Origin of the sequence: Oceanimonas sp. GK1 (assembly GCF_000243075.1) — a bacterium.
In the GTDB taxonomy this organism is placed as follows: Bacteria; Pseudomonadota; Gammaproteobacteria; order Enterobacterales; family Aeromonadaceae; genus Oceanimonas.
On sequence record NC_016745.1, the window covers coordinates 1,250,490 to 1,306,589 of the forward strand.

A 56,100-nucleotide genomic window follows, 5' to 3' on the forward strand; every position below is an offset into this window, starting at 1 on the left:
GATACCGCCCCCCATCCCAATGCCTGTGTGATCTGGCTGCACGGCCTGGGGGCCGACGGCCATGATTTTGCCCCCATCGTGCCCGAGCTGCACCTGCCCGCCGGTGCCGCGGTGCGCTTTGTGTTTCCCCACGCGCCGGCCATACCGGTGACCATCAACGGCGGCATGGCCATGCCCGCCTGGTATGACATTCTGGCGATGGACATTGACCGCAAGGTGGACGAAACCCAGTTGCGCCGTTCGGCGGCGGCGGTCATTGAGCTGGTGGAGCAGCAGATCGCCGCCGGCATCGACAGCCGGCGCATTGTGCTGGCGGGGTTCTCGCAAGGGGGCGCCGTGGCCTATGAGGCGGCGTTGAGCGTTGATAAGCCCTTGGGCGGGCTGATTGCCATGTCTACCTATTTCGCCACCGCCGACAGTATTACGGCGAGCGAGGCCAACCGCGACCTGCCCATTCTGGTGCTGCACGGCACTCAGGATCCGGTAGTCAGCGAGCAACTGGGCCTGCGCGCCTGCCGTGCCCTGGAGCAGCTCGGCCATGTGCCCGAATACCACCGCTATCCCATGGCCCATGCCGTGTGTGCCGAGGAGATAGCCGACATTTCCCGTTTTTTGTGCCGTTGTCTGGCACTGAACTGACGTAAAGGAAGAAGATGAACATCAACGAATTGCAGCACAAGCTGGCCGAAGCACCGGCGTCCATTGAATTTACCGAGGTGATGGCGCTGATCGACAGCCTGTACGATTTTACCCCGGTGGCCTTTGCCAATGGCGATCAGCATAACGACGCCGGCCAGAACAACGGCTCCTGCAAGCTGTTTGCCTTTGCCCGGCTGCAGGGATTTGACGAGCAGGAAACCCTGGCCTGTTTCGGTGCCTTCTATCGTGATGACGTGCTCGGCAACCCCGACGGCGATGACCACCAAAATATTCGCAACTTTATGAACACCGGCTGGATGGGCATTGAGTTTCAGGGCGATGCGCTGACCCCCAAGGCCTAACCCCCTTATTTAACTCGTTCCCATACTCTGCGTGGGAGCGAGGTTGGGCCCTCACTCCGGCGCAAGCCGGAGTCCAGGGCGGTTTGCACCGCTGTCTGCAGCGTGGATTCCGGCTCGAAGGCCGGAATGACTCTACTTTTTTACCGTTTATACGCCTTTCTGTTCCGATACCACTCATACAGCGGCCGGCTGCGAAAGCTCAGCAGCGCCAGCAAAATCAGCAAGCAGCCGATTATCTTCTGGAGCGGCATGGGCTCGTGATACCAGAACACGCTGATCAGCACCGTCCATACCGGCTCCAGCATCATGATCAGCGCCGCGTTGGCCACGTTGCTGTATTTCTGCCCGGCACTCTGACAGAAAAAGCGCAATGACGTGGCCAGCAGCACGCTGGCGGCAAACCAGCCCCAGATATGGCCGGGCACCTGTGCGGGCCATTGTTCGAACAGGGCGGAATAGATAAGGTGCATGACGCCGGTGACCGCCAGTTGCACGCAGGTCAGCGCCATCGGGTCCACCCGCCGGGCAAAGCGGCTGTTCAGGCTGAAATAGAGCGCCAGTGACAATGACGCCAGCAAAAACAGCAACTGCCCGAGGGAGAGCGAAACGCCGTTACCCGAGGTCAGCAAAAACAGCCCGGCCACGGCAATGGGCAGCGCCAGCCAGAACTGACGACTCGGTCGCTCCCTAAAAATCAGCCAGGCCAGGGGCGGCACCATCAGCATGGCCAGGCTCATGATAAAGGCCCCTTCGCCAATGCCCTCGCTGTGGGCCACCGCCTGAATCCAGAAAATCAGGTTCAGGGTCATCACCAGGCCGATGGCGGCGGTTTTCAGCAGGTTGGCGGGGGAGGTGGCACGCAGCTGGCGCTGGCAGAAGGGCAGCAGAATGAGCGCCGCCAGCACAAAACGCCAGCCCACAAAGCCCGCCGGGGGCAGGGCGGTAATGGCTTCCTTGGAAAACAGCCAGCCCGCCGAGGCCAGCAGGGTGGCGGTAAGAATCAGCAGATCGCCGCGCCGTTCCGGCAGCATAAAGACCCCTTGAATGCAGTGAAATAAAGACGAACAGCACGGTGGAAGCGCCGCGATGCCGGACAACCGGACGGTTGCCGAATGCCGCTACTGTAAGGGATTTGAATGGCATTGCACACCATGGTGTCCGGTCCTGCGACGGGAGCGGCATTAACGGAGCCGGCGCTCGCTGCCGAGGGCGCCCGGCGAAGGCTTTTGTCAATCGCCGATTGTGCTAGAATGTGCGCACTTTTCTGCAAACAAGGATTCCCATGAAGGTAATCGAAGGGCTGATGGCCGCACCCGAGGCCAAAGTGGCCATCGTGGTCGCCCGCTTCAACAGCTTTATCAACGACAGCCTGGTGGCCGGTGCCCTCGACGTGCTCAAGCGTCAGGGTCAGGTCAAGGACGACAACATCACCCTGGTACGGGTACCGGGCGCGGTGGAAATTGCACTGGCCTGTAAAAAGCTGGCCAAAACCGGCAAGTACGACGCCATTGTGGCCTTGGGCTGCGTGATCCGCGGCGGCACCTACCATTTCGATCTGGTGGCCAACGAAAACAGCAAAACCATGAGCAGCGTGATGATGGACTATGAAATCCCCGTCGCGTTTGGCGTGCTGACCACCGAAAACATTGAACAAGCCATCGAGCGCGCCGGCACCAAGGCGGGTAACAAGGGCGCGGAAGCGGCCCTGAGCGCGCTGGAAATGATTAACGTCCTGCAGCAGCTGGACTGAGAGGAGTACTGCATTGAAACCGTCTGAACGCCGCAAGGCCCGCCGATTCGCCACCCAGGCCATTTACCAGTGGCAAATGACCAAGGACAACGTGGCCGACATTGCCCAGCAGTTTGCCCTGGAGCAAGAGACCAAGGGCGTGGACATGGACTATTTCCGTGATCTGCTGTTTGGTGTGTCGGTACACGCCACCGATCTGGATGGCGTTTTTTCCCCTTACCTGTCCCGCCCGCTGGCCGAGCTCGACATGGTAGACAAGGCGGTGCTGAGGTTGGCCTGCTACGAGCTGACCCGGCGTGAAGACGTGCCTTATCGGGTCGTGATCAACGAAGCCATTGAGCTGGCTAAGGCGTTCGCCGCCGAAGACAGTCACAAGTTCGTGAATGGCGTGCTCGACAAGGTCGTCAAGCAGTTGAAAAAATAACGGGATGCACGGGAAAAAAGCCAGCTGACGCTGGCTTTTCATTTTCTATGAATGAATTTGAAATAATAAAACAATATTTTACCGGTCACAGTGGTCGCAAGGACGTGATCATGGGCCCGGGCGACGACTGCGCCCTGCTGCAGATGCCGCCCAATACCTGGCTGGCGGTCAGCACCGACACCCTGGTGGCAGACGTTCATTTTTTTGCCGGTATGGATCCGGTGGCGCTGGGTCACCGAGCCCTGGCGGTTAACCTGTCGGATCTGGCGGCCATGGGCGCCGATCCCTGCTGGGTGTCGCTGGCGCTGACGTTGCCGCAGGTTGATGAAGCCTGGCTTAAGGGCTTTTGCGAAGGTTTCTTTGAACTGGCGGAATATTACAACGTGGCCCTGGTGGGGGGCGACATGACCAAAGGACCGCTGTCGATCACCGTGACCGTGCACGGCACCCTGCCGGAAGGCAAGGGCCTGCGCCGCAACGGCGCCAGGGCCGGCGACGGTATTTACGTCACCGGCACCCTGGGGGATGCGGCCCTGGGCCTGCAGCAGCAACTGGGTCATATTCAGGTCGGTGAATCCCATCAGGACTTTGTGCGCACCAAGTTTGAGCACCCCCACCCGCGCATTCTGGCGGGGCAGGCCCTGCGCGACATTGCCTCCAGTGCCCTGGACTTGTCCGATGGCCTGCTCGGGGATCTGGGCCACATTACCACCGCCTCCAACGTGCGTGCCGTGCTGGAACTGGAGCAGCTGCCCCTGAGCCAGGCCATGACCGACACTGTTGAGCTGGAGCGGGCCTGGCAACTGGCGCTGACCGGCGGTGACGACTACGAGCTGTGCTTTACTGTGCCCGAGGTACACCGGGGCCAGCTGGAAACCGCGCTGGCCCATTGCGGCGTTAAATTCACCCGCATCGGCCGCATGGTGGCCGGCGAGCCCGGCGTTGAGCTGCATGCGGACGGCAAGCCCTATCAGCTGGCCGCCAGAAGCTGGGATCATTTCCGGAGCGGCGAATGAGAAAGCCGGAGCTTGCCGCACTGAAGCTGTCCAACCCGTTGCACCTGTTGGCCCTGGGCTTTGGCTCTGGCTTAAGCCCCATCATGCCCGGCACCATGGGTACTCTGGCGGCCATTCCGTTCTATCTGCTGATAGCCGACTTGCCGCTGTGGCTGTATGGGGTGCTGCTGCTGGTGGGCTTTGTGGCCGGCATTAAAATCTGCAACGCCGCCACCGCCGCCATTGGCCGGCACGATCACGGCGCCATCGTATGGGACGAGTTTATCGGCTTTGGGGTCACCATGGTGGCGGCGCCGGCGGGCTGGCAGTGGCTTGCCACGGGTTTTGTGTTGTTCCGTTTTTTTGACATGGTCAAGCCCTGGCCCATCGGCTGGTTCGACCGCCGGGTGCACGGCGGTTTTGGCATTATGCTCGACGATGTTATTGCCGGCCTCTTTGCCCTAGCCTGCCTGCAGGGCCTGGCGCTGTACTTCTAATTTATCTGCCACCCCGTGAAGGCCTTCAAGGGGTCACCCAGGTGAAGGCCTTCCAACTACGTCACTTCCGCGAAGGCCTTCAAACTACCTCCCCCCCGCGAAGGCGGGGGGTACGTGTGGCCCACACGGGTTAACAGCCGGCGCCGGGTTTCTGGATTCTCACTTTCGTGGGAATAACGGTCTTGGCGTGTATTCCCCTGGCTTCTTTGCTCATGTTTATTGCCTGCCTATGCATGACGACTTAGTCACAAGCTCTGCATTGTTTTTCAAAACCAAATAAATCCTCTGTAAATTTGATGTTGATCCGTCATATCAATCTTTATCTTTCCCCCGTAACCAGATTAGAATGCACCGAAATGTTATTTTTTTGTTGCATTTGGGCCGGGTGGCTTGTTGCCGATTGAAGCTATAGTAAAGGGCACTTCTGAATCTCGGCCGCCGGCAGGCAACAAGGGATGAACCCGCGTTTAAGGATGAGCATGTCGTTACTGGAAGTTAAAAATCTGCGGATTGAATATCCGTCCCGCCATGGCGTGATGGCCGCGGTGGAAGATCTCTCCTTCAGCATCGAAAAGGGCGAAATACTGGGCGTGGTCGGGGAGTCCGGCGCCGGCAAGTCTACCATCGGCAACGCCGTTATCGATCTGCTCAGCCCGCCCGGGCGCATTGCCCGCGGCGATGTCTGGCTGGATGGGGAGAAAATCTCCGGGCAGCCCTCCGCCGCCATGAGCGCGGTGCGGGGCAAGCGCATCGGCTTTATTTTTCAGGATCCCATGACCTCGCTGAACCCGCTGTTTACCGTGGAATTTCAGATGGTGGAAACCCTGCTGGCCAACACCGGGCTCGGCCGGGAGGCGGCCCGTAACAAGGCCATTGCCCTGCTCGACGCCGTGGGCATTGCCCAGCCGGAGCTGCGCATCAAACAATATCCACACCAGTTTTCCGGCGGCATGCGCCAGCGGGTGGTGATCGCCATTGCGCTGTCTTGCGATCCTGAGCTGATCATTGCCGACGAGCCCACCACGGCGCTGGATGTGTCGATTCAGGATCAGATCCTCACCCTCATTCGCAGCCTGTGCAAGGAGCGCAACGTCGGCTGCATGCTGGTGACCCACGACATGGGAGTGGTGTCGAACGTCACCGATCGGGTGGCGGTTATGTATCGGGGCCGGCTGATGGAAATCGGCCCCACCGAGCAAGTGCTGGGCCGCCCGGAGCATGCCTATACCAAAAGCCTGATCTCCGCCGTGCCCCGCTCCGACATCAAGCTGCGCCGCTTTCCGCTGGTGTCCTATATCGAGGATGCCAAAGAGAAGGTTAGCCTGGATCTGAAACATCACTGGCTGGGCCAGAGCCAGGATCAGCGGGCCTACGACGGCGCCCTGCTCAGGGTGGAGCACTGCAACCTGCGCTTTGTCACCAAGGACTCGATTTTTCCGTCCCGCCGGGAGTACCTGCAGGCCACCAATGATGTGAGCTTTGAGATTTTTGAAGGCGAAACCTTTGGCCTGGTGGGGGAGTCGGGCTCCGGCAAGTCCACCATTGCCCGGGCCATTACTGGCCTCTATCCGCCCGATACCGGCAAAATCTGGTTTGAGGGCATTGAGCTCACCGCCATCAGAACCGAGCAGGAGCGCCGCCCCCTGCGCCGGCAGATGCAGATGGTGTTTCAGAACCCCTATTCCTCCCTCAATCCGCGCATGCGGGTGGCAGACATTATCGCCGAGCCCATCCGTTTTCATGGCCTGGCCGCAAGCGAGGGGCAAATTCGCGGCATCGTGGCCGACTTGCTCGACTACGTGGGCCTGGGCCGGGCCGCCGGGGTGAAGTTTCCCCACGAGTTTTCCGGCGGTCAGCGCCAGCGCATTTCCATTGCCCGGGCCCTGGCCACCCGGCCGAGGCTGCTGATCTGCGATGAGCCCACCTCGGCGCTGGACGTGTCGGTGCAGGCACAGATCCTCAACCTGCTCAAGGATCTGCAGGACGAGCTGAAACTCACCATGCTGTTTATCAGCCACGATCTGCCGGTGATCCGGCAGATGTGCGATCGCATCGGGGTAATGAAAAAAGGCACCCTGGTGGAGGTGGCGCCCACCGAGCAACTCTTTACCAACGCCGCGGATCCCTACAGCCGTTCGCTGATTTCCCTGATGCCCGAGTTCAGGGGCATGTCCCGGGAAGGGCTGGATATTTCGGAACAGGCCTGACGGCCTACTTTAACCCTGTAAATGGAGTGCGACATGAAAAAAGGACTCAACAGAATAGCCGCTGCGCTGGTGGCCGCCGGTTTTGCCTTCAGTGTGCAGGCCGCCGACATCACCATTGCCTATGATGCCGATCCGGTGTCGATGGATCCTCACGAGCAGTTGTCGGGCGCCACCCTGGAAATGTCCCACCTGGTATTCGATCCCCTGGTGCGCTGGACCAGGGACTTTAAATTTGAGCCTCGGCTGGCCGAAAAATGGGAGCGGGTGGATGACAACACCATGCGCTTTCATCTGCGCCAGGGGGTGAAGTTTCACAGCGGCAACGACTTTACCGCCGACGACGTGGTGTGGACCTTTAACCGGCTGAAAACCTCCCCCGACTTCAAGGCCATTTTCGAGCCCTTTGCCGAGGCCAGAAAGGTGGACGATCACACCGTGGATCTGGTGACCAAGGGGCCCTTTCCGCTGGTGCTGAATACCGTCACCTACCTGTTTCCGATGGACAGCCAGTTCTACAGCGGCACCACCGCCGACGGCAAGGACAAGGGCGAAGTGGTCAAGCACGGCAGCTCTTTTGCCTCCACCAACCCTTCGGGCACCGGGCCATTCAAGCTCAAGTTCCGCCAGCAGGGCGTGAAGGTGGAATATGAGCGCAACGCCGATTACTGGGACAAAACGTCACCCGGCAACGTGGACAACATGACCCTGGTGCCGATTAAGGAAGACGCGACGCGGGTAGCGGCGCTGCTGGCCGGTGACGTGGACTTTATCAAGCCGGTGTCGCCCAACGATCACAAGCGGGTGGAGTCGGCCAGCGGCGTGAAACTGATCACCGAGCCGGGCACTCGCATTATTACCTTCCAGCTCAATCAGGACCGTTTTGAGCCATTCCGTGATGTGCGCGTCCGCCAGGCGGTGAACTATGCCATCAACCAGGAAGGCATCGTCCAGCGCATCATGCGCGGCTTCGCCACCACCGCCGGCCAGCAGGCGCCCGCCGGCTATGTGGGGCACAACCCGGAGCTGGTGCCGTTGTTTGATCTGGACAAGGCCAAGGCGCTGATGGCCGAGGCCGGCTATCAGGACGGCTTCAAGGTCAGCATGATCGCCCCCAACAACCGCTATGTGAACGACTACCGTATTGCCGAGGCGGTCAAGGCCATGCTGGCGCGCATCAATATCGACGTGGATCTCAAGACCATGCCGGTGGCCCAGTACTGGCCGGAGTTCGACAAGTGCGCCGCCGACATGCTGATGATCGGCTGGCACTCCGACACCGAAGACACCGCCAATTTCTCGGAATTCCTGACCATGACCCGCAACGAGGAAACCGGCCGGGGCCAGTATAACTGCGGCCATTATTCCAACCCCGAGCTGGACAAGCTGATCGAAGACGCCAACGTGGAAACCGATGGCGCCAAGCGTGAAGCCATGCTGCAGCAGGCGGAAAAAATCCTCTACGACGACGCCGCCTTTGTGCCCCTGCACTGGCAGAACCTGGCCTGGGGCGCCCGCGACAACGTGCAGGCCGAAGCCATCGTCAACGCCATGGACTTCCCCTATCTGGGTGACCTGGTCGTCGAAGAATAAGACCGGGAGCAGGGAATAAAACCGGGATCAGAGACTTGGGACTTGGGACTGGGGACTAGCCCTCGTTCCAGTCCCTGATCCCCAGTCCCCAATCCCGCAATTGGAATTCAAAGATGTTTACTTTTCTGCTTAAACGGGTGTTTCAGGCCCTGGTGGTAATGTTTGTTATCAGCCTGGTGGCCTTCTCCATTCAGGACAACCTGGGTGACCCGCTGCGCGAGCTGGTGGGGCAGTCGGTGTCGGAAGAAGTGCGCCAGCAGATGCGCGACCAGCTGGGCCTGAACGATCCCTTTCTGGTGAAATACGGCCGTTTTGTGGGCAATGCGCTGCAGGGCGACTTTGGCACCTCCTATTTCTTCAAGCAGCCCACCCTGGAGGTGATTTTTGAAAAGCTGCCGGCCACCCTGGAGCTGGTATTTTGCGCCAGCCTGATCATTGTGGGCCTGAGCATTCCCCTGGGGGTGTATTCGGCCATCAAGCCCCGGGCCGTGCTGTCCAAGGTGATCATGGGCGTCAGCATAGTGGGCATTTCGGTGCCGGTGTTCCTCACCGCCATTTTGCTGATGTACGTGTTTTCCATCGAGCTCGGCTGGCTGCCCGCCTATGGCCGGGGCGAGCTCACCAGCCCGCTCGGCTGGGAGTCGGGGCTGTTCAACTGGCAGGGCTTTCGCAACCTGATTTTGCCGAGTATTGCGCTGTCGTCCATCATGCTGCCGCTGTTCATTCGCCTGGTGCGCTCGGAAATGCTGGAGCAGCTCAGTGCCGAATACGTCAAGTTTGCCTGGGCCAAGGGCCTGGGCAAATACCGCATCTGGTTTGTGCATGCGCTGAAAAACACCCTGCTGCCGTTGATCACCGTGGGCGGCGTGCAGATAGGCACCATGGTGGCCTACACCATTCTCACCGAAACCGTGTTTCAGTGGCCGGGCATCGGCCTGCTGTTCCTGGAGGCGATCACCCGGGTGGACACGCCGCTCATTACCACTTACGTGATTTTCGTGGGCTTTATCTTCGTGGTGACCAACACCATTGTCGACCTGATCTACGGCCTGGTGAATCCCACCGTCAACCTGGCTGCAAAGGGATAAACACATGAGTAGCGAACTTTCTCAGGGGCGTTGGGCCCGTTTTCGCCAGTCGGACTTTCTCTACCACTTTCTGCGCGACAAGGTCGCCATGGTCAGCTTTGCGGTGTTTGTGGCGCTGGCGGCGGCGGCCTTTCTGTCGCCGCTGATTGCGCCCCACAACCCTTACGATTTGGCAACCATCGACATTCTCGACTCCGAGCTGCCGCCGAGCTGGCTGGAGATGGGGGACGAGCGCTTCTGGCTTGGCACCGACGTGCAGGGCCGGGACATTTTCAGCACCATTCTGTATGGCTCCCGCGTGTCGCTGATCATCGGCCTGGGAGCGGTGGCGCTGCAGCTGGTTATCGGCATAGTGGTGGGGCTGAGTGCCGGCTATTTCGGCGGGCGCATCGACAACCTGCTGATGCGCATTGCCGACGTGCAGTTGTCATTCTCCACCATGATGGTGGCGATCATTGTGTCGGCGGTGTTTCAGGCCACCCTGGGCGCCGATTTTTACGCCCAGTATGCAGTGCTGATGCTGGTGGTGATCATCGGCCTGGCCGAATGGCCGCAATACGCCCGCACCATTCGCGCCACCGTGCTGGCGGAAAAGAAAAAGGAATACGTGGAAGCGGCGCGGGTGATGGGCTTCAGATCCCTGCGCATCATGTTCCGCCATATTCTCCCCAATTGCCTGTCGCCGATACTGGTGATCTCCACGGTGCAGGTGGCCAACGCCATCATGAGCGAGGCGGCGCTGTCCTTTCTCGGGCTCGGCATGCCGGTGGACAAGCCTTCGCTGGGGTCGCTGATCAGTATGGGCTTCAGCTACATCTTCTCCGGCTCCTGGTGGATCACCGCCTTTCCCGGCATTTACCTGGTGGTGCTGGTGCTGGTGATCAATCTGCTCGGCGACTGGCTGCGGGATGTGTTCAACCCCAAGATCTACAAGGGCTAAAAACCTTAATATTCGTTATCCCGAAAGGCCCACAAAAACCGTCTCCCCGCAAACTTTCAGCATATGTCACCCCCGCGAAGGCGGGGGGCCATGTGCAGCCCGGCGCTGAACTACACTTGCCGTAGTTCAGCGCAATTCGGAGCCGTGCATGAAACACGACGAAATTCCCGCCGATCATTCCGACCCTCTGCTTCGGTTTCTGCACAAGGCCATTCGTGTTGCCATCAAGTTTCTGGCCGTGCTGATGGTGCTGGTCATCTTCTGGAGCATTCTCGATGTGGTGTACGTGCTTTATGAGCGGTTGCAGACTCCGCCTTTTCTGCTGCTGAACCTGGAAGATATTTTGCAGACCTTTGGTGCCTTTATGGCGGTGCTGATTGCGGTGGAAATCTTTATCAATATTCGGCTGTATCTGGGCACCAGCGTGATCCCGGTGCAACTGGTGCTGGCCACGGCGCTGATGGCGGTGGCCCGAAAGGTGATAGTGCTGGATCTCAAGCTGGTCAGTGCGGAGCAAATCATCGGTCTGGCGCTGGTCACCATCGCCCTTGGGGTGTCGTACTGGCTGGTGAAAACCCGAGGGTAGGGGGCTCATCTGTCACCCCCGCGCAGGCGGGGGGCCATGGGCCTTTGCAGACACCGTGCTGTCGTCAGTATTCTGCATCATGTTCTGGATTCCCGCCTTCGTGGAAGTGATGGCCTTGTTTACGCGGCGCCACCGGTTATGATCTTCGCCTCTATTCAACATGACTGCGGAGCCCGCCTTGCTCGCCACCCTGTGTTCGCTGTTTCCCCTTGTTTTGCGCCGGCAACTGGCCGGCGGCCTGATCCTCGCGGCCATGGGGATGATGGCCGCTGGCCTGCTGGGAGCGCCGCTGGCAACCCACTGGGTGGGGCTGGCGTACTGGTGCGCGGCGGCCTTGCTGTGGCCGGGGCTGGCCAAACGCAACCGCACTCAGGCGCTGGTGTTGCTGCTGGTGGGCGCTGGCTGCCTGGCCTGGAGCGCAGGGCAGGGCACCGAGATTGACCCGCAGCGGCTGGTGGCCGGCAATAGTGGGCTATTGTCCATGCTGGTGGCGGTGAGCTTTTTAAGCCTGGTCAGCCGGCCGCACACCGAGGACGACGAGCGCGCCCCCAGGGGCCGGCGGGCGCTGGCCTCCACCCTGGCGGCGGTGCATCTGTTTGGCTCGGTGATCAATCTGTCGTCGGTGTTTATTATCGGCGACCGCCTGGCCCGGCGCGGCAAGGTCACCCGGGAGCAGGCCCTGGTGCTGATCCGGGGCTTTACCGCCGCCGCCTTCTGGTCGCCGTTTTTTGCCGCCATGGCGGTATCCCTGAGCGTGGCGCCCGAGGCCCGGCTGGTCACCCTCTGGCTGGTGAGCATGCCGCTGGCGCTCTGTGGCCTGCTGCTGACCTGGTGGCAGCTGAGCCGCCAGCAACCCGGTGAGGGCAAGGCCCCGGTAAACGACTTTACCGGTTATCCGCTGCATGCCGGCGGCCTGTTGTTGCCGGGCCTGCTGGCGGCGGCGGTGCTGGCGCTGCACCAGTGGCAGCCCGGGCTGTCCATTCTGGCGGTGATCACCCTGCTGGCGCCGGCGCTGACCCTGCTGATGCTGGTGTTGAAGCGCCAACCGTTGCTGGGGTCGGTGGGCGGGCTGAGCCGTGACCGGCTGCCGCAAATGGGCAACGAGCTGGCGCTGTTCCTGGCCGCCGGGGTGCTGGGCTACGGGCTTGAAACCCTGTTTGCCAGCCTGGGTGGCAGCCTGCCGCTGGCACAGTTTGGCGCCCTGGAAGCCAGCGTCACCTACCTGGCCACGGTGGCACTGTCGCTGCTCGGCATTCACCCCATTATCTGCATCTCGCTGGCGGGGGCGCTGTTAATGCCGCTGGCGCCCAATCACACCCTGCTGGCGCTGGTGTTTCTGTCGTCCTGGGCGGTGGGCACGCCCACCGGGCCGCTCTCCGGCATTAACCTGGCGTTTCAGGGCCGTTACGGGCTGGACTCGTTTCGCATCATGCGCTGGAACCTGGGCTACGCGGCGGCGATGTCGGCGCTGGTGGTGGTGGCCATTTTTGTGCTGGCGGCCCTGCTGGGGCTGGAATAACGCCGTTACCGGTGCCACAATCTGGCGTCGAAAGACAGGGTTTCATTGAGCCCACAGGAGACAAGCGTGAAATATATCTGGCTCAAGGTGTTGCTGACCGTGTTAATCTTTGCCGGCCTGTTCGGCTGGGTATACTACAAGGTGGCCAACGGCGGCATTTGAGTATAACGGCCTGGCCGCAAGCCGTAGTCAAAGGCGCGAGTCCGGCAAGGCCGGGCGTTGCAAATAGGGGGCTGTGGCGTGGAACTGGGATTGCACAAAAATTACACGCAAACCCGGCCGGGCCATTTGCGCGCGGCAGGGTTCTACTGCATAATGTGCGCCTCAAAATCTGAGGTGCGGTGTGCTGGTACTCTTCGCATGCTCCGTCTACTTCTTTAATCAACCATATAAAGTTGCATCATGTCTGATTTATCACATTACAGAAACATCGGTATTTTTGCTCACGTTGACGCGGGCAAGACCACCACTACCGAACGTATCCTCAAGCTGACCGGTAAAATCCACAAGGCGGGCGAGACCCACGACGGTGAGTCCACCACCGACTTCATGGAGCAGGAAGCCGAGCGTGGTATTACCATCCAGTCCGCGGCCGTAAGCTGCTTCTGGAAAGGTCACCGTTTCAACGTTATCGACACTCCCGGACACGTTGACTTCACCGTTGAAGTGTACCGCTCCCTGAAAGTACTGGACGGCGGTATCGGCGTATTCTGTGGTTCCGGCGGCGTTGAGCCCCAGTCCGAAACCAACTGGCGCTATGCCAACGAATCCGGTGTTGCCCGTATCATCTTCGTGAACAAGCTGGACCGTCTGGGCGCCGACTTCCTGCGCGTGGTTCAGCAAACCCGCGACGTGCTGGCCGCCAACCCGGTAGTGATGGTACTGCCCATCGGCCGTGAAGACGAGTTCAAGGGTGTGGTTGACCTGCTGACCCGCAAGGCCTACATCTGGGACGAGTCCGGTGACCCCGAGAACTACACCATCGAAGACGTACCGGCCGACATGGTTGATCAGGTTGAAGAATACCGCGAAATGCTGGTAGAAAGCGCCGTTGAACAAGACGACGACCTGATGGAAGCCTACATGGAAGGTGAAGAGCCCTCCATTGAAGACATCAAGCGCTGCATCCGCAAGGGTACCCGCACCATGGCTCTGTTCCCGGCCTACTGTGGTTCCGCGTTCAAGAACAAGGGCATGCAGCTGGTGCTGGACGCCGTGAACGAATACCTGCCGAGCCCGACCGAAGTTGATCCGCAGCCGCTGACCGACGAAGAAGGCAACGAGACCGGCGAGTTCGCCATCGTTGACGCCGATGCCCCGCTGAAGGCGCTGGCGTTCAAGATCATGGACGACCGTTTCGGCGCCCTGACCTTCGTACGTATCTACTCCGGCCGCATCAAGAAGGGTGACACCATCCTGAACAGCGCCACCGGCAAGACCGAGCGCGTGGGCCGCATGGTAGAAATGCACGCCGACCAGCGCAGCGAACTGGAATCTGCCCAGGCAGGTGACATCATCGCCATCATCGGCATGAAGAACGTGCAGACCGGTCACACCCTGTGTGACGTGAAGCACCCCTGCACCCTGGAAGCCATGGTGTTCCCCGAGCCGGTAATCTCCATCGCCGTTGCTCCGAAGGACAAGAACGGTTCCGAGAAGATGGGCGTGGCCATCGGTAAAATGGTTGCCGAAGATCCGTCTTTCCGCGTTGAAACCGACGAAGACTCCGGTGAAACCATTCTGAAAGGCATGGGCGAACTGCACCTGGACATCAAGGTAGACATCCTGAAGCGTACCTACGGCGTTGAGCTGATCGTTGGTGAGCCGCAGGTAGCCTACCGCGAAACCATCACCGCTCAGGTGGAAGACAGCTACACCCACAAGAAGCAGTCTGGTGGTTCCGGTCAGTACGGTAAGATCGACTACATCATCCGTCCGGGCGAAGCCAACACCGGTCTGGTGTTCAAGTCTTCCGTAGTGGGTGGTAACGTACCGAAGGAATTCTGGCCTGCCATCGAAAAGGGTGTTGCCAGCATGATGGGCACTGGTCCTATCGCCGGCTTCCCGGTGCTGGACATCGAGTTCGAACTGACCGACGGTGCCTACCACGCTGTTGACTCCTCGGCCATCGCGTTCGAAATCGCTGCCAAGGGCGCCTTCCGTCAGTCTCTGCCGAAGGCCCAGCCCCAACTGCTCGAGCCGATCATGAAGGTGGACGTGTTCACTCCGGAAGATCACGTGGGTGACGTAATCGGTGACCTGAACCGTCGTCGCGGCATGATCAAGGATCAAGTTGCTGGCATGACCGGTGTGCGTGTTAAGGCTGATGTACCCCTGTCCGAAATGTTCGGTTACATCGGTTCTCTGCGTACCATGACTTCTGGCCGTGGTCAGTTCTCCATGGAATTCTCTCACTACGCTGCTTGCCCGGCCAACGTGTCCGAGAAAGTGGTAGCCCAGGTGAAAGAGCGCAAGGCTGCCGAAGCCAAGAAGTAATTCCGGTTAACCCCGCTTACTTTGATAAAAACCGCTGCTTCGGCAGCGGTTTTTTTATGGGCGGAACAATCCGCGAACGCAACGCGAAGCAACAGCGCGGTTGCGCTCCGCTGACACGCTTCAAGCCCATCCTTGGGACGCTCGTCACATGCCCTCCCTGGCATGTGACGGTCAGCTGCGGCAATCCCCGCTGCTGCTTCGTGGGGCTACGAGCCGCCTGTTTACCGCTACTCCCGCACTTTCATGCGTCGCTCCTGCGAAGGAACGTTATTCCCAGCGAAGGCGGGCAGCCCAGGCCCCGCCATTATTCAATACTCGCCACCAGAACGACAAAAACCACAGATACAATTGAAACTTACTGCTACTGCAGCCAGAATGGATGCTTTAAATTGGCCGGCAGCAGGAAAGGCGACCTGTAACGCTCGGGCGGTAGCGTGCTCAACGACAAACACTGCTGTGTTATACAGTGTATTGCCGGATTTTCCGGCCTGATGCGCATTATCTCCAGGCTGTGCGCGTATACAGCAAACTGGGCTAAAAAAACGCTGTGATCTGAACCAGTTACGGCTAGCAGTTGTGGATAACGCGCAAGCGGCCGTTGATAGTGCGCATGCGTGTTTTTGCTCACCAGTATATATCGCAGGTGAGTGATACTTTTATTATTATCAATGGTTTATAAGTGAAAAGTGAGCGAGTGTGCTGGGAGAAATATAAGCATGCTTACTATTATAATGTTATAACTACAAGGACGGAATATGCAACAAAAGTACGACAAGAGACTAATCGCTGCAGACATGTTAGAAGAAGCAATCAATAAATTTAAGACGGCAAAAAGTGACTTGGATTACATCCAGTCAATACTGTTAGCTGGGGCATCTATAGGTATTACCAACCCATTACTTTCTGAAAGCCAGAAGCAAACTGCCCATGAAAAATCAGCTATAAATGTTATACGAATACGCGAATATGGCTTGGGTCGTGAACTCAGTCCGCAAGAGCGAAAAGATGTATTTAGCGGAGCAATGAGGTTCAATAAGCAAGCTTACAATTCGTTGAAACATGCAGGTAAAGGGAAACAACTTGCTGCATCAGATGACTTGGAGATTGAAACTGATTTTGCGGTAGAAGCTGAGGAGTTACTTTGGGCTGCTATTGAGGATTTTAAAGGTCTACCTATTTCACCTGAATTTCTAATTGATAATGGTAAAAATGACCTTAGATTGCTTATTGGGCGAAGTGACCCACTTGGCACAATACCAAAGATGTACTGTAAACCAAGAAGTAACACGCAATAGCAGTTATAACAAAGCGCTGCACTCGGACAATTTTACGCTGCGCTTCAAATTGCCGGTGAGCGCGGCGTTATGAGTCAATGAGAGAGGGATGCATGATTGAAGTTTTAACAACAGCAATAGTTTCAAATGTTCTTGTTCTAGGTATTCTTGGTTATTTATCTAGAAGCTTAGTTACTCACCTTCTCACAAAAGATATTAAGAACCATCAAAATCAGCTTGAAATTGAAAAGGTAAGATTTCAGGCATCATTTGGCTGGGTGTATGAAAAGTAAGCTACTGCAATCACAGAATTATATGAATTACTTTTGGAATTGGAGGGGTTTGTAAATAGTGGTATTAACCGAAGCAATTGGAATGATTATCAGGATCTCTTAGGGGCACTTCGTTCTAAGTATCATAAAACTCGAATATTTATTCCAGAAGAACTTGATGAGAATATTTTATCCGCAATTAAAATCGGCCGTAAAATCATGAGTCAGTCGTTATCTGATCCACTTTGCGAGGATTTAGCTAGTGAGCTTCGTACTTCTAAAAAGCTGGCTCTGTTTGAAATGAGAAAGTTATTGGCTGTTGTTGGGAAAAACTCATAACAAACGCTTTAACCAAGGACGTAAAACAGCAGGCTTGCGCTCCTTCGTCGCTAATTTTAGCCTGCAGTTTTGCGCCGGTTAAGCGAGCGTTAACCCACTGGGTAGCACGCAGTTCGATTTATCGAAAATCAGATATAGGGAATGTCATGGAAGTAAGAAAGATTGACCAAGACGAGATTCAAGCAATTCTTGATCTTAACGAGGACCACTTCAATGATGTGAAAAGCAAAAGAATTGCGCCTGCAAAGTTACAAGAAACATTCGTTGCTTTCGCTAATGCGGATGGTGGCGATATTTTCATAGGGGTTGAGGATAAAGCTGAGGCTGGAGAGAGAGTTGTTGGTTTTTCAGAGCAAGAAGAGGCAAATGGTGTTATATCTACTCTTCTTGAAGAAACTAACCCCGCAGTTGAGAATTTGGTCGTCGAATTCCTTGAAGTTGAAGAAAAAGGGCTGATTCTCCATATAGGGATACCCAAAAGTCCTAAAGTTCATTACACAGCTTCGGGGGATTGTTATATCAGGGTTAATGCTTCTAAAAGAAAAATCAAGGGTGAAAGGGTAACTCAGCTTGCCTATTCCAAAGGAGCTGAGCCTTATGAGCGGAAGCCGCTGGCCGACGTCGAAATTGAGGATATAACAGAAAGCGATCACCTTCTAAATTATATGCGCCGTGTTAAGTCCCATTTGCAGCCAGAAGCCTTTCTACGAAAGCAGCGGCTTCTTACAAAGAAGGACGCAGATAGAGTTCCCAATGTGGGATGTGTTCTTCTTTTTGATGAAGAACCCCAAGCAACTTTAGAAACACGTTGCGCAGTCAAGGTGTATAGACTGCGAACAACTGAAAAAGAATATAAGCGAGAGCAGCTCGCCGAGATGCCGATTACGATTAATGGTCCTGTTGAGGCGGTAATAGATCAGGTTATTTCCCAAGTTTCTAATTATATTGACGGTGCATCGTTCGAGGGCAATGGAAAGCTAGTACGGCTCTCTTACCCTTCAGAAGCTCTCAAAGAGATTTTAGTAAATGCCGTAATTCATAGAGACTACAGTCTGAACGATGATATTCATGTCAGGATATTCGACAATCGGGTCGAAATTCAAAGTCCTGGAAAGCTCCCGGGTTATATGAACTTGGATAACCTTTATGATGAGCGCTTTTCCAGAAATCCAAACTTAGTAAGAATGCTTCACAACTTACCCAATCCGGTAAATCATGACATCGGGGAAGGGTTGGATACTGCAAAGAATGAGCTAAAGAGAGCTGGGCTTGTTGACCCAGAGTTTGATGAAAAAGATAACGCTTTTATAGTTACGATACGTCATCAAAAACTTGCTTCAATTGAAGATGTGGTAATGCAGTACTTTGAAGATAACCCCGGCACATCAATAGGGAACAAATTGGTTCGCCAGCTTAGCGGCGAAGATGACATGCAAAAAGTTAAATTGGCCCTTCAAAAGCTAAGAGCGAATGGAGTGATTAAGCTTGAAGATGAGAGTGCTTCACCATTCAATTATAGGTACATCAAGGCATAGGGTTAACAAGTCAAAGCACTCGGACGCAGCAAAGCTGCGCCGGTGTTTGAGGCGTTATGGCTACACAGAGTGAAGGAAGCAATAGTGGACGAACTGGAATTACTTGTGGATCTGCATAAGGGCGCCAACCGCCAAGGGCCCGGTGGCGATGCGGAAACGGAAAAGGCGATTGAACTTGCCGGCATCGACCGAGATTCGCCATTAAAAGTTGCCGATATTGGCTGTGGCACCGGGGCATCTACGCTGACGTTGGCGCGCTTGTTGAATGCACAGATTACGGCTGTCGACTTCCTTCAGAATTTTATAGATATCCTGCTCGTCAGAGCGAAAAATGACGGGGTTGAGGACAAAATCACTCTTCTTTGTGCCTCCATGGAACAGCTCCCGTTTAACAACGAGGAGTTTGATGTTATCTGGTCTGAAGGTGCCATTTACAACATGGGCTTTAAAAAGGGTATTACAGACTGGAATCGCTACTTGAAGCCTGGCGGGTTGCTGGTTGTCTCGGAGATTACTTGGCTGACAAGTTCTCGCCCTACGGAGCTGCAAGATCATTGGAATCATGAATATCCCGAAATAGATACGGCATCCGCAAAAATCAAGGTGCTGGAGGATGGTGGTTATTCCCCCATCGGATACTTTGTGCTGCCAGAGTATTGCTGGCTCGATAATTATTATGAGCCCATGCGCAAGCGCTTTGATGCCTTTCTGCGCCGGAATGGAAATAGTGAAGAGGCTCGGGCCATCGTTGAGGCAGAGCGTCATGAAATCGAGCTTTATAAAAAATACAAAGCGTATTTCAGTTACGGTGTTTATATCGCAAGGAAATCCGAACTCTACAAGCCATAGCGAGGGGCTGCGCTCGAATCATGTGGTTCTCCATGTGAGTGAGCACCTCGGTCTGGCCGAGCACAGGGCATAGCATTCCGGCAGCGGATCCTTGTATGATCGCGGGCGACCTTGCTGCTTCAATCAAATAACCAGGAGATAATCCTCACTCCCATGTCTACTTTTCTTTCCGGCTTTGCCCTCAGCTTTTCCCTGATCCTGGCCATTGGCTCGCAGAATGCCTTTGTGCTCAAGCAGGGCATTAAACGTCACCATGTGTTTGTGGTGTGCGCGGTGTGTGCCCTGTCCGATGCGCTGCTGATTTCCCTGGGTGTGGCGGGCTTTGGCGCCATCGTAAAGCAGTTTCCGGCCATTGAAACGGTGGCCCGTTATGGCGGTGCGGCCTTTCTGGCGGTGTATGCCTTGTTGAGTTTCAAATCGGCTTTCAGTACCACCCATGCCATGACGGCGGCGGGGGATGCGCAGCAGTCGGTGCTGAAAACCGTGGCCATTTGTCTGGCCTTTACCTGGCTTAACCCCCATGTGTATCTGGATACGGTGGTGCTGCTGGGCTCCATTTCCACTCAATATCCGGCCCAGGGGCTGTTTGCCCTGGGGGCCATGTCGGCCTCACTGGTGTTTTTCTTCAGCCTGGGTTACGGCGCCCGTATGCTGGCCCCGGTGTTTAGCCGGCCTCAGGCCTGGAAGGTACTGGAGTTTGTGGTGGGGGTGATGATGACGACCATCGCCATCACGCTGGTGACGGGGGCCTAGGATTTAGCGGGACGAAGAGATCGCGGGCAGGCCATTGGCCGGCCCGCGATCAACCTCAATGAAGGGCTTATTTCATCTCCACTTCAATCAGCACAATGTCTTCATCGCTGTTGTTCAGCACATTGTGCTCCACCCCCACCGGGCGGTAATAGCACTCGCCGGCCCGCATCTCAACGGGCCTGGGGCCGTCACCGGTGTCGATGTGCAGTACACAGTTCTGCATCGGCACAATCACGTAATCACGCTCATGGCGGTGCCACTGACTTTCACCACCGGCCGGGAACAGCAGGTGATTCACACAGGTGCGCTCGTTATCGATCTGCTGGGTAATCTGTAACACCGGACGTTCAGACATCGGATTTTCCTTGTGATTTGCTCGGGGCCTGCGTTCCAAAGCGACTCAGCGGGCCTGGTAGTCCTGCACCGCCTGGGTGATGCCGGCGGCATCCAGGCCCAGTTTGGCCCAAATCTGTTGCTGGCTGCCCTGCTCAATAAAGTAATCGGGCAAGCCCAGGTTCAGCACCGGCACCGGCTTTTTATGGCGCATCAGGCACTCGTTTACCGCCGAGCCGGCGCCGCCCATAATGGCGTTTTCTTCCACCGTCACCAGCAGCTCGTGCTCGGCCGCCAGCGCCAGCACCAGGGCTTCGTCCAGGGGTTTGACAAAGCGCATGTCCACCAGGGTGGCATTCAAGGTCTCGGCGGCGGCTTCGGCCTCGGGCAGCAGGGTGCCGAAGTTCAGCAGGGCCATCTTGCTGCCCTGGCGCAGGCGCCGGCCCTTGCCGATGTCCAGTGCGGTCATGGTGGCGTCGATCTCCGCCCCCCGACCGCTGCCGCGAGGGTAGCGCACGGCGGCGGGGCCCTGGTGCAGGTAGCCGGTGTAGAGCATCTGCCGGCATTCGTTTTCGTCCGCCGGGGTCATGATCACCATGTTGGGCACGGTGCGCATAAAGCTCAAGTCAAAGGCGCCCTGGTGAGTGGGGCCGTCGGCGCCCACAATGCCGGCGCGGTCGATGGCAAACAGCACGTCCAGGTTTTGCAGCGCCACGTCGTGGATCAGCTGATCGTAGGCCCGCTGCAAAAAGGTGGAGTAAATGGCAACGATCGGCTTTTTGCCTTCAATGGCCAGGCCCGCCGCCAGGGTCACGGCGTGCTGCTCGGCAATGGCCACGTCGAAGTAGCGCTTGGGAAACTCCCGGGAGAAACGCACCAGGCCCGAGCCTTCGCGCATGGCCGGGGTAATGGCCATGAGTTTGTCGCAGTCTTTGGCCATGTCGCACAGCCAGTTGCCGAAAATGGCGGAAAAGCTGGGGCTGGCGGGGGCGCTTTTGGGCAGGCTGTTGGTGGCCGGATCGAATTTGGGCACGCCGTGGTAGCCAATAGGGTCTTGCTCGGCGGGCAGGTAGCCCTTGCCCTTGCGGGTCATCACGTGCAGGAACTGGGGCCCCTTGAGCTTGCGCATGTTGCGCAGGGTGTCCACCAGGGTATTGATGTCGTGGCCGTCGATGGGGCCCACGTAGTTAAAGCCGAATTCCTCGAACAGGGTGCCGGGCACCACCATGCCCTTCAGGTGCTCTTCGGTGCGCCGGGCCAGCTCCTTCAGCGGCGGCAATATTTCCAGCGCCTTTTTGCCGCCCTCGCGCAAGGTGCTGTACAGCGAGCCGGACATGATGCGGGCCAGGTGGTTGTTGAGCGCGCCCACGTTCTCGGAAATGGACATTTCGTTGTCGTTCAGCACCACCAGCATGTCTTTGTGCAGATCGCCGGCGTGGTTCAGGGCCTCAAAGGCCATGCCGGCGGTCAGGGCGCCGTCGCCGATCACCGCCACCACCTTGCGTTGCTGTTTTTCCTCGTCGGCGGCAATGGCCATGCCCAGCGCCGCGCCTATGCTGGTGCTGGAGTGGCCCACCGACAGGGTGTCGTATTCGCTTTCTTCCCGCCAGGGAAAGGGATGCAGGCCTTCATACTGGCGAATGCTGCCCATGCGCTCGCGCCGGCCGGTGAGGATCTTGTGGGGGTAGGCCTGATGGCCCACGTCCCACACCAGGCGGTCGAAGGGGGTCTTGTACACATAGTGCAGCGCCACCGTCAGCTCCACTACGCCCAGGCCCGAGGCCAGGTGGCCGCTGCTGCGGCTGACCGAGTGCAGCAAATAGGATCTCAGCTCGTCACACAGGGCCGGCAAACGTTCCTGGGGCAGGCTGCGCAGCTCTTCCGGCAGGTTGGCCAGGGCCAGGGTGGGGTAATCGGCAATATTCAGACTCATAGGCTTGTCGTTATTGTTGTCGCTTCAGTATTCGCGCTGCACGATGTAGTGGGCGAAGGCTTCCAGTGTGTCGGTAGGGTAGGGCAGGCCAGCTAGGGCGGCCAGGGCATCCCGGTGCAGTTGCCGGGCCAGCTCCCGGGCGCCGTCCAGCCCCAGCAGTGCCGGGTAGGTGCTCTTTTGCTGGGCCAGATCCTTGCCCTGGGTCTTGCCCAGGGTGGCGGTGCTGGCGGTAATGTCGAGAATATCGTCCTGCACCTGAAACGCCAGGCCAATGGCCTCAGCATAGCGGCTGAGGGCCGCCAGCTCGGCTTCCTGCATGGTGGGGGAGCACAGCGCGCCCAGGCGCACGGCGGCGCGGATCAGCGCCCCGGTCTTGTGGCGGTGAATGGTTTCCAGGGTGGCGCGCTCCACCGGCCGGCCTTCATGATAAATGTCCAGGGCCTGGCCGCCGCACATGCCGCCATAGCCGCTGGCGGTGGCCAGCTCCCGCACCAGCTGCAGCCGGCGTTCGGCGGGCAAGGAGCCTTCGGCCTGGCTTAGCAGCTCAAAGGCCAGGGTCTGCAAGGCATCGCCGGCGAGAATGGCGGTGGCCTCGTCAAAGGCCTTGTGCACCGTGGGTTTGCCCCGGCGCAGGTCGTCGTCGTCCATGGCCGGCAAGTCGTCGTGGATCAGCGAATAGGCATGAATGCACTCAATGGCGGCGGCGGCGGCATCGGCGGCCTGGCCGTCGGCGTCCGGGGTCAGCCCGGCGGTGGCATACACCAGCATGGGGCGCACCCGCTTGCCGCCCTGCAACAGGCCATATTCCATGGCGTCGCGCAGGCCGGGGGCCAGGCTGTCGAGCCGGTCCAGGGTCCGGCGCAGGGTGGCGTCAATGCGCTCGCCGTATTGCTGTTGCCACTGGCCGATCACGCTTCGTCCTCCGCCGGCTTGAAGTCGGCCAGGGTATCGCCGTCCTGCATCAAAATTTTTACCTGCTGCTCGGCCTGGCCCAGTCGCTGCTGGCCGGCACGCACCAGCTGCACGCCCCGTTCAAACGACTTCAGTGCCTGCTCCAGGCTCAGCTCGCCCTGCTCCAGCTGGCCCACCAGGCTTTCCAGCTCGGCGAGTGCGCTTTCAAAGTCCATGTTTTCCGGTTTTCTGGCAGCCACGGGCATCCTCTGTTCAATCGCATGCAAAATTGGGCCAATAGTAACACCGCTGCCCGGAATTTGGCGAAGGATTAGCGACTTTCCGCCGCCGGTGTTGCGGGCCATTAAGCATTTTCGTCCGGTGCCGATAACTTCACCGGCGACAAAACTCCCCGCAACGGGGTAAGATTGAGTCGTTTTTGGCCGCATTAACTAGAAGAGGACTCCCGTTTTGGATCTGGCAACACTGATCGGACTGATTGGCGGAATGGCCTTCGTCGCCATGGCAATGGTGCTGGGGGGCAGCATTACCATGTATGTGGATGTGCCGTCCATTTTCATTGTGTTGGTCGGCTCATTGTTTGTGGTCATGATGAAGTTCAACCTGGGCCAGTTTCTGGGCGCCGCCAAGGTGGCGGGCAAGGCCTTTATGTTCAAGCTGGAAAAGCCCGAGGATCTGATCGAGCGGGTGGTGCAGCTGGCCGATGCGGCGCGCAAGGGCGGTTTTCTGGCGCTGGAGGAGGCGGAGATCACCAACCCCTTTCTGCAAAAGGCGGTCAACATGCTGGTGGACGGCCACGATCAGGGGGTGGTGAAGGCGGCGCTGGAAAAGGACATCGATCTCAACGCCGAACGCCAGGAGCAGGGGGCCAGGATCTTTCGGGCCCTGGGGGATGTGGCCCCGGCCATGGGCATGATAGGCACCCTGATCGGCCTAGTGGCCATGCTGGCCAACATGGACGATCCCAAGGCCATCGGCCCGGCCATGGCCATTGCCCTGCTCACCACCCTGTACGGCGCCATGCTGGCCAACATGGTGGCGCTGCCCATTGCCGACAAGCTGGAGCTGCGCTCGGGGGAAGAACGCCTTAACCGCACGCTGATCATGGATGCGGTGCTCGGCATTCAGGACGGCCAGAACCCCAGGGTGCTGCAAGATCTGCTGGAAAATTACCTGGCCGATAACAAGCGCTCCAAGGAGGACTAGTGGCCAGAAAGAAGAGCAAGCCGCAGCCGGCGGGCGCGCCCGCCTGGATGGCTACCTTTGCGGATCTGGCCACCATTCTGATGAGCTTTTTCGTGCTGTTGCTGGCCTTTGCCGAGATGGACGTGCTCAAGTTCAAGCAAATTGCTGGCAGCATGAAGTTTGCCTTTGGGGTGCAGAACCAGATTGAGGTGACCGAAATTCCCAAGGGCACTTCGGTCATTGCTCTGGAGTTTCGCCCCGGCCGGCCCGAGCCCACGCCCATCAATACCATCATGCAGCACACCACCGACTCCACCCTCACCGAGCTCGACTTTCAGCCCGGCGACTCGGACCGGGCCTCGGGTCAGAGCCGGGAAGACGGCAACATGAGCGGCAGTCAGCAGCCGGAAATGCCGCAAACCAGTGCCCAGGCCATCAGCCTGGCTCAGGCCATGGCCGAGCAGCTCAGCAGTCCCATCGAGCAGGATGCCATTGAAATTGAAGCCCTGGGCCAGCAGGTGGTGATCCGCATCAAGGAAAACGCCTCCTTTCCGGCGGGCTCGGCGTTTTTGCAGCCCCAGTTCTGGCCGGTGGTCCGCCAGATTGGCGCCCTGGTGAAGGACGTGCCCGGCGAGATCCTGGTGTCGGGCCATTCAGATGATATTCAGAGCGGCTACGAGCTGTTCAGCTCCAACTGGGAGTTGTCCACTCAGCGGGCGCTGGCGGTGGCGGATCAGCTTAGAAGCGTGGAGGGTTTTGACGACAGCCGCATGGTGGTGATGGGCCTGGCCGACACCAAACCGCTGGTGGACAACGACACCCCGGAAAACCGTCGCCGCAACCGCCGGGTGGAAATCACCCTTTCCCAGGGCAAGCCGGTGTATACCGAGCCACTGGAAGTGGTGCCGCCAAACACGCCCTGATCTGCTTTTCTTTTAACCGCAAGCCCGGCACGTGTATAATGCCGGGCTTTCTTTTTTATGTGTTGTCCCCGAGCGTACCGAAATTATGAAATTCATCATCAAGCTTCACCCCGAAATCACCATCAAGAGCAAGTCGGTGCGCCAGCGCATGAGCAAAATCCTCTCCGGCAACATTCGCAATACCCTCAAGCCCCTGGACGAGACCATCAAGGTGCGGGTCGACTGGGACAAGCTGGTGGTGCGCAGCAACCAGACCGGCGACGACCACCGCCGCCTGCTGATTGAGGCGCTTGGCTGCATTCCCGGCATTCAGTCGTTCCTGGAGGTGGTGGAGTTCAAGGTATCGTCCCTGGATGACATTCTGGAGCACACTCAGGCCATGTTCGGCGATGCGCTTGCGGGCAAAACCTTCTGCGTGCGCGCCAAGCGCCGGGGCAAGCAGGAATTCAGCTCGCTGGATGTGGAGCGTTACGTGGGCGGGGGCCTGAACCAGCGCTGCGAGACCGGCGGCGTGAAACTCAAACAGCCCGATATGCAGATCAACCTGGAGCTGGACGACGACCGGCTGTACCTGGTCAGCAAGCAGCATGCCGGCATGAGTGGCTTTCCCATTGCCACCCAGGAGAGCGTGCTCAGCCTGATGTCCGGCGGCTACGACTCCGGCGTGTCTTCCTTTCAGTTCATCAAGCGCGGCAGCCGGGTGCATTACTGTTTCTTCAACCTGGGCGGACGCGAGCACGAGGCCGGCGTGCGCGAGGTGGTGCACTTTTTATGGAAGAAGTACGGTGCGTCACACCGGGTCAAGTTTATCTCCGTGCCCTTTGAGGGCGTGGTCACCGAGATCCTGGAGAAAATCGACAAGGGCCACATGGGCGTGGTGCTCAAGCGCATGATGATGCGCGCCGGCGCCGCCGTGGCCGAGCGTCTGGGCGTGAATGCCCTGGTGACCGGCGAGTCCATGGGCCAGGTGTCGAGTCAGACCGTGACCAACCTCAACGTCATCGACCGGGTCACCGACACCCTGATCCTGCGGCCCTTGATCGCCACCGACAAACAGGACATCATCGATCAGGCGCGGGCCATCGGTACCGCGCCCTTTGCGGAAAAAATGCCGGAGTATTGCGGCGTGATTTCCCAGAAACCCACCATCAAGGCGGTGCTGAGCAAGGTAGAGGAAGAAGAGGCCAACTTCGATTTTGGCGTGCTCGACACCGCGGTGCAGGCGTCTTTCGTGGAGGACGTGCGGGATCTAGGCAAGGTATGGGAGGTGCCGGAAGTGGAATTCAGCGAGCAGGCCAGTGAAGCAGAGGTGATCCTCGATATTCGTGCGCCCGAGGAAGAAGAGCTGTCGCCGCTGGAAGTGGCCGGCCACCAGGTGGTGCACCTGCCGTTTTTCCGTCTGGCCCACCAGTTTGGCGAGCTGGATCAGGACAAGACCTACCTGCTGTATTGTGCCCGCGGCGTAATGAGCCGGCTGCAGGCCATTCACCTGAAAGAGCAGGGCTTTGACAACGTCAAGGTGTACAAGCCCTGATCCAGTGAGGGGTGAGGGGACGTTTTACTGGACTGGCCCGAAAAAAGTAGACACCTTCATTTAATGAGAAGGTGTTATGAAGTACAAACCCCACCGTCACTTTAGCGATGCATTCAAACGTGAGGCCGTCGAGGCCTCGCTATCCACCACAGAGACACAAGCTCAGCTTGCTGGCAGACTCGGGATCCATCCTAACCAATTGAGTCGCTGGCGCAGAGAGTGGATCATGACCAAGAAATCATCTGACAAAGCAGTTGAAAACATCGGACCAGAAAAAAGTTTGCAGGATCTGGAGCGTGAAAATGCTCGACTGAAGAAGCTGCTTGAACGAAAAGAGCTGGAGAACGAAATCCTAAAAAAGGCGCAAGAGTACTTCGCCAAGCACAGCAGTAAGGTTTGCCTTTATCGAGGCTCACCGAAGTCAACGCTGGCGGGTCTCGATAATGTGTGAAGTACTCAATGTGTCACGAGCGGGATATTATCGTTGGCGAGCACGTCAGCATGCTCCGGGAGAACGTGTCATCAAGCGACAAACTCTGAAAACCTTCCTGCTCGAGCGAGCCAGGCAACAGAAGAATGTGCCGGGTTATCGCAAGCTGTGGCTGGAAGCACGGGATGCCGGGTTCTGCTGCGGCAAGAACCAGGTTCAGCGCTTGCTGAGAGACGCTGGTTACCATTCATGCACGGCTCTTAAAGCAGGGTATCAAAAGCCGACATCATTCTTGCCTGTGCTACCGAACTTGCTGAATCGCCGCTTCTCGGTTGGTGCGGCAAATCGAGTCTGGGTATCAGATATTACTCAAATCCGGTGCCACGAAGGCTGGCTCTACATCGCAGTAGTCCTGGACCTGGGTACACGTCGCGTGGTGAGCCGAGCCATGGGTGCCATCAATAGCGCCCAGCTGGTGCTGGAGGCCCTTGAGCAGGCATGGCAACATCAGCGGCCAGATGGGACACAGTTGTTGTTCCACTCTGACCAGGGGAGTCAGTATCGCAGCGAAGAGGTGATGAGATGGCTCACTACACGGGGAATCACCATCAGCATGTCTCGGCGAGGTAACTGCTGGGATAACGCCTGTTCGGAAAGCTTCTTCGCGCTGCTCAAGAAGGAATGGACACATCCATTAGGAATGCTCGGAAGAGACGAAATGGCAGATGAAGTCCGGTATTATACGGACGAGTATTACCCGAAAGTGCGGCGCCACATGGCGCTGGGAGGAATAACTCCCAATGCCTACGCAGCTGCCGCTTAACTTAAGTGTCTACTTTATCGGGGCCACTCCATACGTTAGACGTCCCACGTTTCACATCAAACGTTTCACCCGCCCAGCCTTTTTACTTCGTGATACAACTGCCGGCACACCGGTACCGGCAGCTTGCCGGCGTGGCTGAGCACGTAGCCGGTGATGTGATCTATCTCGGTAGGCCGGCGGTGGGCCAGATCCTGGTGCATGGAGGAATAGTTGGTGGCGGTCAGTTCAATCACCGCGTTCAGCCGGCGGCGAAACTGCGCCAGGGTCTCGGTTTCTCCCAGTTGCGCCAGCACGGCGTGAACTTCCTCACTGAGCTGCTCCAGCACATCGGCAAAACGGGGCTCGTGCAACTGGCCGTTGCGAATGTGGTGGCAGGCGGTCAGCGGGTTGATCACGGCGTTGATGGCCAGCTTGCGATGCTGCAATGACAGTATGTCTTCACTCCACGCGGCATGGCCCAGGGCCCTGGCCAGGGGCGCTTGCAGGTGGGCAAAGGCCTTGCCGCCTTCGTTCACCGGGCCCAGCCAGGTTTCCCCCTTGCCGGTGTGCCGCACCTGCCAGGGGCCTTCCTTCAGGGCACCGTGGCTGGTCACGCCGGCCAGCAGCGGGTTGTGGGGAAAGGCCCGGGCTACCTCATCGGCCACGCCCATGCCGTTGTGTAGCAATATGATGGGGGTATCGGCGGGCAGGCCGCGCAGGCTCTGCAGGGCGGGCAATACCTGGTAGGCCTTGGTCATCACCAGCAGACACTCCACCCCGGCGGCCTGCTCGGCAAAGCGCGGATGAGTACTGACCAGCCGGTGGCGCTCGTTAAGGGCAATAAACTCAAATGCCGGATGAAAATGCCCCCGGTGGCGCTCGCTCAGCAGCAGTGACACCGGCTGCTGCTGTGCCTTCAGCAGGGCGGCAAAGGTGCAGCCCAGGGCGCCGGCCCCCAGTATGGTCCACTCACGCATCACACTCTCCCTGAACTCTGATATTCTTCTGCCTTATTAATCTCATACGTTAGCCGTGAACCCTTGCCGTTGCCAGCGGTTTCGGCGCCCAGCCAAGGAGTCAAGATGCCCTCTTTTGATGTTGTTTCTGAAGTGGAAATGAACGAAGTGCGTAATGCCGTCGACAACGCCAGCCGCGAGCTGACCACCCGTTTTGATTTTCGCGGGGTGGAGGCCAGTTTTGAGCTCAAAGACGACAAGGTCAGGCTGGAGGCCGAAGCGGAACTTCAGCTGCAGCAGATGCGCGATATATTGCGTGGAGCCTTGATCAAGCGGGGCGTCGATGTCCGGGTGTTGGATCCGGGTAGCATAGTGCGGTCGGGCAAGCGTCATGTTCAGGAGCTGGGCTTCAGGCAGGGGATCGACACGGCGCTCGCCAAGAAGCTCGTCAAGCTGATAAAGGACAGCAAGATCAAGGTGCAGGCGTCCATTCAGGGCGAGCAGCTACGGGTGACCGGCAATAAACGGGACGATCTGCAGCAGGTCATGGCCCTGCTGCGCGCCGAGGAGCAGGAGCAGCCGCTGCAGTTCAATAATTTTCGGGATTAAGAACGGTGAGGGGTGAGGAGTAAAGGGGGAGGCGCATATGATTGCACCGATTTAAACGGTGCAAAATACACGCCTCACGCCTCACGCCTCACTGGCACTCGCCGGGCGACCACCGCTATCAGCACCAGCACCGGCAGGCCGAGGGCGGCGGTGCCGGTGAAGAAGGTGGCATAGCCGATGGCATCCACCGCCATGCCCGAAAAGCCGGCCACAAACTTGGGCAGCAGCAGCATCACCGAGCTGAACAGGGCGTACTGGGTGGCGGAAAAAGCCACGTTGGTCAGGCCGGAGAGATAAGTGACAAAGGCGGCGGTGGCAATGCCCGCGCTCAGGTTGTCCAGCGAGATGATCACCGTCAGCAGGCGCACGTCGGGCCCGAGCTGGCTCATCAGGGCAAACAGCAGGTTGGTGCCGGCGGTGAGCAGGGCACCCAGCATCAGAATGCGCAGGGTGCCAAAGCGGACCACCAGCACGCCGCCCAGGGCCGCCCCCGCCAGGGTCATGATCACGCCATAGACCTTGGTGACGGTGGCGATTTCGGTCTTGGAAAAGCCCATGTCCACGTAGAAGGGGTTGGCCATGACCCCCATCACCACATCGGCAATGCGGTAGCTGGCGATCAGCGCCAGGATCAGCAGGGCCTGCCAGCCAAACCGGCCAATAAAGTCGGCAAAGGGCGCCACCACGGCGCTTTTGCCAAAGGCCGCCAGCGCCGCCAGCCAGCGGGGCCAGCCGCTGGCCACCAGTTGCTCCCGGTGCGCTTGCTGTGAACGTTGTTGCTCGCCCAAGTCCACCTCGGGCTCGTGCAGCAGCAGACAGGTGATCACTCCCACCAGCATGCAGCCCGCCATGGCCAGATAGGCTGCGCGCCAGCCGCCCATGTCGTAACCGGTGTCGGAGCCGGCCCAGGCGGCAATGGCCAGCGCCCCGGCGCCGGCCAGGATCATCGCAAGCCTGTAACCGGTCATGTAGGCGGCGGCGAGCGCCCCCTGCAGCCGCTCCGGCGCCGATTCAATACGGTAGGCGTCAATCACGATGTCCTGGGTGGCGGACGCAAAGGCTACCGCCAGGGCAAACAGCGCCAGCCGGGTGAGATCGGCGGCAGGATCGGACATGGCCATGCCGGCCAGCGCCGCCATGATCACAACTTGGGAAAATAGCATCCAGCTGCGTCGCCGGCCCAGCCAGCGGGACAGCAACGGCAAGGGCAGCCGGTCCACCAACGGCGACCACAGCCATTTTACGCCGTAGGCCAGCGCCACCCAGCTGAAAAAGCCGATGCTGGTACGGCTAACGCCCGCTTCCCGCAGCCAGAACGACAGGGTGCCGAACACCAACAGCAGTGGCAGGCCGGAGGAAAAGCCCAGCGCCAGCATGATTAACACCCGCCGCTCGGTATAGAGCGACAGGCTCTGCTGCCATTTCAGGGCCCGGGCGCGAATGGCTTAGTCTCCGGCCAGGCGGCGGGCCCGCTCAAGAATGATGGGCTCTTCGGGAACGTCCCGGGCGCGCAGTTGCAGGCTCATGCCGGTGGGCACGGCGGCCATGCGCGCCAGCACGGCATCACCGTTCACCACCTTGCCGAACACGGTGTAGCCGGCGCGGCGCCCGCCATCCAGCGAGGGGTTGTCGGACAGGTTGATGTAAAACTGGCGGGTGGCGCTGTGCGGATCCTGAGTGCGGGCCATGGCGATGGTGCCGGTGGTGTTCGACAGGCCGTTACCCGACTCGTTCTGTACCGGATCATAGGTGGGCAGGGGCTCATAATCGGCGGTAAAGCCGCCGCCCTGCACCACAAACCCCGGGATCAGCCGGTGAAACAGCGAGCCCTCGTAACTGCCGTCGTCAACGTAGCGCAGAAAATTGGCCACGGTCTGCGGCGCCGCTTCTTCATTCAGCTCCACTTCCAGGGTGCCCAGGCTGGTGACCAGCTCGACCCGGGGCCCGGCCAGGGCGGTGGCGGACCACAGCCCCGCCAGCAGGATTAACATTTTTTTCATTCGTTACTGTCCGTTCAATATCAAACCGTGTAATGGCTTGCGTCATGCCGGGCTCGACCCGGCATCTTGCTACAGATGGTGCATACTGCCCGAGATTCCGGCTCAAGGCCGGCATGACGGTGAGTTGTCAGTTACCGTTAATAAAGTTCTGTACGTCACGATCGGACAACATGTCCTGCACCATCAGCGACAACTGGCGGTCGAGGGCCTCGGTCACCTTGTCCAGCTCCGGGTGCAGGCGGCCGGGGAATTCCTGCTGGGCACTGCGGCGATACTGCTTGGTCACACGGCGGCCATCCCGCTCCAGCACCAGCTGTACCCGCACCTTCTGCACCACGTCGTAACTGATGTGGCCGCGGATCACCCGAGACAGCACTTCCTGCAGTTCCAGGGTGACACGGGTGTTGGCACCTTGCTCGATAAAGGCTCCTTGAGTACTGAACCCCTGCGCCAGGGCCTGCTCCATTTGCAGCCGCAGGTTGTTGGCGGCACCCACCACCACCGGCGACTTGTCTTTCTGTTCAATCTGAATAATGAAATCACTGGCCCGGTTGTCGGTGCTGGACAAGGCCAGGGTCTGCCCGCGGTACACGCCGCCGCCCACCTCGGCCGGTGCCGGGTTTACGTCCACGGCGATGGGATAGTAGCTGGCGCAGGCAGTCAGGCCCAGGGCCAGCAGGGGAGCAGTCAACCAGTTGATGCACTTCATGAATATGTCCTTCAGGCGGTATGAATGGCTCTCAGAATAACGAATTTGCGGTTGGATGCCACTATCCGCTGATTGCCGAACAGCCGTTTCAGTTTCTGGTGATAGTCCAGATGGCGGTTGCCCACCAGCAGCAGCTCGCCGCCCCGGCGCAGCACTCGGCGGGCGTCGGTCATCATCTGCCAGGCAATGTGATCGGTAATGGCCTGTTGCTGGTGAAAGGGCGGATTGCACAGCACCAGATCGGCGCTGTCGGGGGCCATGCCGTCGAGACAGTTATTGACCAGAAAGCGGGCCCGGTCCATGGCCTCGGGCAAATTGCGCTCCACATTCAGCCGCGCGCTGGCAATGGCCATGTGGGATTCGTCCACAAAGGTGACGGTGGCTTGCGGGTTGCGCGCCAGCATCATCAGCCCCAGCACGCCGTTGCCACAGCCCAGATCAATCACTCGGCCGGGGCGGTTGGCGGGCAGGTGCTCCAGCATAAAGCGGGCGCCAATGTCGAGGCTGGCGCGGGAAAACACATTGGCGTGGTTGTAAAGGGTAAAGTCGCTGCCCTCCAGCTTCCAGCTCAGGGGGGCCGGAGCGGGCGAGGGCGCCAGGGTCATGTCCCGGCGGGCAAAGATCAGCCGGGCTTTTTTCCAGGCCAGGCTGGTGTGGGTGGGGCCGAGGAACTGCTCAAACAGCTTGAGGGTGGAGCTGTGCACGTCCCGGGCCTTGGCGCCGGCCACGATCAGGGTCTGGGGTCCGGCCACCCGGCTGATGGCGGCGAGCTGATGTTCCAGCAGGGCGTTGGTCTTGGGCAGCTTCATCAGTACCAGGCCGGGCGCCTCGGGCAGTTCGTCCAGGCTGGTGAGCGACTGCCAGTCGGGCGCCAGGTGATTGTCGGCGGCGTTGGCGGCCAGGGCCAGCTCGGCAATGCGCGAGTCGGTGACGGTATGAGGCCGGTACTGGTGCAGGCCAAGCGTGAGGGCGCCAAAGGCGTCGTTGAAAATCACCAGGGGGGCCGTCCGGTCCCAGTCCAGGGCGGCCAGCTCGTTCATGATATATTCGTCTGCCGCCTCCCAGGCCTGCAGACCGTGGCGGGCCTGGCGCGGGTAGCGGTGCAGCTCCAGCTCGCCGCCCTGGGGCAGGGGAAAGTGATGATTCATGGAATGATGCCCGATGATTGCAAAGGGCAGCAGTTTACCAGTTTAAGGGGGAAAATCAGCATGGGGTTGTGGCCTGAGCCCGAGTGGCTGGCACTGAACCAGGGGCGCTTGCTGTGGTGGCCCGATGCCTTTCGCGACGAGGCGGACCGTTGGCAGGCAACACTGGCGCACGACATTCCCTGGCAGCAGCACCGGCTGCGGATGTTTGGCCGGGAGGTGAGCGAGCCCCGGTTGTCCTGCTGGATGGGCGACTGGCCCTACCGTTACTCGGGCCGTGAACGACGACCGGTGCCCTGGCATCCCTTGGTGCAAGCCATGGCCGGCCGGCTTGAAAGTATCTGCGGCCAGCCCTTTGACGGTGTGCTGCTCAATTGCTATCGCCACGGTCAGGACAGCATGGGCTGGCACGCCGACAATGAACCGGAGCTGGGCCCCAACCCCATGATTGCCTCGGTCAGCCTGGGGCAAGCCCGGCGATTTTTGCTGCGCCATGAAGCGGGGGAACAACAGGAGCTGTTACTGGAGCACGGCAGCCTGCTGGTGATGGCGGGGGAAATGCAGCATCATTGGCGCCACGCCCTGCCCAGAATGGCCCGGGCCGAGGGGGTGCGCATCAACCTGACCTTTCGCCGGCGAAACCCCGCGTGAAAGTAGCGGGCTGCCGCCCCTGTCATCTGTTCTGATTCATCGCGAGGAGAATGCCATGTCGATGCAAAGCACCATAGAACACAAGGTCAGGGAGGCGCTGTCCCCCGAGCACCTGGAAGTGATTAACGAAAGTTACATGCACCGGGTCGAGCCGGGCTCGGAAACCCACTTCAAGCTGGTGGTGGTGAGTAATGCCTTTGACGGCCAGCGGCTGCTGGCCCGCCACCGCACCCTCAACACCCTGCTGGCCGACGAGCTGGCCGGTGGCGTACACGCCCTGGCGCTGCATACCCTGACCCCGGCCGAATGGCGTGAGCGGGGTGGGGTACCCGACAGTCCCAATTGCATGGGCAAGGGCGGCGTGTCGGCCTGAGCCGACTGTTATTTGCGGTTAGCAAATTTGTTATGAGCCCGGTGGCGGTGGAAACCGCTTCCATTCCGGAGCCGCTTGCGACCAAAGCATAATTCCGCCTTGAAAATCATGGCCTTATTTTTGCTTGGTGAATTATCAAACAAGCCGGTTTTGCTGAGCGTGGCGGTAAATTTTAGCAATTGCCATGGCAGCCGTTGTCGTAAAAGTGCTAGAATTACGCGCCTTTTAAATCGGGCTGGATGTTACCGGAGTGTAGTCGTGCTGTTGTCAGGGCGATGCGAACATGCCGGTAGCGACTCATCAGCATGTTGTCATGTTCTGCATGGCAAGTACCTGTCTTCCCCTAACAAGTAGTGCAAGTGAGTATGATTACAATTAAAAAAGGACTGGACCTCCCAATTGCCGGGGCACCAGAGCAAGTAATCTACGATGGTCCCTCCATCAAGCGCGTTGCTACGCTGGGCGAGGAGTATGTGGGTATGCGCCCTACCATGCACGTCAAGGTAGAGGATCGCGTCAAGAAAGGTCAGGTTATCTTCGTCGACAAGAAGAACCCTGGCGTCAAGTTCACAGCTCCCGCCGCCGGTACAGTAGTTGAAATCAACCGTGGCGCCAAACGTGTACTGCAATCCGTGGTCATTGCCGTTGATGACAGCGAAGAGCAGATTACTTTTAAAAGCTACAGCTCTGCCGAACTGGCCAAACTGGAACGTGAAACCGTGCAGGAGCAGCTGGTTGAATCCGGCATGTGGACCGCCCTGCGCACCCGCCCCTACAGCAAGGTGCCGGCCGTGGGCTCTACCCCGCGCTCCATCTTTGTGACCGCCATGGACACCAACCCGCTCAGCGCCAATGCCGAGCTGGTGATCAAGGAAAACGCCCAGGCGTTTACCGATGGTCTGCAGGTGCTGAGCCGCCTGACCGACGGCCAGGTGCATGTGTGCAAGGGCGAAGGCAGCCTGCCCCAGGCCTCTGCCGGCAACGTCAAGGAACACGTGTTCGGTGGCGTGCATCCGGCCGGCCTGCCCGGTACCCACATTCACTTTATCGATCCCATCGTGCCCGGCAAGGTGGTCTGGTACATCAATTACCAGGACGTCATCGCCTTCGGCAAGCTGTTCACCACCGGTGAACTGTGCACCGATCGTGTGGTGGCCCTGGGCGGCCCCGTGGTCAACAAGCCCCGTCTGCTGCGCACCCGCATTGGCGCATCTCTGGATGAGCTGACCGCCGGTGAACTGCAGGACGGCGAAAACCGCGTCATTTCCGGTTCCGTGCTGTCCGGCAACGCCGCCGAAGGTCCTCACGCCTACCTGGGTCGCTACCACCTGCAGGTCTCCGTGCTGAAGGAAGGTCGCGAGAAGGAATTCATGGGCTGGCTGGCGCCGGGTTCCAACAAGTTCTCGGTAACCCGTGCCTACCTGGGACATCTGGCCAAGGGCAAACTGTTTGACCTGACCACCACCACCAACGGCTCTGCCCGTGCCATGGTGCCGATCGGCAACTACGAGCGCATTATGCCGCTGGATATTCTGCCGACTCTGCTGCTGCGTGATCTGCTGTCCGGCGACACCGACAGTGCCCAGAACCTGGGCTGCCTGGAGCTGGATGAAGAAGATCTGGCACTGTGCACCTATGTGTGCCCGGGCAAGTACGATTACGGCCAGGTGTTGCGTCAGTGTCTGACCAAGATTGAGCTAGAGGGCTAAGAGAAATGAGTTTGAAGCACACTCTGGAAAAAATGGAACACCATTTCGAACCGGGTGGTAAATACGAGAAGTTTTACGCCCTGTACGAAGCGGTGGCCACCGTGCTCTATACCCCGGGCATGGTTACTCGTCGCTCCTCCCATGTACGTGACAGCATCGACCTGAAGCGCATCATGATCATGGTGTGGCTGGCGACCTTCCCGGCCATGTTCTTTGGCATGTACAACGCCGGTGGTCAGGCCATTGCGGCCCTTACCAGCATGTACAGCCCGGCCGATCTGGCCGCGGTGATCGACGGCAACTGGCGCTATGGTCTGGCCGACAGCCTGGGGGCAACCCTGGGTGAAGGGGCCGGCTGGGGCAGCAAACTGTTGCTGGGTGCCACCTACTTCCTGCCCATCTACCTGACCGTGTTTGTGGTGGGTGGTTTCTGGGAAGTGCTGTTCGCCTCCGTACGCAAGCACGAAGTGAACGAAGGCTTCTTCGTGACCTCCGTGCTGTTCGCGCTGATCGTGCCCGCCACCCTGCCGCTGTGGCAGGCGGCCCTGGGTATCACCTTCGGTGTGGTCATGGCCAAGGAAATCTTTGGCGGTACCGGCAAGAACTTCCTCAACCCGGCACTGGCGGGTCGTGCCTTCCTGTTCTTCGCCTATCCGGCCGAGATCTCCGGTGACACCGTCTGGACCGCCGTTGACGGCTTTTCCGGCGCCACCGCCCTGGGCCAGTGGGCCGCCGGCGGTCAGGCTGCGCTGATGGACGCCAACACCGGCGCCGCCATCAGCTGGATGGATGCCTTTATCGGTAACATTCAGGGCTCCATCGGTGAAGTGTCTACCCTGGCTATCCTGATTGGTGGCCTGTTCATCATCTACATGGGTATTGCCTCCTGGCGTATCGTGGGTGGCGTGATGATCGGCATGGTGGCCACGGCGACCCTGTTCAACCTGCTTGGCTCCGACACCAACGCCATGTTCTCCATGCCCTGGTACTGGCACCTGGTGCTGGGCGGTTTCGCCTTCGGCATGATGTTCATGGCCACCGACCCGGTTTCCGCCTCCTTTACCAACAAGGGCAAGTGGTGGTACGGCGCCCTGATCGGCGTCATGGTGGTGCTGATCCGTGTGGTCAACCCGGCCTTCCCCGAAGGCATGATGCTGGCCATTCTGTTCGCCAACCTGTTCGCTCCCCTGTTCGATCACTTCGTGGTTCAGGCAAACATCAAACGGAGGCTGGCCCGTGGCTAAGAAAGAAACTATCGGCAGAACCTTTGCCGTTGTCGGTGCCCTGTGTCTGGTCTGCTCCGTGATCGTATCCGGCGCTGCCGTGATCTTGAAGCCGACCCAGCAGCGCAACCAGGCGCTGGACGTACAGACCAACATCGTCGACGTGGCCGGTCTGGGCCGCGAGAACGTGGCGGAAAACTACGAGCGTTTCATCGACGCCCGCCTGCTCGACCTGACCACCGGTGAACTCACCGACCAGGCCGCCGCTGGCTTCAACCAGCGCAACGCCGCCAAGGATCCCGCCACCAGCATTCGGCTGAGCCCGGAAGAAGATCCGGCGGGCATTCGCCGTCGGGCCAACCTGGCGCCGGTGTACCTGGCCAAAGACGAGAACGGCGAGCTTGAGAGCATCATTCTGCCGGTTCACGGTCAGGGCCTGTGGTCCACCATGTACGCCTTTGTGGCGGTGGCGCCCGATGGCAACACCATCAAGGGCATCACCTACTACGAGCAGGGTGAAACCCCCGGACTCGGCGGTGAGGTGGAAAACCCCAACTGGCGTGCCCAGTTTGTTGGCAAGAAGCTGTTTGATGAAAACGGCAAGCCGGCACTGCGCGTCGTCAAGGGTGGTGCGCCCGAAGGCGCTCCTTCCAGCGTAGACGGTCTGTCCGGTGCGACCCTGACCTCCGACGGTGTGCAAAAAACCTTTGAATTCTGGCTCGGTGAGAAAGGCTTTGGTCCTTTCCTGGCCAAGGTTCGTGAAGGAGAGCTGAACAATGGCTGATAAAGCTGAAATGAAAAAGGTTCTGTTCGGTCCCATCATCGGCAACAACCCCATCGCCCTTCAGGTGCTGGGTATCTGTTCTGCCCTGGCGGTGACCTCGCAGATGCAGACGGCATTCGTAATGTCGCTGGCGGTAATTGCGGTAACGGCGTTCTCCAACCTGTTTATCTCGCTTATCCGCAACCAGATCCCCAACTCGGTACGGATCATTGCCCAGATGGCGATCATCGCCTCTCTGGTTATCGTGGTGGACCAGATCCTGAAAGCCTACGCCTATGACATCTCCAAGCAGCTGTCGGTGTTTGTGGGGCTTATCATCACCAACTGTATCGTAATGGGTCGCGCCGAAGCCTACGCCATGAAGAGCCCGCCCATGATGTCGTTCCTGGACGGTATCGGTAACGGCCTGGGCTACGGCCTGATCCTGCTGGTGGTGGCCACCATTCGTGAGCTGTTCGGTTCCGGCACCTGGTTTGGCATCGAAATCCTGCCGCTGATCAAAAACGGTGGCTGGTATCAGGCCAACGGCCTGCTGCTGCTGCCGCCGAGCGCCTTCTTTATCATCGGTGGCTTTATCTGGGTACTGCGTACCTTCCGTCCCGAGCAGGTGGAGGCCAAGGAGTAAAAGATGGAACATTATCTGAGTCTGTTTGTTCGTTCCGTGTTCATCGAGAACCTGGCGCTGGCCTTCTTCCTGGGCATGTGTACCTTTCTGGCGGTGTCCAAGAAGGTAAAGACCTCCTTTGGTCTGGGTGTGGCGGTGATCGTGGTACTGACCATTTCGGTACCGGTGAACAACCTCATCTACAACTTCATTCTGAAAGACGGCGCCATGGTTGAAGGCGTGGATCTGAGCTTCCTGAACTTCATTACCTTTATCGGGGTAATTGCGGCACTGGTACAGATCCTGGAAATGACCCTGGACAAGTTCTTCCCGGCGCTCTACAACGCCCTGGGCATCTTCCTGCCGCTGATCACCGTAAACTGCGCCATCTTTGGTGGTGTGTCGTTCATGGTGCAGCGGGACTACAACTTCGGCGAGTCCATCGTCTACGGTTTTGGTTCCGGTGTTGGCTGGATGCTGGCCATCGTACTGCTGGCCGGTTTGCGTGAGAAGATGAAGTATGCGGATGTGCCCGATGGTCTGCGCGGCCTGGGGATCACCTTTATCTCCGCCGGCCTGATGGCCCTCGGCTTCATGTCTTTCTCTGGCATTTCTCTGTAAACCCAGTGACGGAAAAGGAATAAACGATGGAAATCATTCTAGGCGTGGTCATGTTCACCGTGATCGTGCTGGCCCTGGTAAGCATCATTCTGTTTGCCAAGTCCAAGCTCGTCGCGGAAGGGGATGTGACTATCAGCATCAATGACGATCCCGAAAAGGCGATTACCTCCGGTGCCGGTGTCAAACTGCTGGGTGCCCTGGCCGCCAACGGCATCTTCGTCTCTTCTGCCTGTGGTGGCGGTGGCTCCTGTGGCCAGTGCCGGGTGCGGGTCCTCGACGGTGGCGGTGAAATCCTGCCCACCGAGCTGGATCACATCTCCAAGCGCGAAGCCCGCGAAGGCGAGCGCCTGTCCTGTCAGGTGAACGTCAAGCAGGACATGAAGATCGAGCTGCCGGAAGAAGTGTTCGGCATCAAGAAGTGGGACTGTGAAGTTATCTCCAACGATAACAAGGCCACCTTCATCAAGGAACTCAAGCTGAAGATCCCCAACGGCGAAAGCGTGCCTTTCCGTGCCGGTGGTTACATTCAGATTGAAGCGCCGCCCCACCACGTCAAGTACAAGGACTTCGACGTGCCCGAGGAGTACCGGGAAGACTGGGACAAGTTCAAGATCTTCGATCTGGAGTCCAAGGTAGACGAGGAAACCATTCGCGCCTACTCCATGGCCAACTACCCGGAAGAAGAAGGCATCATCATGCTGAACGTGCGGATCGCCACTCCGCCGCCCAGCAAGTGGACTGCCCCTCCCGGCAAGATGTCTTCCTACATCTGGTCCCTGAAGCCCGGCGACAAGGCCACCATTTCCGGTCCCTTCGGTGAGTTCTTCGCCAAGGAAACCGACGCCGAAATGGTGTTCATTGGCGGTGGTGCCGGCATGGCGCCGATGCGTTCGCACATCTTTGACCAGCTCAAGCGCCTGAACTCCAAGCGCAAGATCAGCTTCTGGTACGGTGCCCGCTCCAAGCGTGAAATGTTCTACGTGGAAGACTTTGACGGCCTGCAGGAGCAGTTCGACAACTTCCAGTGGCATGTGGCCCTCAGCGATCCCCAGCCCGATGACAACTGGGACGGTTACACCGGCTTCATTCACAACGTACTGTTCGAAAACTACCTGCGCGACCACGAAGCGCCGGAAGATTGCGAATACTACATGTGCGGACCGCCCGTGATGAACGCCGCCGTGATCAACATGCTCAAGAACCTGGGTGTGGAAGATGACAACATCCTGCTGGATGACTTTGGTGGTTAATCACTGATGATGTCTCGACTAAGTAACTGGCTGGCCCCCTTGGGGCTGGCCTTTTTATTGGCGGCCTGCCAGCCGGCGAACGACGCCGCGCCCCAGTTGCACCTGACCGGCGACACCATGGGCACCTACTACTCGGTAAAGATAGTGGGGGCCGAGGACAGCCGGCGTGATGCACTGCAGGCGGAAATCGACCGCCGGCTGGAGTTGGTCAACGATCAGATGTCCACCTACCGGGAAGCCTCGGAGCTGAGCCGGTTCAACCGGTACGACGGCAGTGCGCCCTTTGCGGTGTCGGCCGATACCGCCCGGGTAGTGACGGCGGCCCTGCAACTGGGGCGGCTCAGCAACGGCGCTCTGGACGTGACCGTGGGCCCGCTGGTGAACCTGTGGGGCTTTGGCCCCGATGCCAGACCGACCGAGATCCCCAGTGACGAACGGCTGGCGGAGGTCAAGTCGCAAACCGGGCTTGAGCACCTGAGTGTGCAGACCCGGGCCGAGGGGGAGTTTCTGCAAAAAGCCCTGCCGGGTTTGTATGTGGATCTGTCGTCCATCGCCAAGGGCTACGGGGTGGATGTGGTGTCGGAATATCTCTCCGAGCAGGGGCTGACCAACCACCTGGTGGAAATCGGGGGCGAAGTGAGAACCAGCGGCCTGAATGCCCACGGCCAGGACTGGCGCATTGCGGTGGAAAAACCCGGCCCCGGTGAAGGCGTGGTGCAGCAGGTGGTGGCGCTGGCCAACACCAGCGTGGCCACCTCGGGGGATTACCGTAATTACTACGAGCTCGACGGCAAACGGTTGTCCCATACCCTGGATCCGGCCACCGGCAGGCCCATTACCCACCGGCTGGCGTCGGTGACAGTGATCCACCCATCCTGTATGATGGCAGACGGCCTGGCCACGGCGCTGACGGTGATGGGAACGGAGCAGGCACTGGCGTTTGCCGAGCGGCAGGGGCTGGCGGTCTATCTGCTCACCAAGACGGATGACGGTTTCAGGGTGGATATGTCCAGCGCCTTCGAGAAGTATCTAAGAGGTTGATATGCTGTATTTTCTGATTACCTTCGGAGTCTTTGCCCTGGTGATTGCCGCCATGGCCATCGGCTACATCATTCAGCGCAAGACCATTTCCGGTTCCTGCGGTGGCCTGGGTGGCATTGGCGTGGAAAAAGCCTGTGACTGCCCGGATCCTTGCGACAACCGCAAAAAGAAAATGGCCAAGGAAGAAGCCCGCCGCAAGATGCTGGAAGAAAACCGCATCATTTGAAATCAGGGACTAGGGATTGGGGATTAGGGATTAGGGGAGCTGTTTTCCAGTCCCGAGTCCCTATTCCCCAATCCCTGATTTTGTTTTATGCGCAAAATCATTCATGTGGACATGGACTGCTTCTTTGCTGCGGTGGAGATGCGGGACCATCCCGAGTGGCGGACTATTCCCCTGGCCATCGGCGGCAGTGCCAGCCGGCGCGGGGTGATTGCCACCTGCAACTACCCGGCCCGGGCCTATGGCGTGCGCTCGGCCATGCCCAGCCACCAGGCCTTGCGATTGTGCCCGGAACTGCGGTTAATTTCCGGTAACATGGCGGAATACAAGCGGGTCTCCCAGCAGATCCGCGCCATCTTTCACCGCTATACCGATCTGGTGGAGCCCCTTTCCCTCGACGAAGCCTACCTGGACGTGACCGGCAGCCCGCTGTTTGGCGGCAGTGCCACCCTGATTGCCGACGACATTCGCCGGGCCATTCGCGATGAACTGCAACTGACCGCCTCGGCGGGCGTGGCGCCCAACAAGTTTCTGGCCAAAATTGCCTCGGAAGAGAACAAGCCCGATGGCCTCTTTGTGCTGCCGCCGGCGGCGGTGGCGGACTACGTCAGCGGACTGGCGCTCGGCAAGATCCCCGGTGTGGGCCAGAAAACCGCGGAAAAGCTCGCCGCCATGGGCCTGGAAACCTGCGCCCAGGCGGTGGCGGCGGGAGAAGCGCTGCTGGTGCGCCGGTTTGGCAAATTTGGTCATTTGCTGTGGCAGCGGGCCCAGGGGATTGACGAGCGGCCGGTGCAGACCGAGCGGGTGCGCAAGTCGGTGGGGGTGGAAACCACCCTGGCCACCGATCTTCATGCTCCAGAGCAGGGGGCCGAGGTGTTGCAACGGCTCTGGCCCGAACTGTTGCGCCGGCTGGACGGGCGGGCCATTCGCGGCCTGTGCATCAAGCTCAAGTTCGCGGATTTCGAGCAGACCACGCTGTCACGGCGCACCACGGTGCTTGAACTCGATTCGGCGCTGAAACTGTGTGAACAAGCCTGGGAACGTGCCGGAGACAGGGGCGTGCGCTTGGTGGGAATGAGCGTGGAGCTGGCCGACGAAAGGCAGGGCGCCCAGCTGGGGTTGTTCTGAATGTGCGGTGAATAGTGATTTGGGAGCAGGGGTTGGTAGCTGCCGCTTTAGCCGGCAGAGCCCGTGTAGCGGGCTTTGAGTGTATCATCGTCTGTAAGCTTGCGCCGGCTAAAGCGGCGCCTACAATGTCTCACTCCCCCGATTCCCCATTCCCTTTCACTTCAGATGATCCTCTTCCACAAACCAGCCCTGGTTGCTTTGGGGCGTGGCCGGGGGCGGAGACGAGGGCGCCACCACCGCCGGCCCGGTGGACGTGGTGCCGGCCGGCGGGTAGCCCGGCTCCAGGGCCGGCGCATCGCGGCCGTCATCCGGGTGGGCGGCGGCCGGCCGGGACGGCGGTGTGCGGTGATCCTGCTGAATGCCGGGAGCCAGCTTGCGGGTTTCATCCAGCAGCTCGCGACCGAAGTCGACCGCCCGGCTGAGAATATTGTCGGCCAGGGCCGGGGTGGCCACCAGCGCCGCCAGCAGTAACCAGGATTTTGCTTTCATCACGCACACCTCCATAACGATACCGGCCGAATAATAAGCGAAAACTCAACGTCTGCCTATGCTCCGCCAGCCGCCGTTTGTCGTCAGCTGACGCGCACCGGGATCTGCTCCAGCACCCGCACCAGCAACTGCCAGAAGCGCTCGACCGCCTCGATACTGACCCGTTCATCCGGGGAATGGGCGCCCTGAATGGTCGGGCCGAACGATACCATGTCCCAGTGAGGATAGGCGCGTTTGAACAGGCCGCACTCCAGCCCGGCATGGATCACCTTGACCGCCGGCAGGCTGCCAAACACTCGGCGGTGGGTGTCGAGCACCAGCCCCAGCACCGGCGAGTCCGGATCGGGCTGCCAGCCCGGGTAGGCACCATCGAATTGCACTCGGGCCCCGGCCAGCTCAAACACCGCCGCGGTCATGGCCGCCACCCGGTCCCGGCCGGCATCGTCCAGGGAGCGGATCAGGCATTGCACATGCACATGATCATCGCGGGTTTCAATAACCCCCAGGTTGGTGGAGGTCTGCACCACACTGGCCATGGTGCGGCTCATGGCCATGACGCCGTGGGGGCAGGCCAGCAGGGCGCGCACCAGCTTTTGCTGCATGGTCGCGCTCATCACTCGGGAAGGCCGCTCGGCGGTATTCAGCGCCAGCCGAATCGTATCGTCCACACCGGCAAACTCTAGCGCATAGTGCTGCCGATACTGCTCGAGCAGGGCGGGCAGGCGTTCCACCTCGGCATCGGGCACCAGCAGCAGCGCCGCGGCTTCCCGGGCGATGGCGTTGCGCAGGGTGCCGCCATTGAGGCTGGCCAGCCGGGCCTGGCTGTGGCTGGTGAGGGCATGAAGCAGCTCCGCCAGCAGCTTGGTGGCACTGGCCCGGCCTTGATGAATATTGATGCCGGAATGGCCACCGCGCAGGCCGGTAAGGGACAGCCTGAACGGCTGATAACCGGCGGGGACAGGCTCGGTCTCAAGGGGCAGGGTGACATTGGCATCCACCCCGCCGGCGCAGCCCATGTAGACATCGCCGTCCTGCTCGGAGTCGGTATTGAGCAGTATGTCCCCTGCAAGCAGGCCGGGTTGCAGGCCAAAGGCGCCGGTCATGCCGCTTTCCTCGTCCACGGTGAGCAGCACTTCCAGCGGGCCGTGTCTGAGCGTGTTGTCGGCCAGCACCGCCAGGCAGGCGGCCATGCCGATGCCGTTGTCGGCCCCCAGGGTGGTGCCGGTGGCACAGACCCAGTCGCCGTCGATGCGCGGACGAATGGGATCCTGAGTAAAGTCGTGAGCCGTATCGGCATTGGCCTGGGGCACCATGTCGAGGTGGGCCTGCAGCACCACGCCCCGGCGGTGTTCCATGCCGGGGCTGGCGGGCTTTTTGATGATCAGGTTGCCGGTGTCGTCCTGAACCACGGCCAGGCCCCGCTCACCGGCCCAGTCGGCTATCCAGCGGCGCAGCGCCGCCTCGTGGCCCGACGGGTGGGGAATGCTGCAGATGGTGTCGAAAAAGCCCCACAGGGAAGCGGGGGCCAGGGTGCGAATGGAGGTCATGGTATCACCGGCAAAGAGAGACAATGTAGTAAGCTTACCGCGCTCTTGCCGGTGTTATCCATGGTGTCCGGCAAAACCCGGTCAGGCCTTGAAGCCGTTGACCTCGGCCGCCAGCCGCTGGCCCAGGCTGAACAGGGCCTCACCGGCGCTGTCGGTTTCCTGGGTTTTGTTGCGCACCTCGTCCGCCAGCTCGCTCAGGCGGGTGAGGTTGCGGCTCATTTCTTCCGTGGTCTGGCGCTGTTGCTCGGCGGCGGTGGCGATCTGGTTGTTCATGTCGTTAATCAGCGTCATGCGTTCGGTAATGGTGGCCAGGGCCTCGCCCGCCAGGACCGCGCTGCCCTGGGTCTCTTCGGCTCGCTGCATCAGGGTATGCATTCGGGTAACGGTGTCGTCCGATTCCTGCTGCAGCCCGTGAATGATCTGCTCAATTTCGTTGGTGGAGCTTTGGGTGCGGGTCGCCAGCTCGCGCACCTCGTCGGCCACCACCGCAAAGCCCCGGCCCTGTTCGCCGGCCCGGGCCGCTTCAATGGCGGCATTGAGCGCCAGCAGGTTGGTCTGCTCGGCAATGGTGCGGATCACCTCCAGTACGGTCCCAATGGTCTGGGTGCGCTCGGCCAGCGCACCCAGCCGTTGCTGGGCCTGGCCCAGCTCTGCCACCAGCGCCGAGGAGTGGGCACAGGTGTCGGCCACCTGTTGCGAGCCCTGGGCGGCGGCCCGGGCCGAGTCCTCGCTGGCGGTGGCGGCCTGCTCGGCGGAGCGGGCCACCTCACTGCTGGTGGCCAGCATTTCCTGCATGGCGGTGGCCACCTGCTCGGTTTCCTCCGACTGTTGCTCCGAGACGCCACGGTTGTGGCGAACAATGTCCGACAGCCGGCTCGAGGCCTGGCTGACTTCCTGGCTGATGGGGGAGAGTTTGCGCACGGTGTCACTCAGCCGTGAGCAGAACTGATTGAAGCTCTGGCTGAGCTGGGTGATCTCGTCCCGGCCGGTTTCGTCCAGCCGGCGGCGCAGATCCGCCTCGCCATGGGAAATGTCCCGCAGGGCGCGCACGGTCTGGCTCACCGGTTGCAGTATGCTGCGAATAAGAATAATCGCCACCAGCACCGCCAGGGCGCCAAGGCCCAGCATCATGGTCAGCACCTTGCCGGCCAGGGCCAGCAGCTGGGTTTCCACGTCGTCGATGTAGATGCCGGTGCCGATGATCCAGCCCCAGGGCTGGAACAGCTCCACATAGGACACCTTTTCCACCGGGGCGTCGTGCTCGGGCTTGGGCCAGAGATAATGCACAAAGCCTTTGCCGGCCTGCTCCACCTGGCGCACCATTTCCACGAACAGCCGCTTGCCATCGGGATCCGCAAAGCCACTCAGATCGCTGCCGTTGAGCTCCGGCTTCATGGGATGCAGTATCATGCGCGGGTGATGATCGTTGATCCAGAAATAGTCGTTGTCGCCGTAGCGCAGGGTGGCAATGGCCGTCATGGCCTGCTCCCGGGCCTGGGATTCGGACAGCTGGCCGCGTTGCTGCAGACTGTGGTAGTGGCCGGCCAGGCTCACCACCGACTGTACCTGGCGCATGGCCTGCACCCGTTTTTCTTCCACCAGCCCCTGGTAAAAGAACCACAGCATCAGCAGGGTGACGCCGAGAATGCCCAGCGACAGCAGCAGCAGGTTGAGATAAAGCCGTTTGGCAATGGTAAGGGAGCGAAGCCAGTTCACATTGACGTCCTTATTCTGATGTGGCAAATCCGTGCCCGAGTCATTCTAGCGGGGGAGTCATCACATTGGGGCCGGCGGCAAGGCAAAAACGGGATCTGGTCGACTGCAACTTTAGTCTAAGCCGGTGGAGTGACGGCCCGGCAAGAAAAAGTTGTAACGCTGGTCAAGAATGGGCGCGATCTCTATAATGCGCCCATTGTTTGCCCGGGGGTCCGTTACGGCGGGGCCGTGGGCGGCTATTCTGTTTTAAAGCCAACACCCAAAGGTTCTTGCTATGTCCAACAAATTCGTCGTCACCTGGGACTTGTTTCAGCGCGAAGCGCGCAAGCTGGCCGCCCGTCAGCTGCCCGCCAGCCAGTGGAAAGGTATCATCGCCGTCAGCCGTGGTGGCCTGGTACCCGCCGCCATTCTGGCCCGCGAACTGGGCATCCGCCATGTGGATACCCTTTGCATTTCCAGCTACGACCACAACCAGCAGCGGGATGATCTGCAGGTGCTGAAACAGGTGTCCGGCGATGGTGAAGGCTTTCTGATCGTCGACGATCTGGTGGACACCGGCAACACCGCCCGCGTGATCCGCGAACTCTACCCCAGGGCCAAATTCATTACCGTGTTCGCCAAGCCCAAGGGCGAGCCGCTGGTGGACGACTTTGAAGTGCCTGTGGGCCAGGACACCTGGATTGAACAGCCCTGGGACATGAGCGTGACCTTTGTGCCGCCCCTGTGCGAGCAGGACCAGGCGTGATAAAAAGGCTCTTCGGAGCCTTTTTTACGTTTTAACGCCGGAGCCTTCATGACAAGCCAGCAAAGCAATCTCAGCGAGCGGCTGTTTTCTCCCGTTCAGCACGCCTCGGAAACCTCCACCATCGCCTTTGCCGGTCGCCGCTCTCCCGGCACGCAGGAGCCGGCTCCCTTTGTGGACGGCGCCGATCTGCCCGGCTTCTACCGCCTGCAAAAACGCGCCTTCTGGCACTGGCTGGGAGTCGACAGCATCGAGATTGAGGCCACCCTGGCACGCATGGCGGCGGCGCCGGGGCCCCGCAGTGTGGACGGCTGGCTGGATACCGTGGCCGAATACCGGCCCGGCAACTGGGTGTTTGAATGGAGCCGGCTGGGCGCCGAGGCGCAGCAGCGGGCCCGCCAAGCCGGCACCCCCGAGCAGGCCCGGCAGCAGTTTCTGGCGGCGGCCCGCTACTTTGCCCTGGCCAGCTACCCACACCTGAAGGGCGACCGGCTGGCGCTGCAGGCCCAGTTGCTGGCCAATCAGGCCTACCGGGAAGCGGGCCGGCTGTTGCCGGTGCCGCTGAAGGAGTTGCGCATTCCCTTTAATGGCAAGGAGGTGCAGGGGTATCTGCACCTGCCCACCAACGACCTGCCGCTGCCGCTGGTGATGGTCAGCGGCAGCCTCGACAGCCTGCAGCTTGATTTCTGGCGTTTTTACGAGCGTTATCTGGCCCCGGCCGGCATCGCCATGCTGACCGTCGACATGCCCGGCGTAGGGTATTCCGCCCACTGGCCGCTGGTGCAGGACAGCAGCCGGCTGCATCAGGCGGTGCTGCATTATGTGCCGAACATTCCCTGGGTGGACGAACGCCGGGTAGCCATGCTGGGGGTACGCATGGGGGGCAATGTGGCCGCCCGGCTGGCCAGCCTGGAGCCGTTCCGGCTGCGGGCTGCGGTCAGCATTGCCGGCGCCGCCAACCTGTTTTTCAGCGAACGGGATCGCTTCATGCGGGCCCCGGCCATGCTGAGAGACAGCATCGCCAATCGCCTGGGCATGAAAAGCAACGACTGGGAAGGGGTCTTTCAGCACTGCCGCGGCTTGTCCCTGAAGACGCAAGGATTGCTGGCACGCAAAACCCCGGTGCCCCTGCTCAGCATTGGCCACCGCCACGACTTTTTGTGTCCCGAGCCCGAGATCCAGGCCCTGGCCGCCGCCAGCCGCAGCGGCGAGGCGCTGGTGCTCGACCGGCTGCCGCTGCTACAGGTCTATGAGGCGGCGCTGGCCCGGACCCGGGACTGGCTGCTGCATCATCTTTAACGCCAGGCCGGGAGCGGGTGGGCGATTTTTCATCATCGAGGGCGGCCAACCTTTATTATTGGGTGAAAAAGGGTTACATATAGGCCAGTTACCAGGGAGGTGGTTATGAGTGCTGAAAAGGTGAGTCATCAGAAGCTGTTGCGCGTGTTTACGGCCATTGGCCCCTATCTGCGCAGCGAGCAGTCAACGGAGCAGGGCTATTTTTTTGATTGTCTGGCGGTCTGTGCCAGTGCCAAGGTGGCGCCGGAAAAACGCGAATTCTGGGGCTGGTGGCTGGAATTGTCGCCCCGGGGCGAGCAGCGTTTCCAGTTTCACTACCGGCTGGGCTATTACGATGGCGAAGGCCGCTGGCAGGAGCGGGACATTCCCCGCAAGCATGAAGATGAAGTGGCCCGTACCCTGCGCGATTTTTACGACAAGCTCGCCAGCTGCCTTGATGAACTCTCCCTCAGTGCCGGCCCGGCACCGGAGCTTGGCGACAAGCACCTGTTGAGCCCCGCCTGATTTCCGGCGGCCCCAGTGGCCGCAAGAAATGTTTTCTTTTTAGATGATGATTGCCGGCACCATGCCGGCATTGCTGTGTTGTAAAGGAGCCGCAGGGCGTTCGATGAAAGGCAAAACCATTGTTGTAAAACTGGGTACCAGTGTGCTCACCGGCGGCACCCGCCATCTCGACAAGGCGCACATGGTGGAGCTAGTCCGCCAGTGCGCCAGCCTGCACCGGGCCGGGCACCGCATTATTGTGGTGACCTCGGCGGCCATTGCCGCCGGACGCGAGCACCTGGGCTTTCCTACGCTGGCCGGCACCATGGCCAACAAGCAGATGCTGGCGGCGGTGGGGCAGACCCAGCTGATCCAGACCTGGCAGTCGCTGTTCAACATCTATGGCCTGCACGTGGGCCAGCTGCTGCTGACCCGGGCCGATCTGGAAGACAGAGAGCGCTACCTTAACGCTCGGGACAGCCTGCGCGCCCTGCTGGATCACCGCATCATTCCGGTGATCAATGAAAATGACGCCGTCGCCACCAACGAAATCAAGGTGGGAGACAACGACAATCTCTCGGCCCGGGCCGCCATTCTGGCCGAGGCCGATCTGCTGATCCTGCTGACCGATCAGCGCGGCCTGTTTACCGCCGACCCGCGCAACAACCCCGATGCCCAGCTGATCGAGGAAGTGCAGACCATCGACGACACCCTGCGCAAACTGGCCGGCGGCAGCGTCAGCGGCCTGGGCACCGGCGGCATGGCCACCAAGCTGCAGGCCGCCGACGTGGCCCGCCGGGCCGGGGTGGACGTGGTGATCGCCACCGGCCAGATCCCGGAAGTGGTGGGCCGGCTGGCGGCCGGCGACCGGGTGGGCACCCGGTTTCCGGCCCTGGCCACCCCGCTGGAAAGCCGCAAGCGCTGGATCCTGGCCGGGCCGCCGCCCCACGGTGAAATTCACGTCGACGCCGGCGCGGTGAGCGCGGTGATGGACAAGGGCTCCAGCCTGCTGCCCAAAGGCATAGTGAAGGTGGAAGGGCGTTTTCGCCGGGGCGAGGCGGTGCGCATCGTCAACCCCGACGGCCGGGAGCTGGCCCGGGGCATCTGCCGCTACGACGCGCAGGATCTGCAACGCATTAAAGGACAACACTCAGACCAGATTGAAACCCTGCTGGGCTATGGCTACGGCAGCGTCGCCATTCATCGCGACGATCTGGTGCTTTTGTAGGAGATAACATGGACTTACAACACATGGGCCGCGCCGCCCGCGAAGCTTCTTACCTGCTGGCCGAGGCCAGCACCAAGACCAAAAATGCCGCATTGGTGGCCATGGCCGACGCCCTGGAAGAGCACGCCGACGCCATTCTGGCCGCCAATGCGCAGGATCTGGACGCCGCCCGGGAAAACGGCATCGGGGAGGCCATGCTCGACCGGCTGATGCTCAACCCCGCGCGGCTCAAGGCCATTGCCGACGATGTGCGCAATGTGGTGCGGCTGCCGGATCCGGTGGGCGCCGAGCTGGAATCCCGGGTGCTGGAAAACGGCATGCGGCTGTCCCGCCGCCGGGTGCCGCTGGGGGTGGTGGGGGTGATCTACGAGGCCCGTCCCAATGTCACCATCGACATTGCCGCCCTGTGCCTGAAAACCGGTAACGCCAGCATATTGCGCGGCGGCCGGGAAACCTTTCACACCAACCAGGAGCTGGTGAAAGTCATTCGCCAGGCCCTGGCCGCCTGCTCGCTGCCCGAGTCTTGCGTGCAGTACATCGGCGAGCCGGGCCGGGAGTGGGTAAGCGGTCTGCTCAAGCTGGATCAGTACGTGGACATGATCATTCCCCGCGGCGGTCCCGGTCTGCACCAGTTGTGCAAAGAGCAGGCCACCATTCCGGTGATCATCGGCGGTTTTGGCATCAGCCACACCTATGTGGACGACAGCGCCGATCTGACCCGGGCCATTGAGGTGATCGACAATGCCAAGACCCACAGGCCCAGTGCCTGCAATGCCCTCGACACCCTGCTTGTGCACGAGGCGGTGGCGGCCGAGCTGCTGCCTGCCCTGAGCACCCGCATGGCCGACAAGGGCGTGAGCCTGGTGGCCTGTGCCCAATCGCTGCCGCTGCTGCAGTCCGGTTCGGCCACCGTGCGCGCCGCCGGCGACAACGACTTCGACACCGAGTGGCTGAGCCTGACCCTAGGGGTCAAGCTGGTGAGCGGTGTGGAGGCGGCACTGGCCCACCTGCGCCAGTTCAATGCCAGCCACTCCGATGCCATTCTCACCAACAGCCTGGCCAGTGCCGAGCGGTTTGTGAACGGTGCGCCCTCGGCGGCGGTCTATGTCAATGCCTCCACCCGTTTTACCGATGGTGCCCAGTTTGGCCTGGGGGCCGAGGTGGCGGTGTCGACCCAGAAGCTGCACGCCCGGGGCCCCATGGGGCTGGAAGAGCTGACCAGCTACAAATGGGTAGGCCAGGCGGATTACCTGATCCGCCAGTAAGCGCCGGGCCCGCTGGGGCCCCGCTTTGTTGTTGCGAGGGGAGAGGAGTATTATGCCGTCCAAGTTGCTGGATGCCCTGTTGCTGGCGATGCCCTTGTCGCCCACGCTGGAGTCCTGGCGTCAGCACCTGATCAACCACCTCAACTACCCGGTACAGGGGGCCCAGAGCCTGTTTATCGGCGATCCTGTGCTGGTGATAGTGTCGTTCCAGCCAGACCGGGCCGAGGTGCTGCTGCCGTCCATGGAGTGGCGTCACCATGATATGCAGACCACCAAACCCAGCTCACGGGGCGTGGTGGATGAGCGCAGCGGCAGTCTGGAGCAGTTGCTGGCGCTGGTGGATGAGTGCATCGCGTTGCGGCTGAAGTCGTTTCACGAATGCAGCCGCTGTGGCAAACGCTGTGCCCCCGAGGCGCTGGGATCCCTGATGGGCGAGCCCACCTGCCGGGACTGCCTCAAGGGCCGGCGGGTGCTTTTCTGAAAAAGAAGTGAATAGGGATTGGTGAATAGGGAATCGTATCCCTAGTCCCCGATCCGAACCAGCCAGCGCCGAAGCAGCATGCCCGGCAGGGTGGTAAAACCGGTAGTGGCCAGTTTCAGCTCGCCCTGGTGCACCACCATCAGGGTGGGGGTGACGCCAATGCCCAGGCGGCGCGCCAGCCGGTTGTCCGCATCATTAATCACCTCAAAGTCATGGCCCTTGCCGGCCATATAGGCTGCGACCTTTTGGTCGCTGCCCGAGGCGATGGCAATGCTCATCACAGTGCCCGGCACCAGGTTGACCATGGGGGATACCAGCCGGCACACGCCGCACCAGCTGGCCCACACATAAAGCAGCACCGGCTCCTGCCGGCTTTGGGCCGCCAGATCCACGGTGTTGCCGTCCAGGGTGGTCAGGGTGCCCAGCACCTCGGCCGAGGCGGGCAGATCCCGGCTGCGCCACAGATCCACCGCCGTCATCACCATGAACATCAGCAGGGCATAGCCCAGCAGCCGTTTCAGCCGGCTCATCGAGCCGCCTCCAGTGCCGACATCACCCGCTCCGTGGTCAGCAGGACTTCCAGCGCCTGGCCATCGGGGGAGCCCGGGCCGAACACCTGATTAAAGGGAATGCCGGCCCGGCCGTGGGCACGCAGGTAGTCGGTGATGGCCGGATTGGGCCGGGTCCAGTCGCCCTGCATCAGCACCACGTCATTCTGGCTGAGCGCGTCGTAGACCGGATCCCGCTGAATAACGCCAATCTTGTTGGCCTGGCAGGTAATGCACCAGTCGGCGGTGATGTCCACGAACACCCGCTTGCCGGCGGCCACTTCCCGTTCGATGCGGGGAATGTCCAGAGGCTGCCAGGCCAGCGCCGGATTGGCCGGGCTGACCCAGCGCTCCTGGGTCAGCAGGGCCACGCCGCCGAGCACGGCACCCGCCAGGCTGATGCCGGCCAGGCCAAACAGCAGGGCCTGAACGCCATGGCGGCGCAACAGCGACCACAGCGGCAGTACCACCAGCAGGGCACCCAGCAACAGGCTGAGGGGCGTTCCCAGGGTAGGCGTGAGCAGCGACAGCAGCCACAGGCTGGTGGCCAGCAACATCAGGCCAAACAGCCATTTGACCTTGACCATCCAGGGGCCGGGTTTGGGCATCAGGCGCACAAAGCCCGGAAAAGCCGCCAGCAGCAGCCAGGGTAGGGCCATACCCAGCCCCAGGCCGGTAAAGATGGCGATCAGCACCAGCGGCGACGACGCCAGCGCCGCCGCCACCGCCGTGCCCAGAAAGGGCGCGCTGCAGGGAGTGGCCAGCAGGGTGGCGAACATGCCCTGCATCAGGTGGCTGCCGCCGCCACCGGGGCCCGTGGCCAGCCAGGTGCTGAGTCGGCTGGGCAGGTGAATTTCAAACAGCCCGAACAGGTTGAGGGAGAACAGCGCGGTGACCGCCAGCATAAAGCCGATAAAGCCCGGTTGCTGGAACTGAATGCCCCAGCCCAGCTGCGCGCCGGACCAGGTCAGCACCAGCATGAAGGCCGCCAGTCCCCAGAACGACAGCATGATGCCGGCGGCGGAGAGCAGCAGCGGGCGGCGCACTTCGGCCCGGCTGCGTTGGCCCAGCAACAGGCTGTTGAGCTTGAGTCCCAGCACCGGCAGCACGCAGGGCATGACGTTGAGGATCAGCCCGCCCAGCAGGGCGTAGCCCAGTGCCAACCACAGGCCGGCCTGGGCGTGGCCGGTGGCCGGCAGCGCGCCCCGGGCGACGGTGACGGTGAGCTCTTCGGCCAGGTTGGCGTCGGCCACGGTCACGGTAAGGGGAGCGCCGTCGAGGTTGAGTTCGGGATCCCAGCTGTTGACGTTAAAGCGGGCCTCCAGTCGCTCGCCATTGACGCTGAGCACCGGCTGGCTGAACACGGCGGTGTCGGTATCGTCGATAAAAACGACCGGGTCACGCCAGCCAGCGGAATGGTGCAGTTCCACCGAGACCCGCTCCCGGCCGGCATCCCAGCGGCCGTCACCGGCCTGCACGCGAGAGGCTGGGCGGGGCACTCGGGACAGGGCCTGCTGAAAGTCATGGTTGGTGGTTTCATTCAGTGCCAGACTCGGGTCGAGGGGCAGCGACAGGGCGTATTCGGTGAGCACACAGATGGTGGTGCAGCTCGGCAGGGTCAGGGTGGCGTTCAGCACCGCCGGCTCACCGGCATTGGCCGGGGTGATCAGCAGCGGAAAGTTCACATCCTGCTGGTAGCCCTGGGTTTCTATGCCCAGCAGGTGAAAACGTTCGGGCAGGGGCCAGCGCCAGTCCAGCCCGGCGATGTTGGTCGAGTCCTGCCACTCCAGGCGGGGGGCGATGCCGCCCTCGCCGGGGGAGCGCCAGTAGGTTTTCCAGTCGTCGGCCAGCTTGACCTGCAGCAGGGCCGCATACTGGCCGTTGGCGCTATCGAGCGGGCCATTCTGCACCAGCCGCACCTGCACTGGCGGGTGGTCGGGCGCCTGCAGCCAGCCGGTGTCGGCGGCCTGGGCGGTGAGGCTGGCAAGCAGCAGTAAACACAATGAAAAAAGTCGGTACACGTTGAATTCTCCGGTCATCAAAGCCAAGCATAAGGGGAGTGGGCCTTGACTGTCATTCCCGGAATACGCACAGCACCAGGTGACGCCGGTATTCGGGGACCGGCTCGGGAGGTGGAATGGGTTGCCGGCCATGGCGGCGCGCCGGGGTCAGCCACCAGCTCAGCAGGGCGAACAGGCCCAGCAGCAGGCTGTCGGGATGATCCCAGAAGTGGGTCAGCAACTGCTCCGACAGCGAGCAGCCTTCACCGTCGGTCTGGCCGACGGCGTCGTGGGATTGTTCCAGGTGGGCCTGCTGAGCGCAGTGGTGCAGCAGGCCGATGCGCTGGCCCAGGCAGAGCACGCCCACCAGCAGCACCAGCGCCATGGCCAGTTGCGCCCGGCTCAGCCCAGCGCCAGCCACAGGGCGACTCCCAGCATCAGGCTGCCGGCAATGCGGTTCATCAGCTGTACCTTGCCCTTTTGCTGCAGTACCCGGCTTAAGGTGCGGCCGCCGCTGGCATACAGCAGCAGGCAGATGAACTCCAGAGTCAGAATAATCGACACCAGGGTCACCAGCTGGCCGGCCAGCGGTGCCTGATTATCGATAAAGGGCGGCAGCAGGGCGATGAAAAAGGCCCAGCCCTTGGGGTTGGCAATGGCGGTGACAAAGCCCTGACTGACCAGGGAGGCGGCGGGAATATGGCGCGGACCGACATCCACCGGGTTGAGGGCCAGCTTACCCCGGGAGCGCCACAGCTGAAGCCCAAGCCAGGCCAGATAGAGGCCGCCGCCGTATTTGAGCAGCAAAAACAGCTGGGGATATTGCAGCATCAGCGCGGCCACGCCAATCACCGCCAGGCAGGCCACCAGACCCACGCCGGCCAGCTCCCCCAGCATCATCCACAGGGCGCGCTTTACCCCCACCGTCATGCCCAGGGAAAGGGCCAGGGTCATGCACATGCCGGGGGTTACCGACACAAAGAAAAAGGTGGGCACAAACACCATTAAAACCGCCGCGTTAATAGGTCACCTTCCTGACAATAGGGCTATGGTTTAACACAATGTGCGTCATTGTAGGCTAGGTGCCGCATATTAAGCCAGCGTCGGGT

The 56,100-nt window shown here is 60.3% G+C and carries 58 protein-coding genes (1 of these 58 cut by a window edge); 41 read left to right on the top strand and 17 right to left on the bottom strand.

All coding sequences use genetic code 11. The features are described 5' to 3' along the window. Together GU3_RS06030 and GU3_RS06035 are read left to right on the top strand one after the other, a co-directional pair. Positions 1–639, top strand: partial view of an alpha/beta hydrolase gene (locus tag GU3_RS06030; RefSeq protein ID WP_014291639.1) — the 3' portion only. Its footprint begins 21 nt before the window's first position; the window shows 639 of its 660 coding nt (coding positions 22–660); its start codon lies beyond the left edge, outside the window; its stop codon occupies positions 637–639. Positions 640–653: 14 nt separating this feature from the next. Then, positions 654–1,001, top strand: coding sequence for a HopJ type III effector protein (locus GU3_RS06035; protein ID WP_014291640.1), 348 nt, complete (start codon positions 654–656; stop codon positions 999–1,001). A 140-nt stretch (positions 1,002–1,141) separates the two neighbouring features. Here GU3_RS06035 and GU3_RS06040 read toward each other — a convergent pair whose 3' ends face one another. Then, entirely contained in the window at positions 1,142–2,032 is an 891-nt protein-coding gene (locus GU3_RS06040) for a DMT family transporter (protein ID WP_014291641.1), read from the bottom strand. A gap of 251 nt (positions 2,033–2,283) precedes the next feature. Between GU3_RS06040 and ribE the strand changes: the two genes are divergently transcribed. From ribE to GU3_RS06110, 17 genes are all read left to right on the top strand, one after another. Beyond that, entirely contained in the window at positions 2,284–2,751 is a 468-nt protein-coding gene (gene ribE / locus GU3_RS06045) for a 6,7-dimethyl-8-ribityllumazine synthase (RefSeq protein WP_014291642.1), read from the top strand. A gap of 13 nt (positions 2,752–2,764) precedes the next feature. Continuing rightward, positions 2,765–3,175, top strand: coding sequence for a transcription antitermination factor NusB (nusB, locus tag GU3_RS06050; RefSeq protein ID WP_014291643.1), 411 nt, complete (start codon positions 2,765–2,767; stop codon positions 3,173–3,175). Between the two features lie 47 nt (positions 3,176–3,222). Further along, positions 3,223–4,191, top strand: a complete 969-nt coding sequence (gene thiL / locus GU3_RS06055; RefSeq protein ID WP_041542977.1) for a thiamine-phosphate kinase — start codon at positions 3,223–3,225, stop codon at positions 4,189–4,191. After that, the gene (locus GU3_RS06060; RefSeq protein ID WP_014291645.1) at positions 4,188–4,667 is read left to right on the top strand and encodes a phosphatidylglycerophosphatase A; all 480 of its coding nucleotides are present in this window, start codon (positions 4,188–4,190) and stop codon (positions 4,665–4,667) included. The genes thiL and GU3_RS06060 overlap by 4 nt, the downstream gene beginning before the upstream one ends. Before the next feature lie 479 nt (positions 4,668–5,146). Beyond that, complete coding sequence (locus GU3_RS06065; protein WP_014291646.1) at positions 5,147–6,874, top strand: ABC transporter ATP-binding protein; 1,728 nt, start codon at positions 5,147–5,149, stop codon at positions 6,872–6,874. Between the two features lie 33 nt (positions 6,875–6,907). After that, on the top strand, positions 6,908–8,464 hold the full coding sequence (locus tag GU3_RS06070) for an ABC transporter substrate-binding protein (protein ID WP_014291647.1): 1,557 nt from the start codon (positions 6,908–6,910) through the stop codon (positions 8,462–8,464). A 113-nt stretch (positions 8,465–8,577) separates the two neighbouring features. Continuing rightward, the gene (locus tag GU3_RS06075; RefSeq protein WP_014291648.1) at positions 8,578–9,552 is read left to right on the top strand and encodes an ABC transporter permease; all 975 of its coding nucleotides are present in this window, start codon (positions 8,578–8,580) and stop codon (positions 9,550–9,552) included. Positions 9,553–9,556: 4 nt separating this feature from the next. After that, positions 9,557–10,492 carry an ABC transporter permease gene (locus GU3_RS06080; protein WP_014291649.1) on the top strand — a complete coding sequence of 312 codons (936 nt, stop codon included), beginning with the start codon at positions 9,557–9,559 and terminating at the stop codon, positions 10,490–10,492. 148 nt (positions 10,493–10,640) lie between these two features. Further along, positions 10,641–11,078 (top strand): phosphate-starvation-inducible PsiE family protein, encoded by a 438-nt coding sequence (locus GU3_RS06085; protein ID WP_014291650.1) that lies wholly within the window; start codon positions 10,641–10,643, stop codon positions 11,076–11,078. 178 nt (positions 11,079–11,256) lie between these two features. Continuing rightward, positions 11,257–12,597, top strand: coding sequence for a hypothetical protein (locus tag GU3_RS06090; RefSeq protein WP_014291651.1), 1,341 nt, complete (start codon positions 11,257–11,259; stop codon positions 12,595–12,597). A 402-nt stretch (positions 12,598–12,999) separates the two neighbouring features. Further along, on the top strand, positions 13,000–15,093 hold the full coding sequence (gene fusA / locus GU3_RS06095) for an elongation factor G (protein ID WP_014291652.1): 2,094 nt from the start codon (positions 13,000–13,002) through the stop codon (positions 15,091–15,093). A gap of 755 nt (positions 15,094–15,848) precedes the next feature. Continuing rightward, the gene (locus GU3_RS17015; protein ID WP_148265854.1) at positions 15,849–16,388 is read left to right on the top strand and encodes a hypothetical protein; all 540 of its coding nucleotides are present in this window, start codon (positions 15,849–15,851) and stop codon (positions 16,386–16,388) included. Positions 16,389–16,480: 92 nt separating this feature from the next. Next, positions 16,481–16,660: a hypothetical protein gene (locus GU3_RS17020; protein WP_148265855.1), complete on the top strand. Its 180-nt coding sequence runs from the start codon at positions 16,481–16,483 to the stop codon at positions 16,658–16,660. Between the two features lie 33 nt (positions 16,661–16,693). Further along, entirely contained in the window at positions 16,694–16,978 is a 285-nt protein-coding gene (locus GU3_RS17025; protein WP_148265856.1) for a hypothetical protein, read from the top strand. A gap of 146 nt (positions 16,979–17,124) precedes the next feature. Next, complete coding sequence (locus GU3_RS06100) at positions 17,125–18,513, top strand: RNA-binding domain-containing protein (protein WP_014291653.1); 1,389 nt, start codon at positions 17,125–17,127, stop codon at positions 18,511–18,513. An 84-nt stretch (positions 18,514–18,597) separates the two neighbouring features. After that, positions 18,598–19,362, top strand: coding sequence for a class I SAM-dependent methyltransferase (locus tag GU3_RS06105; protein WP_014291654.1), 765 nt, complete (start codon positions 18,598–18,600; stop codon positions 19,360–19,362). Positions 19,363–19,515: 153 nt separating this feature from the next. Beyond that, a complete protein-coding gene (locus GU3_RS06110) occupies positions 19,516–20,115 on the top strand; it encodes a LysE/ArgO family amino acid transporter (protein ID WP_014291655.1) in 600 nt (199 codons plus the stop codon). 67 nt (positions 20,116–20,182) lie between these two features. On the opposite strand, the gene GU3_RS06115 is transcribed toward GU3_RS06110, so the two are convergent. The 4 genes from GU3_RS06115 to xseB are packed head-to-tail and all read right to left on the bottom strand — an operon-like array spanning position 20,183 to position 23,538. After that, positions 20,183–20,470 (bottom strand): cupin domain-containing protein, encoded by a 288-nt coding sequence (locus tag GU3_RS06115; protein ID WP_014291656.1) that lies wholly within the window; start codon positions 20,468–20,470, stop codon positions 20,183–20,185. A 45-nt stretch (positions 20,471–20,515) separates the two neighbouring features. Continuing rightward, a complete protein-coding gene (gene dxs, locus GU3_RS06120) occupies positions 20,516–22,381 on the bottom strand; it encodes a 1-deoxy-D-xylulose-5-phosphate synthase (RefSeq protein ID WP_014291657.1) in 1,866 nt (621 codons plus the stop codon). Positions 22,382–22,405: 24 nt separating this feature from the next. Then, positions 22,406–23,293, bottom strand: coding sequence for a (2E,6E)-farnesyl diphosphate synthase (ispA, locus tag GU3_RS06125; protein ID WP_014291658.1), 888 nt, complete (start codon positions 23,291–23,293; stop codon positions 22,406–22,408). Next, positions 23,290–23,538 (bottom strand): exodeoxyribonuclease VII small subunit, encoded by a 249-nt coding sequence (xseB, locus tag GU3_RS06130; protein WP_014291659.1) that lies wholly within the window; start codon positions 23,536–23,538, stop codon positions 23,290–23,292. The genes ispA and xseB overlap by 4 nt, the downstream gene beginning before the upstream one ends. 205 nt (positions 23,539–23,743) lie before the next feature. On the opposite strand from xseB, the gene pomA reads away from it, so the two are divergent. From pomA to GU3_RS06155, 4 genes are all read left to right on the top strand, one after another. After that, positions 23,744–24,499: a flagellar motor protein PomA gene (gene pomA / locus GU3_RS06135; RefSeq protein WP_014291660.1), complete on the top strand. Its 756-nt coding sequence runs from the start codon at positions 23,744–23,746 to the stop codon at positions 24,497–24,499. A 47-nt stretch (positions 24,500–24,546) separates the two neighbouring features. Further along, positions 24,547–25,401 (top strand): flagellar motor protein MotB, encoded by an 855-nt coding sequence (locus GU3_RS06140; protein ID WP_050899396.1) that lies wholly within the window; start codon positions 24,547–24,549, stop codon positions 25,399–25,401. A gap of 85 nt (positions 25,402–25,486) precedes the next feature. Continuing rightward, complete coding sequence (gene thiI / locus GU3_RS06145; RefSeq protein WP_014291662.1) at positions 25,487–26,935, top strand: tRNA uracil 4-sulfurtransferase ThiI; 1,449 nt, start codon at positions 25,487–25,489, stop codon at positions 26,933–26,935. 76 nt (positions 26,936–27,011) lie between these two features. After that, positions 27,012–28,188, top strand: a protein-coding gene (locus tag GU3_RS06155) for an IS3 family transposase (RefSeq protein ID WP_148265857.1) whose coding sequence is annotated in 2 segments (ribosomal slippage) — positions 27,012–27,313 and positions 27,312–28,188 — 1,179 coding nt in all. Because the reading frame shifts where the segments join, the coding sequence is not laid out codon by codon here. A gap of 65 nt (positions 28,189–28,253) precedes the next feature. On the opposite strand, the gene GU3_RS06160 is transcribed toward GU3_RS06155, so the two are convergent. After that, entirely contained in the window at positions 28,254–29,144 is an 891-nt protein-coding gene (locus GU3_RS06160) for a ketopantoate reductase family protein (protein ID WP_014291664.1), read from the bottom strand. 105 nt (positions 29,145–29,249) lie between these two features. On the opposite strand from GU3_RS06160, the gene GU3_RS06165 reads away from it, so the two are divergent. Continuing rightward, positions 29,250–29,732 carry a YajQ family cyclic di-GMP-binding protein gene (locus GU3_RS06165; RefSeq protein WP_014291665.1) on the top strand — a complete coding sequence of 161 codons (483 nt, stop codon included), beginning with the start codon at positions 29,250–29,252 and terminating at the stop codon, positions 29,730–29,732. A gap of 74 nt (positions 29,733–29,806) precedes the next feature. On the opposite strand, the gene GU3_RS06170 is transcribed toward GU3_RS06165, so the two are convergent. The 4 genes from GU3_RS06170 to GU3_RS06185 form a co-directional block, all read right to left on the bottom strand. Beyond that, positions 29,807–31,108 carry an MFS transporter gene (locus GU3_RS06170; RefSeq protein ID WP_014291666.1) on the bottom strand — a complete coding sequence of 434 codons (1,302 nt, stop codon included), beginning with the start codon at positions 31,106–31,108 and terminating at the stop codon, positions 29,807–29,809. 69 nt (positions 31,109–31,177) lie between these two features. Continuing rightward, complete coding sequence (locus tag GU3_RS06175) at positions 31,178–31,732, bottom strand: peptidylprolyl isomerase (RefSeq protein WP_014291667.1); 555 nt, start codon at positions 31,730–31,732, stop codon at positions 31,178–31,180. A 127-nt stretch (positions 31,733–31,859) separates the two neighbouring features. Then, positions 31,860–32,441 (bottom strand): YajG family lipoprotein, encoded by a 582-nt coding sequence (locus GU3_RS06180; RefSeq protein WP_014291668.1) that lies wholly within the window; start codon positions 32,439–32,441, stop codon positions 31,860–31,862. Between the two features lie 11 nt (positions 32,442–32,452). Continuing rightward, positions 32,453–33,589: a methyltransferase gene (locus tag GU3_RS06185; RefSeq protein ID WP_014291669.1), complete on the bottom strand. Its 1,137-nt coding sequence runs from the start codon at positions 33,587–33,589 to the stop codon at positions 32,453–32,455. 60 nt (positions 33,590–33,649) lie between these two features. Between GU3_RS06185 and GU3_RS06190 the strand changes: the two genes are divergently transcribed. The 11 genes from GU3_RS06190 (at position 33,650) to dinB (ending at position 43,193) form a co-directional block, all read left to right on the top strand. Next, the gene (locus GU3_RS06190) at positions 33,650–34,237 is read left to right on the top strand and encodes an alpha-ketoglutarate-dependent dioxygenase AlkB (protein WP_014291670.1); all 588 of its coding nucleotides are present in this window, start codon (positions 33,650–33,652) and stop codon (positions 34,235–34,237) included. 55 nt (positions 34,238–34,292) lie between these two features. Beyond that, a complete protein-coding gene (locus GU3_RS06195; protein WP_014291671.1) occupies positions 34,293–34,610 on the top strand; it encodes a BolA family transcriptional regulator in 318 nt (105 codons plus the stop codon). A gap of 365 nt (positions 34,611–34,975) precedes the next feature. Then, on the top strand, positions 34,976–36,319 hold the full coding sequence (locus GU3_RS06200; protein ID WP_014291672.1) for a Na(+)-translocating NADH-quinone reductase subunit A: 1,344 nt from the start codon (positions 34,976–34,978) through the stop codon (positions 36,317–36,319). A 5-nt stretch (positions 36,320–36,324) separates the two neighbouring features. After that, positions 36,325–37,563, top strand: a complete 1,239-nt coding sequence (locus tag GU3_RS06205) for an NADH:ubiquinone reductase (Na(+)-transporting) subunit B (RefSeq protein ID WP_014291673.1) — start codon at positions 36,325–36,327, stop codon at positions 37,561–37,563. After that, positions 37,556–38,326 (top strand): Na(+)-translocating NADH-quinone reductase subunit C, encoded by a 771-nt coding sequence (locus tag GU3_RS06210; RefSeq protein WP_014291674.1) that lies wholly within the window; start codon positions 37,556–37,558, stop codon positions 38,324–38,326. The genes GU3_RS06205 and GU3_RS06210 overlap by 8 nt, the downstream gene beginning before the upstream one ends. Further along, entirely contained in the window at positions 38,319–38,951 is a 633-nt protein-coding gene (locus GU3_RS06215) for an NADH:ubiquinone reductase (Na(+)-transporting) subunit D (protein WP_014291675.1), read from the top strand. The genes GU3_RS06210 and GU3_RS06215 overlap by 8 nt, the downstream gene beginning before the upstream one ends. Positions 38,952–38,954: 3 nt before the next feature. Then, a complete protein-coding gene (gene nqrE, locus GU3_RS06220) occupies positions 38,955–39,551 on the top strand; it encodes an NADH:ubiquinone reductase (Na(+)-transporting) subunit E (protein ID WP_014291676.1) in 597 nt (198 codons plus the stop codon). Between the two features lie 26 nt (positions 39,552–39,577). Beyond that, on the top strand, positions 39,578–40,801 hold the full coding sequence (gene nqrF, locus GU3_RS06225; protein WP_014291677.1) for an NADH:ubiquinone reductase (Na(+)-transporting) subunit F: 1,224 nt from the start codon (positions 39,578–39,580) through the stop codon (positions 40,799–40,801). Between the two features lie 6 nt (positions 40,802–40,807). Then, positions 40,808–41,842, top strand: coding sequence for an FAD:protein FMN transferase (locus tag GU3_RS06230; protein WP_041542984.1), 1,035 nt, complete (start codon positions 40,808–40,810; stop codon positions 41,840–41,842). A 1-nt stretch (position 41,843) separates the two neighbouring features. Beyond that, positions 41,844–42,068, top strand: coding sequence for a (Na+)-NQR maturation NqrM (nqrM, locus tag GU3_RS06235; RefSeq protein ID WP_014291679.1), 225 nt, complete (start codon positions 41,844–41,846; stop codon positions 42,066–42,068). Between the two features lie 87 nt (positions 42,069–42,155). Further along, positions 42,156–43,193 (top strand): DNA polymerase IV, encoded by a 1,038-nt coding sequence (gene dinB, locus GU3_RS06240; RefSeq protein ID WP_014291680.1) that lies wholly within the window; start codon positions 42,156–42,158, stop codon positions 43,191–43,193. Positions 43,194–43,349: 156 nt separating this feature from the next. Here the strand turns inward: dinB and GU3_RS06245 are convergent, their stop codons facing one another. The 3 genes from GU3_RS06245 to GU3_RS06255 all read right to left on the bottom strand — a co-directional run bounded on the left by GU3_RS06245 (position 43,350) and on the right by GU3_RS06255 (position 46,945). Beyond that, positions 43,350–43,682, bottom strand: coding sequence for a hypothetical protein (locus tag GU3_RS06245; RefSeq protein WP_014291681.1), 333 nt, complete (start codon positions 43,680–43,682; stop codon positions 43,350–43,352). 83 nt (positions 43,683–43,765) lie between these two features. Further along, on the bottom strand, positions 43,766–45,229 hold the full coding sequence (locus GU3_RS06250) for an aminoacyl-histidine dipeptidase (RefSeq protein ID WP_014291682.1): 1,464 nt from the start codon (positions 45,227–45,229) through the stop codon (positions 43,766–43,768). 81 nt (positions 45,230–45,310) lie between these two features. Beyond that, entirely contained in the window at positions 45,311–46,945 is a 1,635-nt protein-coding gene (locus GU3_RS06255; RefSeq protein ID WP_014291683.1) for a methyl-accepting chemotaxis protein, read from the bottom strand. 274 nt (positions 46,946–47,219) lie between these two features. Here GU3_RS06255 and gpt point away from each other — a divergent pair, with 274 nt between their 5' ends. The 6 genes from gpt (at position 47,220) to GU3_RS06285 (ending at position 52,443) form a co-directional block, all read left to right on the top strand. Then, complete coding sequence (gene gpt / locus GU3_RS06260; RefSeq protein ID WP_014291684.1) at positions 47,220–47,690, top strand: xanthine phosphoribosyltransferase; 471 nt, start codon at positions 47,220–47,222, stop codon at positions 47,688–47,690. Between the two features lie 48 nt (positions 47,691–47,738). Then, entirely contained in the window at positions 47,739–48,986 is a 1,248-nt protein-coding gene (gene frsA / locus GU3_RS06265) for an esterase FrsA (RefSeq protein WP_014291685.1), read from the top strand. Positions 48,987–49,091: 105 nt separating this feature from the next. Then, the gene (gene crl / locus GU3_RS06270) at positions 49,092–49,490 is read left to right on the top strand and encodes a sigma factor-binding protein Crl (protein WP_014291686.1); all 399 of its coding nucleotides are present in this window, start codon (positions 49,092–49,094) and stop codon (positions 49,488–49,490) included. A gap of 103 nt (positions 49,491–49,593) precedes the next feature. Beyond that, a complete protein-coding gene (gene proB, locus GU3_RS06275; RefSeq protein WP_014291687.1) occupies positions 49,594–50,697 on the top strand; it encodes a glutamate 5-kinase in 1,104 nt (367 codons plus the stop codon). An 8-nt stretch (positions 50,698–50,705) separates the two neighbouring features. Beyond that, on the top strand, positions 50,706–51,962 hold the full coding sequence (locus tag GU3_RS06280; protein ID WP_014291688.1) for a glutamate-5-semialdehyde dehydrogenase: 1,257 nt from the start codon (positions 50,706–50,708) through the stop codon (positions 51,960–51,962). 52 nt (positions 51,963–52,014) lie between these two features. Further along, the gene (locus GU3_RS06285) at positions 52,015–52,443 is read left to right on the top strand and encodes a hypothetical protein (RefSeq protein WP_014291689.1); all 429 of its coding nucleotides are present in this window, start codon (positions 52,015–52,017) and stop codon (positions 52,441–52,443) included. A 41-nt stretch (positions 52,444–52,484) separates the two neighbouring features. Here GU3_RS06285 and GU3_RS06290 read toward each other — a convergent pair whose 3' ends face one another. The 4 genes from GU3_RS06290 to GU3_RS06305 are packed head-to-tail and all read right to left on the bottom strand — an operon-like array spanning position 52,485 to position 55,996. After that, positions 52,485–52,973, bottom strand: coding sequence for a protein disulfide oxidoreductase (locus GU3_RS06290; RefSeq protein ID WP_014291690.1), 489 nt, complete (start codon positions 52,971–52,973; stop codon positions 52,485–52,487). After that, on the bottom strand, positions 52,970–55,012 hold the full coding sequence (locus GU3_RS06295) for a protein-disulfide reductase DsbD (RefSeq protein WP_041543549.1): 2,043 nt from the start codon (positions 55,010–55,012) through the stop codon (positions 52,970–52,972). The genes GU3_RS06290 and GU3_RS06295 overlap by 4 nt, the downstream gene beginning before the upstream one ends. Before the next feature lie 52 nt (positions 55,013–55,064). Next, the gene (locus tag GU3_RS06300) at positions 55,065–55,412 is read right to left on the bottom strand and encodes a hypothetical protein (RefSeq protein ID WP_014291692.1); all 348 of its coding nucleotides are present in this window, start codon (positions 55,410–55,412) and stop codon (positions 55,065–55,067) included. After that, entirely contained in the window at positions 55,394–55,996 is a 603-nt protein-coding gene (locus tag GU3_RS06305; RefSeq protein ID WP_014291693.1) for a LysE family translocator, read from the bottom strand. The genes GU3_RS06300 and GU3_RS06305 overlap by 19 nt, the downstream gene beginning before the upstream one ends. Positions 55,997–56,100 lie beyond the last annotated feature (104 nt).

Excerpts from the sequence above, each read along its gene's own strand:
- GU3_RS06035 (WP_014291640.1), top strand. The coding sequence starts at position 654 with ATGAACATCAACGAATTGCAGCACAAGCTGGCCGAAGCACCGGCGTCC.
- GU3_RS06040 (WP_014291641.1), bottom strand. The coding sequence starts at position 2,032 with ATGCTGCCGGAACGGCGCGGCGATCTGCTGATTCTTACCGCCACCCTG.
- ribE (WP_014291642.1), top strand. The coding sequence starts at position 2,284 with ATGAAGGTAATCGAAGGGCTGATGGCCGCACCCGAGGCCAAAGTGGCC.
- thiL (WP_041542977.1), top strand. The coding sequence starts at position 3,223 with ATGAATGAATTTGAAATAATAAAACAATATTTTACCGGTCACAGTGGT.
- GU3_RS06060 (WP_014291645.1), top strand. The coding sequence starts at position 4,188 with ATGAGAAAGCCGGAGCTTGCCGCACTGAAGCTGTCCAACCCGTTGCAC.
- GU3_RS06065 (WP_014291646.1), top strand. The coding sequence starts at position 5,147 with ATGTCGTTACTGGAAGTTAAAAATCTGCGGATTGAATATCCGTCCCGC.
- GU3_RS06070 (WP_014291647.1), top strand. The coding sequence starts at position 6,908 with ATGAAAAAAGGACTCAACAGAATAGCCGCTGCGCTGGTGGCCGCCGGT.
- GU3_RS06075 (WP_014291648.1), top strand. The coding sequence starts at position 8,578 with ATGTTTACTTTTCTGCTTAAACGGGTGTTTCAGGCCCTGGTGGTAATG.
- GU3_RS06080 (WP_014291649.1), top strand. The coding sequence starts at position 9,557 with ATGAGTAGCGAACTTTCTCAGGGGCGTTGGGCCCGTTTTCGCCAGTCG.
- GU3_RS06085 (WP_014291650.1), top strand. The coding sequence starts at position 10,641 with ATGAAACACGACGAAATTCCCGCCGATCATTCCGACCCTCTGCTTCGG.
- fusA (WP_014291652.1), top strand. The coding sequence starts at position 13,000 with ATGTCTGATTTATCACATTACAGAAACATCGGTATTTTTGCTCACGTT.
- GU3_RS17015 (WP_148265854.1), top strand. The coding sequence starts at position 15,849 with ATGCAACAAAAGTACGACAAGAGACTAATCGCTGCAGACATGTTAGAA.
- GU3_RS17020 (WP_148265855.1), top strand. The coding sequence starts at position 16,481 with ATGATTGAAGTTTTAACAACAGCAATAGTTTCAAATGTTCTTGTTCTA.
- GU3_RS06100 (WP_014291653.1), top strand. The coding sequence starts at position 17,125 with ATGGAAGTAAGAAAGATTGACCAAGACGAGATTCAAGCAATTCTTGAT.
- GU3_RS06110 (WP_014291655.1), top strand. The coding sequence starts at position 19,516 with ATGTCTACTTTTCTTTCCGGCTTTGCCCTCAGCTTTTCCCTGATCCTG.
- GU3_RS06115 (WP_014291656.1), bottom strand. The coding sequence starts at position 20,470 with ATGTCTGAACGTCCGGTGTTACAGATTACCCAGCAGATCGATAACGAG.
- dxs (WP_014291657.1), bottom strand. The coding sequence starts at position 22,381 with ATGAGTCTGAATATTGCCGATTACCCCACCCTGGCCCTGGCCAACCTG.
- xseB (WP_014291659.1), bottom strand. The coding sequence starts at position 23,538 with ATGCCCGTGGCTGCCAGAAAACCGGAAAACATGGACTTTGAAAGCGCA.
- GU3_RS06140 (WP_050899396.1), top strand. The coding sequence starts at position 24,547 with ATGGCTACCTTTGCGGATCTGGCCACCATTCTGATGAGCTTTTTCGTG.
- thiI (WP_014291662.1), top strand. The coding sequence starts at position 25,487 with ATGAAATTCATCATCAAGCTTCACCCCGAAATCACCATCAAGAGCAAG.
- GU3_RS06160 (WP_014291664.1), bottom strand. The coding sequence starts at position 29,144 with ATGCGTGAGTGGACCATACTGGGGGCCGGCGCCCTGGGCTGCACCTTT.
- GU3_RS06165 (WP_014291665.1), top strand. The coding sequence starts at position 29,250 with ATGCCCTCTTTTGATGTTGTTTCTGAAGTGGAAATGAACGAAGTGCGT.
- GU3_RS06170 (WP_014291666.1), bottom strand. The coding sequence starts at position 31,108 with ATGCTGGCGCTGGGCTTTTCCTCCGGCCTGCCACTGCTGTTGGTGTTC.
- GU3_RS06175 (WP_014291667.1), bottom strand. The coding sequence starts at position 31,732 with ATGAAAAAAATGTTAATCCTGCTGGCGGGGCTGTGGTCCGCCACCGCC.
- GU3_RS06180 (WP_014291668.1), bottom strand. The coding sequence starts at position 32,441 with ATGAAGTGCATCAACTGGTTGACTGCTCCCCTGCTGGCCCTGGGCCTG.
- GU3_RS06185 (WP_014291669.1), bottom strand. The coding sequence starts at position 33,589 with ATGAATCATCACTTTCCCCTGCCCCAGGGCGGCGAGCTGGAGCTGCAC.
- GU3_RS06190 (WP_014291670.1), top strand. The coding sequence starts at position 33,650 with ATGGGGTTGTGGCCTGAGCCCGAGTGGCTGGCACTGAACCAGGGGCGC.
- GU3_RS06195 (WP_014291671.1), top strand. The coding sequence starts at position 34,293 with ATGTCGATGCAAAGCACCATAGAACACAAGGTCAGGGAGGCGCTGTCC.
- GU3_RS06200 (WP_014291672.1), top strand. The coding sequence starts at position 34,976 with ATGATTACAATTAAAAAAGGACTGGACCTCCCAATTGCCGGGGCACCA.
- GU3_RS06205 (WP_014291673.1), top strand. The coding sequence starts at position 36,325 with ATGAGTTTGAAGCACACTCTGGAAAAAATGGAACACCATTTCGAACCG.
- GU3_RS06215 (WP_014291675.1), top strand. The coding sequence starts at position 38,319 with ATGGCTGATAAAGCTGAAATGAAAAAGGTTCTGTTCGGTCCCATCATC.
- nqrE (WP_014291676.1), top strand. The coding sequence starts at position 38,955 with ATGGAACATTATCTGAGTCTGTTTGTTCGTTCCGTGTTCATCGAGAAC.
- nqrF (WP_014291677.1), top strand. The coding sequence starts at position 39,578 with ATGGAAATCATTCTAGGCGTGGTCATGTTCACCGTGATCGTGCTGGCC.
- GU3_RS06230 (WP_041542984.1), top strand. The coding sequence starts at position 40,808 with ATGATGTCTCGACTAAGTAACTGGCTGGCCCCCTTGGGGCTGGCCTTT.
- nqrM (WP_014291679.1), top strand. The coding sequence starts at position 41,844 with ATGCTGTATTTTCTGATTACCTTCGGAGTCTTTGCCCTGGTGATTGCC.
- dinB (WP_014291680.1), top strand. The coding sequence starts at position 42,156 with ATGCGCAAAATCATTCATGTGGACATGGACTGCTTCTTTGCTGCGGTG.
- GU3_RS06245 (WP_014291681.1), bottom strand. The coding sequence starts at position 43,682 with ATGAAAGCAAAATCCTGGTTACTGCTGGCGGCGCTGGTGGCCACCCCG.
- GU3_RS06250 (WP_014291682.1), bottom strand. The coding sequence starts at position 45,229 with ATGACCTCCATTCGCACCCTGGCCCCCGCTTCCCTGTGGGGCTTTTTC.
- gpt (WP_014291684.1), top strand. The coding sequence starts at position 47,220 with ATGTCCAACAAATTCGTCGTCACCTGGGACTTGTTTCAGCGCGAAGCG.
- frsA (WP_014291685.1), top strand. The coding sequence starts at position 47,739 with ATGACAAGCCAGCAAAGCAATCTCAGCGAGCGGCTGTTTTCTCCCGTT.
- crl (WP_014291686.1), top strand. The coding sequence starts at position 49,092 with ATGAGTGCTGAAAAGGTGAGTCATCAGAAGCTGTTGCGCGTGTTTACG.
- proB (WP_014291687.1), top strand. The coding sequence starts at position 49,594 with ATGAAAGGCAAAACCATTGTTGTAAAACTGGGTACCAGTGTGCTCACC.
- GU3_RS06280 (WP_014291688.1), top strand. The coding sequence starts at position 50,706 with ATGGACTTACAACACATGGGCCGCGCCGCCCGCGAAGCTTCTTACCTG.
- GU3_RS06285 (WP_014291689.1), top strand. The coding sequence starts at position 52,015 with ATGCCGTCCAAGTTGCTGGATGCCCTGTTGCTGGCGATGCCCTTGTCG.
- GU3_RS06290 (WP_014291690.1), bottom strand. The coding sequence starts at position 52,973 with ATGAGCCGGCTGAAACGGCTGCTGGGCTATGCCCTGCTGATGTTCATG.
- GU3_RS06305 (WP_014291693.1), bottom strand. The coding sequence starts at position 55,996 with ATGGTGTTTGTGCCCACCTTTTTCTTTGTGTCGGTAACCCCCGGCATG.